Here is a 54,342-nt window from a genome sequence, read left to right on the forward strand (position 1 = left end):
AGTCCTCTTTCGTCCATCTTATAAACTCCTGCACATTTAAGAACATCTCCAAATATATTACCTACCTCTTTTTTGATATATTCCTCTGCTTCCTTAGCATTAAGTGATGTTCCATATTCTCTAACCATCTTATTAATCCACTCAGAATGTTTATCTAGTTCCTTATATGAATCTATACTTTTAATCTTACCAGTAAGAACATCTTGTATTAATGCTAGTTCTTCTTTCAACCTTGCAGGAAGAACTGCTAGTCCCATTACCTCTATAAGACCAATATTCTCTTTCTTAATATGATGTAAATGTGCATGTGGATGAAAAATACCATCTGGATGTTCTTCACTTCTTCGATTATTTCTAAGAACTAAATCAAGTTCATAATCCCCATCCCTATTAATTCTGGCAATAGGTGTTATTGTATTATGAGGAATACTCTCCCCATCTTTTTCTGTATAAGCTAATATATCAAGACTTTCATCTGAATAATTTCTCCACTTATTCAAGAATTCATCTGCAAGTTCAATCAACTGCTCCATGTCCTTAGATGATAACCTAATAACCGATAAAGGCCACTTAACTATACCTATCTTAACCTCTGGATATTTATCCTTCCTCAACTCTTTTATTATTGGTGCATTCTCCATAGGGAAAACATGATGCCCTCCTTGGAAATGATCATGACTTAATATAGACCCTCCAACAATAGGCAGATCCGCATTGGATCCTACAAAATAATGAGGAAACTTCTTAACAAAAGACAATAACCTAACAAAACTATCCCTTGATATCTTCATAGGAACATGTTTCTCATTGAAAACTATACAATGCTCATTATAATAAACATAAGGAGAATACTGAAGATACCAATTCTCACCATTAAGCTCAACAGGGATAACCCTGTGATTATTTCTAGCGGGATGATTCAATCTACCAGGATACCCAACATTATCTATACACAAAAAGCATTTAGGATATTTAGCACTAGGCATACTTCTAGCCTTCTCAATCTCCTTAGGGTCCTTCTCAGGTTTAGATAAATTAATCGTAATCTCCAACTCACCCACATCTGTATCCGCTAACCAATAATCATTTTTAGCAATCCTATCCATTCTTATATAATTAGAATCCTTAGACAACTTATAATAAGAATCAGTTGCTTTCTCTATCCCCTCATTATCAACTATCTCATAAAATTTACTAACAACTTCAGAAGGTCTAGGCATAAGTGCTGCCATAATCCTAGCATCCAACATATCCCTATATGTAACACTATCCTCTATAATATCATTATCAACAGCATACTGTAACAACTCATCTAAAATTCCTACAGCAGACTCCTCAACCTCATAATCTTCTAACTCTCCCTCATAAGGTTCATCTATACCCAATATATCCATAATACTATTCCTAACAAATTGAATATCCCACTTCTCAATCATCCCATTAACAAGACCAAATCTTATCAACTTTTCAATACTAATCTTAACATTAGCCACTACTTCTACCTCCAGTTCATACTAATATCTACAATATCCTCCAAATCAATTATTATCCATAACTAAAATTTATCAACCTATTGAATTTTTATTACCTATTATATACTATCAATAATCAATTACAAATCAGTAATAACCTTTTTATACTTTTAAATTCCCCTTAGAAAATCTTAGTGAGTGAAAATAAATATTACGTTAAGAACCTTAAATGTCTGACGCTAGGAGTTTTAAGGTTTAGTAATATTGATCTCCAAATCCATCAGGATTATTAACATGCCACTTCCAAGCACTTTCAATAATTTTCTCCAAAGAATTATACTGTGGCTTCCAATTAAGTTCCTTAACAGCCTTTTCAGATGAAGCAATCAATACAGCAGGGTCTCCCGCTCTCCTTTCAGCTTCCTCCACCTTAATATCTCTACCAGTAACTTCTCTAGCCACGTCAATAACCTCTTTCACTGAAAATCCTTTTCCATTACCAAGATTAAATACAGTACTTTCCCCACCATTTTGCAACCTCTCAAGTGCCAAAATATGAGCATCCGCTAAATCAGTAACATGAATATAATCTCTTACACAAGTACCATCCTCTGTAGGATAATCATTACCAAATATATATATCTTATCTCTTTTACCAAGTGCAACTTCCAATATAATAGGTATAAGATGCGACTCTGGTGAATGATCTTCTCCAATATGTCCATCAATATGAGCTCCTGCAGCATTAAAATATCTAAGTGCAGTATATTTAATCCCATAAGCATTATCAGACCACTTTAACATCTTTTCAACAGATAATTTAGTCTCTCCATAAGGATTAGTAGGCATAGTCTTATCTGTCTCAAGAATAGGTATACTCTCAGGTTCTCCATATGTAGCAGCTGTAGAAGAAAATACTATACATTTTATATCATGCTCCTGCATTTTCTCTAACAAACACATAGTTCCATACATATTGTTATTATAATATTTTAGAGGCACAGTAACACTCTCTCCTACAAGAGAATCTGCTGCAAAATCTATAATCGCTTCTATACTATTCTCACTAAATACTTTTTCTAATGCATCCTTATCTCTTAGGTCTCCAACATATAACTTAACATCCTCAGGTACAGCCTTTTTATGACCCTTTTGTAAATTATCAAAAACAATAACCTCTTTACCTTTTTCTACAAGTCTTGCTACTGTATGAGAACCGATATATCCTGCTCCTCCACATACTAAAATTGCCATAATAATATCTCCCTTCTATTAATTAATCTTTCCAGCTCCATTACCTACATTAGCAACATAAAATTCAGGTTTTAACCCTGTTCTAGCTTCATAGTTCTTACCAACTTGCTCTATAAACTTATCAACACTATCCTCTTTTACTATACTAACTGTGCAACCACCGAAACCTGCACCTGTCATACGAGACCCTATAGTACCTTCTATTTTTCTAGATTCCTCTACCATAGTATCAAGTTCAACACCTGTTACTTCATATAAATCCTTTAGAGATTCATGAGAAGCATTCATCAATTTTCCGAAAGTGATTATATCTCCTTTGTTAAGAGCTTCTACTGCTTCTTTAACTCTCATATTTTCTTCTACAGCATGTTCAGCTCTATTTCTAGGAATTTCCTTGTCAATAAGTTGCTTATTCTTTTCAAACTCTTCTATATTAATCTCGCATAGATTCTTTATATTTAATTCTTTTTGAAGACATTCTAATGCATATTGGCACTCTGAACGTCTTTCATTATATTTAGAATCCGCTAATCCTCTTCTTTTCTTAGTATTACCTATAACAATCTTGTACCCATCTAATTTCAGTGGAGCGTACTTATATTCTAATGTTTGACAATCAAGTAAAATCGCATGGTCAAGCTTACCCATACCACAAGCAAACTGATCCATAATACCACAATTAACTCCAACAAACTGATTCTCTGCCATTTGACTCATTTTAACCATTTCAACCATATCTTCATTACAGTCAAATAAATCATTAACTACTACTGCTGTAAGTACTTCAAGTGATGCAGAAGAAGATAATCCTGAACCATTAGGAATATTACCATAGTATAAAATATCAAACCCACCAATTTTATGACCTTTTTTAATGAACTCCTTAATCACCCCTTTTGGATAATTAGTCCAATCATGCTCTTCTAAATATGTAATGTCGTTAACATCAACCTCCACTCTAAGGTCAAAATTAAGAGTAGCAAATCTTATCCTGTCATCATCTCTTTTCCTAGCTGCTGCATATGTTCCAAAATCAATGGCACAAGGAAAAACATAACCTCCATTATAATCAATATGCTCCCCAATCAAATTAACTCTCCCAGGTGCAAAAAACTTACTAACTGTACTTGCCTCTCCACCATATAACTCCAAAAACTTATTAACAATCTGTCTCTGCATCATCAACCATTCCTTTCATTCTTGATTTTTTGTTCTTTAATTCACAATGAATATCACCTACGGTGCCCTCTTACTCACTAATCACATTAACGCTGTCTCTTATAATCAATTTTGTCTCAATAATTATCTTCCTATTTTCCTTATCTTTCTCTTTTATAATTTCACATATCCTTTTACCAGCTGTCTGCCCCAGACCTGTCATGTTTTGGTCTACTGTAGTCAGACTTGGTTCTGTTATCTGACTGATAATCGTATTATCAAATCCAATAATAGAAAATCTATCAGGCACAGATATTTTAAGAGCTTTTGCTGCATTAAGAGCTCCTACAGCCATCCAATCATTACATGCAAATATAGCAGTTATCTTATCCTTCTTTTTAAGCATATTCTCAACAGTAGCCTTGGATTGTTCAACAGCTTCTAGTCCATTACCATCTTTAATTACAAGTACATCATCTTCACTAAACATAATCTTGTTATCTTTACAGAACTCTTTGTATATATTTTCTTTTACATCATAAGAATAACTATGTAATCCTCTAAGGAAAGCTATATCTCTATGACCTTCATCATATAGATACCTAAGTGCTTCTAGTGTTCCTACTTCACCATCATTAAGAACATAATTACAACGAATTCCTTTGTTATAACCATTAATTATAACTAGTGGAATCTGTTTACTTATAAGTTCATAATATCCAGACTTTATATTATTGGTTCTTGGGTTAATAGCAATTATTCCATCAACACTTCTATCTTTCATATTGCCAATCATCAACTTTTCCTGTTGAGGATCACCCTCCGTATTACACAAAAAAGTTGTATATCCTTTATTCTTAATAATAGAATCGATACCTTTTACTACTTGTGAAAAGAAAAGGTTTTCTATACTAGGTGTAAGAATACCTATTGTTTGAGTCTTATTATGTATCAGTCCTCTAGCTAGTAAATTAGGTTTAAATTCTAGTTCTTCTATTGCTTTTTCTACTTTCTGCCTAGTTTCTTCTTTTACAGGATAGTTCTTATTCATTACTCTTGAAACTGTAGTTATAGAAACTCCTGCTAACTTGGCAACATCAGCTATTGTGGCTCTTTTCTTTTCAGCCATTATGTCTCCTCCTATTTATAGAAAAGGTTTTCTAAAATTATTATAATATATTTTATATTTATTTGCAAGTATTATTAATATATTTTTAAGTGCTTTAAATATTGCATTTTTTAATATTATTTTGAATAGCTTGATTGCATAAATTGATTACATAAAAAGGGGCTATCTCACCAAATCATGAGACAACCTCCTTTTTGTCAATCTATGCTATTTGAAATTACCTACAAAACTAACAGTAACAGGTTCTAATATTTGCCCCCATACACTTGATATATCTTTAATTTTAAGATCATATAGGTATACACTTAAAATATCTGTTTCTAATACTATTGTTTTACCATCCGCAGATATAGATGCTTTCTTTACTTGAATATTCTCGTTACTATTATACTCATTAATTTCATAATTTGTCATATCATTTATATTATAATCTTCAATTTCAAGATTAAAAGTTACTTCTACTGTATTATCTGAAGAGCATTTAACTTTTGTAATCACAAACTCTTCTGATGCAGTTACTCCAATAAAATTACTTTCAACATCATTTAAAGTTTCTCCTGATACACTTACTATGTTATTTAATTCAACATTATATATATATTTGCCCATTTCATCTGTTGTTAATGTAACTGCACAACCCGTTGAATCTAATGTTGCATTAATTACTTTTATATCTTTATTAATATTTTTATCTTTGATTACATAGTTAGCAGTATTTTCAGCTGATACCTTATTGATTTTTTTGTTAAATGTAACTCTCACTATCTTATTTGTCACAGCCCTAACATCAGTAAGATTCAATTTATCTAAATTCAAACCAACAAAAGCCATTTGACAATCATCTATAATATTCCCAGCTAAATCAGTTACTCCTCTAATTTCAAGTGAATATACCATTTCACATTGTTCATCTGTAACAATAACAACTTTAGTTTTAGTTTCATCAAGTACCGCACTTAATATATCTAATTCAGTATTTCCAGCCAACTCAGAAATAACATAATTGGAAATATCTTCTGCTGTTGTCTTATCTACCGCTTCATTAAAAGTTATCTCTACTGTATTTGTGTCTATTGCTATTACCGATTTTAATTCTGGTTTTTCTCTATCCTCACTGTTAGCATACACCAAAGTAGTTGAACAAAACAGTACTAGAACTAGTAAACAAACGCTGAATTTACTTAATTTTTCCATAAATACTTACACTCCTTATCTTTTGTCTCATTTATTTATTTTTATCATTACATTTTATTGCTTTAATCATATTATGTCAACATTATATGTCATTTAAATAGTCATTTCTTATAATAATTAACTAAATTAATTTAAAATGCTGTTTTATAAAGATTATATTGCCAAAGGAAACCAATTACTTAAAAGCGGATACATCCCCCTAGACATATCCGCTTCCCATCTACATAATATAAAATTATACCATCAACAAACTTATAATTTGATCTAAATTTACTACTTTCTATTTAGAAAATTCTATAGAATAATTAGCCACTCTCTCTCCATTAACATCAACAATACCACCCATATCAACTATATATGTAACACCTGATGGATAATCACCAAGCTTAAGTGTAACTATAGTATTAGTTGAATCAAGTTTTGCTGATTTGATATCAACAACATCAAATACTACACCTAATTTGTTAGAAACAAAGTAATGAGAAACATCTTCTGCAGATTTTTTATTTAATTCTCTAGTGAATCTAATTTCCAATGTATTTTCATCTATTGCATAAACATAAATTGGTTCAGTTGCTCCTGCAACAAATTTTTCAATACCACTATTTACTCTATCACCATAGAAATCTATAACTCTACCGATTCCAAGTGAATATACTATACTATCTTTCATTCCAGAAGTATTAAGTGTAACTATAGTTCTAGTTGAATCAAGTTCAGCTGAAAGAATGTTTACATATTGTATTATTCCATATTGAGTACAAATATTATAATTAGAAACATCTTCTGCTGATTCTTGGTTTAATGGACGGCTAAATTTTATAAATACTTTATTTTTTTCACTAGCCATAGTCATAACTTTAACTACATTTGTTGATGTTTCAACACTAAATGTATTACTACTATTAGCTGTTTTATGACCATCTAAATCCATAATACTATCTACATTAATCTCATAAACAGTACCTTCTTTTAGATTATCAACACTAAGTATAACTATAGTATTGTTATTATCTAATGCTGCTGATTTAACATTAACTTCATGATTTACTACGCCATGTTTATTATGTATATAATAATTAGAAACATCTTCTGCCGCTTCTCTGTCTACTTCATTATTAAAGGTAAGCTCTACTGCATTATGTCCTAAAGCAACTGCTTTAATAACTTGTGTCCTTACTTGGTCACCATTACTTGCATAAACTGCTACATTCGTACACATAAGTACTGCTACTAAAAAACCTAGACTCATTTTCTTTAAATTCTTCATAATTTACATCGTCTCCTTATAATTGTTTTATTTGGTTTCTTACAAAGCATATTTTAGTGTTTTTAACATTATTAGTCAATATATTCTAACAAATACCGTTTTTAGTTAAAGTTTTCATTATATTAATTAATTTAATATTGTATAATCATCAGATAATTAATATAATTAACATTATACGAGTTAATTTCAAAATCCTATTTTTAATATAAAGTTAATAATTAATTTAAGTTAATTTATTTTATATTATATAAAATATAACTTTATATTTATCTTTAGATATAGAAATTATATATCTGTGTAAAACCGGCCTACAAATGAAAATTCCACTATAACAAGGCATTTTATCAGACTTGTTTGAATATATTTTTAAACTAAATATAAAAAATACTAAATTATAATCTATTGACATTTATTTTCTTAAAAGAGATAATAATAATATAGTGACAATATATCCATACTGGAGGTTAAAGAAGTGAAACGAATAGTATTAACAGGCGGAGGAACAGCTGGGCATGTAACACCTAACTTAGCTCTTATTCCTCATCTAGATAAACTTGGTTTTGATGTCCATTATATAGGCTCTTACAATGGTATAGAGAAAACTTTGATAGAAGATAAAGGAATTCCATATCACGGAATCTCATCAGGAAAACTTAGAAGATACAAAGATCTTAAAAATCTGTCAGATCCATTTAGAGTTATAAAAGGTGCTGGGCAGGCAACAAAATTGATTAGAAAATTGAAACCTGATATTGTGTTTTCAAAAGGTGGATTTGTAACTGTTCCCGTTATTCTAGGTGCCAAATTGAATAGAGTACCTTCAATTATACATGAATCTGATATGACACCGGGACTCGCTAACAAGATAAGTATTCCTTTTGCAACAAAAGTATGTACTACCTTTGCAGAAACACTTCAACATCTACCCGAAAACAAGGCAGTACTAACTGGTACTCCCATCAGAGAAGATATATTACAAGGTGACAAAGAAAAAGGTTTGCAATTATGTAAGTTCAATAAAGATAAGCCGGTACTATTAATGACTGGCGGCAGTCTAGGTGCTGTTAGAATTAATGATGTCCTAAGAGAAGCTCTTGACGGTATATTAAAGAAATATCAATTAGTTCATTTATGTGGTAAGAACAATCTAAAAAAAGAATTAGAAGATATATCTGGCTACAAACAATTTGAATATGTAAGTGATGAAATGTCAGATATATTGGCAATAAGTGATGTAGTAATATCTAGATCGGGCGCTAATATCATATCTGAACTTCTAGCTCTAAAAAAACCTCATGTACTTATCCCACTACCAGCAAGTGCAAGTAGAGGAGATCAGATATTAAATGCAGCCTCTTTCGAAAAACATGGTTACAGTTACGTTTTAGACGAAGAAAATATGACACCTAAGACCATATTGAAAGCAGTTGATACTGTATATGAAAAAAGAACTGAATATATAAATCATATGAATCATAGTAAATCAAGCAATGGCATCAGTAATATCCTAAATCTTATAGATGAGCTGGTTAATAAGTAAGCTATTAGAATCGAAATTAAAAGCAAAAGTCATTAATGGGAAAAATTATATAGAAATACTTAAGGGTACTTCATGTTAATATGAAGTACCCTTATTAATTAAAGCTTACGCGAAATTTCTCTAGCAATGGAATCCAATTCATCTTTTTCAATCTTAATGGTTTCCCATTTGATATTTACATCATCATTGTCGTATCTTGGTATAAGATGCATATGAAAATGAAATACTGTCTGACCAGCTGCCTTACCATTGTTTTGCAATATGTTCAGTCCATCACAATTATACATATTTTTAAGTACCTTAGCGATATGTGTCGCAAGTGCAAATAGTCTTGATGCTGATTCAGTATCTAGTTCATATATGTTTTCTATATGTTCTTTTGGAATAATCAATGTATGCCCTTTTGCTGCTGGATATGGATCAAGCACAACCTTAAATTCACTGTTTTCAAAAATAGTAGAAGAGTCCATAGAACCGTTGGCAACATTGCAGAATAAACAATTTTGTTTAATCATAATATCTCCTTCCCAATGCCTTATTGTCTTAATATCTAAGTATCCACATGTAAATAGAATATTATTCATAAGACATATATCCCTCGATGAATAAAAACCCTAATTGATAAATACCAAGCCTGTATAACTATACTAAACTATATTTTAACTTTTTTCAAGGATAATTTTGTAATAATTTAATATAGGCATTTATAATCATAAAGGAATATTTATATGTTATTGTAATATATAAATATTATGTAATAAAACATATATATTTATAGTATTTTATTAATATTTCACCTTTAATTAATGGTTTTTAGCGATTATTTATTGTACAATTTCATTATCTCTGATACAATAATAACCATTAGGAGGTGGATAAATGAATTATCATGAAAAAAGTATAATTGAAAATTTTTCCATATTACTTGATGATTGGTTGAATGTCTATCAACAGAGTAGAAACCCGGAAATAATTGCAAAAATAGTTCATGAAATTAAGAACCCTATTTCATTAATTAGAAGCACCCTACAACTTATAGAAGTACAGACCCCTCAAGTAAAAGAAAATTCTCATTGGGCTTCCCTATACGAAGAACTTGATTATATATGTCTATTACTCAATGATTTCAATACATTGAATTACTCATATAATATTCAAAAAACTTGTGTAGATGTACCCTCTATACTAGAGTCAGTAACAAAAAGCTTCTATTCAAGCGCACATAATAAAAACATTAAATTGTATATCAATAAATCAGAAAACCTACCTGTCATAACTGGTGATAAAACTAGACTAAAAGAAGCTTTTATGAACTTAATTAAAAATGCTATAGAAGCAACCGATACAAATGGTATAGTTACAATTGATATAGACTATATGGATGCATATTTAATAATTACAATCAGCGATACTGGAACTGGCATACAGAAAGACCGCATCGATAAAATTTTCAAACCATTTGTCACCTACAAAGAAAATGGTACAGGACTTGGGCTACCTATAGTAAAATCAATTATAGAACAACACTCCGGCAATATTCAAGTTCAAACAAAAGAAGGGGAAGGAACATCATTTATTTTAAACCTTCCAATTAATGCCGAGCAAGCTTTGCAAGTACAATAATCTTAATAATATCAGATTTTCATTATTAATTATAACTTGAAGCAAACAATTGACATCTTTATCCTTTATATTAGCATATATATAATTGAGTATTTCTCCATGATTACTTTCTTTAGCGAACATCTCAGATAGCCCTATTACTTCATCATTCTCTAGTGGTTTATTAATATATTGCATACAACTTAATCGCTTATATAGATTAATTAATTCTCTGGATTGATTCAATTTCAATTTCATAATATCCTGAACAATATTCTTATTTATATGAGAGATTATATTGTTATGAATAGTTTTATATGAATTGTACAAGTTATAGGCATCGTCAATAAGATTCTCATATAACAATAATAGTTGTTCTTTCTTTATTGATTCAGTTGAATTATTCTTCTCCATATATCATCTTCCTTTGGAAAATTGTGTAAGATGAATTAAGTAATTAGCTATATAAATATACAGTATGATTTAGTACCAATTATTTAATTCATTTTATATATATATACTCTAAACCATTGTAAAATAGTATTTTTTATTCTATTAATAGACCTCATAATCCTTAACATATCTATAATCTAATATAAAAGCCTACAACTTCATTTTGTTATATATTACCACCACAACAACTGCATATATTCTCTATCATCCTTACATAATAATATTGGAAGGATGTGACAGTATGAAAAGGAGTATTATTAAATCTAAAACTATAATATCATCACTAGTTATTATTTTATTATTAAGCTTTTGTTTATCAAACGTATCAAACGCTAAGACTCTATTATTCAAATGGACCAACGTAAAACAGATTGAGGTAACAGCTTATGAATTGAATGTAAGATTAGGTCCAAGTACTTCATATAGGAAAATCGGTATGATTTCTAGAGGAGATATAATCGATGTTCTTGGTACGCTTGGCAGTTGGTATGTAATCCATATGAAAGACGGTTCTGTAGGTGTAATTTCAAGTACTTATACTCGCGTTTATTCTTATTATAATCCTGCACCCACTACAAAAGAACCTGATAAATACAGTGGTAATCTATCCCCTGAAGAAACTTTAATGATTAATCTAGTTAATGCTGAACGAAAAAGTGCAGGTCTACCTGCATACAAGTTAGATATGGAACTTATGAGAGTGGCTAGAATAAAAGCAGAAGACATCTCAACAAATAAGTATTTTAGTCATGATTCCCCTATTTACGGCTCTCCTTTCAAAATGCTGTCAGATTTTTCTGTGGACTATAAAATGGCCGCAGAAAATATTGCTGGAGATACAACCGTTGAAACTGCACAACAATCTCTAATGAATAGCTCTTCCCATAAATCTAATATACTAAGCACTGATTATAATTATATAGGTATAGGTATAGTCGATGACTCTAGATATGGTAAAGTATTTGTTCAAATGTTTATCCAAAAATAAACGAAATTATTAAAGGTGAATATAGGCTTATTCTTCTAATGAGAAACAGCCAATAATATTCACCTTATTTATTAGAAATCAGTAAACTTGAATATATTATCGAATTCATATAATAATGTAAAATTACCTTTTGCTTTTAATTTCCCTGTTAAGAAACCTCTTTGAACAGTTAATTTCCCTTTAATTATCTCGTCTAACGTATTAGCTTCAACATTGATTATTACATCTGCTTTGACATCAGTTCCTATGAATCCTGCTAATTTTTTATCTTTTACTTTCAAGATTATATCTTTATTCTTTTGGTTTATTATAATGATGTTATATGTACAAGTAAATGAAGAATCCTCACAGATGAATGCTTCTAAAAATCTATCTATGTATTTATTTCCGGATAGATTGGTATTCTTATTGAGCTGCTGTTTCAGAAAATCTGATATCTCCTCAATATCCTGTCTTTGTTCTACGATATATGGATCTTCCTCAATTATTTTTGCTTTAGTTTTAGTATCTCCTACATATTCGTCAATGATATTCATTTTAGCGAATACATCATCATCTATATGCTGATCAATCACAGGTTTTGAAAAATTCTCTGTTCCTGTTGGCAATACGTTTCTTTTCTGTCTGATAATCCTATAGAAATCTTCTGTTTTTTTATCTATAACAGATATTATTTCCTCGTTAGTTTCCAACTCAACAAATCTATCTATTTTGCCACAGACATTGACACCTTCTAATCCACCTAGCATATCCCAACATTTAAGTATATAGTTAGAAGCATCTCTGTCACCATTTGTTTTAGTCAATATTACTGACATTAAATATTTATCATTAAAATATTGGTTGTTATAAGCATAACATTGATCAAGAAAAGTCTGCATTCTGCCTCCTATTCCCATCCATTCTACAGTTGTCGCTAAAACAACTCCTTTTGTTGATTGAAGTTCATTTGTAATTTCTTCTGTTATGTCAGTGTTTTCAAGGTTATATTGTTTAACTTCTACTTCTAATTCGTTAAGTACAGTATGTATTCTTTTTACCGCAGCTAATGATAAGTCATCAGCTAATCCACTACCTCCATAAATAATTAATATCTTCATATGTCCTCCCTTTAAGTAATTAGGGGACATATAAGATTAATGCCCCCCTTGTTATTTTCAATCAATATACTTACTAATCTTGTAGGAATAATAATCTTTCACATCTATTATATCCCAAGTAGTGTAGAAAAACCTTTTCTTAATTCTCATATTAATAATATCTTTACATCTCATATCTGAAGCTAGAGAATTTTCTACTTTTATTTTAATATAACTATTAGCAGAATTCAATTTAGATTTTTTTAGAATTATTATTCCGCCTATTTTGTCTATTATTTCAAAATGACCTTGTTCATACATTTCTCTCTTTGAAACTTCCTTGGCCTTTTTTCTTTTTTTGTAACAATTCATGTCAATTATCATAGGATTAAAACTTAGTACACATGCTTCGGTATATTTTTGTATTTTTCTAAGTATATAGTATACCCTTAATATCTCATCAACATTGGCTGAAAAGTTTTTTCTATACGATTTGTATAAATCAATGCCATGAGACTCATTAATATACTCCATAAATGCGCTTAGCTCATTAAGAACTATTTTAATTTCTTTTTCTGTAAGTGTCAAACTATAGCTTGGCATAAATAACAATAAAAATTTATTATAAAAATCTTCTTCAAGAGTAGATACAAGACAATTTTTATAGAATTTGTTACAATAGTTATTAATTAACTTAAACATCTTTTCTCTGTCTGTTCCTATTTGGTTTTCCCTGCTAAAAGAATCATTATGATAGGCATTTAGTACATCCAATATCTCTTTATCATCGTATAGGACATTAGCTTCGTTTTGTACAATTTCCTTACTAAAAAACATAAATTCACCACCGCAAAAAGTTATTTATTGATAATTCTATTTTTCTCTTTGCAGGGTTCTTTTATGCATATCTTGCGTTAAATATTAATTTTTATTTTTCTAGGCCTTTGTTTGTAAGCGAATATAAGAACGCTATTAATCCTCCACTTACAAAGCCTCCCAAATGTGCTATATTACTAATTGATGAGTCCATGAATCCAAATGCTATACCCGCTATCAACATAATCAATATTGTGTAGTAACTAAGTCCTCCCACTTCTCTTTTATATATTCTAGAATACACTAGAATTGCTCCTAGTATACCATAAATAGCACCTGAAGCACCTGCTGAGATTACTGCTCTATTATTCAGTAAATCAACAGTAATACTAATTAGTCCTCCTAATATACCTGACATCATATATAATAAGAGATATTTCCATTTCTTCATGTACCTTTCCATTCTAGTTCCAAATATATATAATGCGAAACAGTTAAATATTAAATGAGATATTCCTATATGAATAAACATTGAAGTAATTATCCTGTAATACTCGCCTTTTATAAAAACGGAATAAGAATCTACTGATCCAAAACGAATCAAGTTATATATATCAGTAGAGCCACCGTTTATTTCCATATATATCCATACCAAAACATTTATTGCGATAAAAATATATGTCAAATATGGTTTATCATTGTTTTTTTGCACTTTTTTTATCTTATATCCATTATTATTATCTTTTAATATCTTTTTAAGATTTTTTTGTATACCAATAACATCGTTCATTTGCATACTAGGGATAATAAGTTTTTCTTCATTATTATCTATAATCCAATTGACATCTATAATGTGTTCTTCAAAGTCAGGTGTATAATTAATATCATCATAAATATTAGATGAATCATCAGTTATTAATAAATTCAATATTATAATTTTATTGGCATTAATATTATTGAGTTGTTTGTCAACCCTGCTTCTAAATTGGTCAATCCTATCCTTACTATATGTATAAGGATTATTCATGGTTACTATATTTATAAGATATAAATTACTATGGCTGTAAGTTGAATAAGTCTTAATGTCATTAGTATTCGTTTGAATAATTTGATAATTGTAGTTATCAAATAAATTACATATTTTTTCAAATGTATTCATTTTGTGACCACCCTATAAAGTATTGTTTTTATTATTATTGTATCTATTATAATAAATAAGTCAACCATTATTTGTTATTTTGCTATCTATTCACTTTCCTACTCAATTCCTGTATTGGAAATTAAGTAATTAAAAGCATGTAAATCTTTATAAAATTAATTCTGCATTAGCTTGTATTTCTTTATATAAAACAAAACACCAGCCATTACGGCTGGTGTTTAATTATATAATAAGTGAGAACTTCTTAAGCTTCTTCTCCACAAAGTCTTAATAATTTTTCCCATCTTTCGTCAATTACTTGTTGGATTTCAGCTATAACTTCTGGATTCTTAGCTACATGCTTGAATCTTCCTTGAGCTTCTAACCAATCACTAATAGGACGTTTTTTCTTAGGTTTGTAAGTTAACTTGTACTCACCATTAACTACTTCATATAATGGCCAGAAGCAAGTATCTACAGCGATTTCACAGATTTCCATTAATTTACTTGTTTCGTATCTCCATCCACGTGGACATGGAGCTAATACGTTAAGGAATGCTGGTCCTTCAGTATAGATAGCTTTTTCAGCTTTTTCATATAAATCTTTGAAATTTTTGAAAGGAGCTGATTGAGCAATATATGGAATACCATGTGCAATCATAATTTTTGTTAAATCTTTTCTATATTGTTGCTTACCTGGTACAACTTTACCTGCTGGTGAAGTTGTTGTATCAGCATATTTTGGAGTAGCTGATGATCTTTGGATACCAGTATTCATGTAAGCTCCATTGTCATAACATACGTAAACCATGTCATGACCTCTTTCCATAGCACCTGATAATGCTTGGATTCCGATATCGTATGTTCCACCGTCTCCACCAAAAGCTATGAATTTATAAGTATCATCTAATTTACCTTGTTTTTTAAGTGATGCGTAAGCAGCTTCTACTCCAGCAACTGTTGATGCTGCGTTTTCAAAAGCTGAGTGGATGAAAGAATCTTTCCAAGCTGTAAAAGGATAAAGGAATGTAGAAACCTCTAAACATCCAGTTGCAGATCCGATTACTGCATGATCTTCTTCTTTTAATGCTCTAAGGACTGTACGTACTACTACAGGAGCACCACATCCAGCACACATTCTATGTCCACCAGTTAATCTTTCTGGTTTTTGTGTTGTTTCTTTTAAATTATATGCCATCTTCTATTTCACCTCCAATTATTCTAAGCTTCTTTTACGCCTAAGTAACGATATGGATCGTTAACTTTGTTTTCATTGACAATTTCTGTTAAATCAGCATAAACTTTTTCTATATCATTTGTCTTAACGTCACGTCCACCTAAACCATAGATGTAGTTTACTGCTAAAGGTTTGTGTTCTCCATAGTATAATGCACCAACTGTTTCAGTGAAAAGAGGAGCACCAGTTCCGTTGAAAGAATCACATTTATCTAAGATAGCTACTGCTTTTAATTTGCTAAGAGCTGCTGCTAATTCTTCTGCTGGGAATGGACGGAATACTCTAATCTTAACTAAACCAACTTTTTCGCCTTTAGCTCTAAGTTCGTCTACTACGTATTTAGATGTTCCTGCTGTAGAACCAATTACAACAATTGCTCTTTCAGCATCTTCCATTTTATATTCTTCAAATAAACCGTATTCTCTACCAGTTAATTTTGCAAATTCTGCAGATACTTCTAAGATTGCTTGCTTAGCATTTCTCATACTTTCTGCTTGTTGACGTTTGTGTTCGAAATAATGAGTAGTTACAGCTAATGGTCCAATAGCTATATTTTCATCTTTATTTAATAAATAATGATTTGGTTTGTAAGGACCAACAAATTCTTTAACCTTATCATCTTCAATAAGCTCAATATTTTCAACAGCATGAGAAGTAATAAATCCATCATAACAGTTCATTACTGGAAGTTGAACATCTTCAGCTTCACTAATTCTAACTGCCATAATACAGTTATCATAAGCTTCTTGGTTGTTTTCTCCATATATTTGAATCCATCCTGAATCTCTAGCACCCATAGAGTCTGAATGATCATTATGTATGTTAATAGGACCTGATAATGCACGGTTAACTAATGATAATACCATTGGTAATTTACATGATGCAGCAATGTATAACATTTCCCACATTAATGCTAAACCATTAGCTGATGTTGCTGTCATTGTTCTTGCACCTGCAGTTCCTGCACCGATACAAGCTGACATAGCTGAATGTTCTGATTCTACAGGAACGAATTCTGTATCAACTTGACCATTAGCAACAAATGCTGAGAAGTATTGAGGTACTTCTGTTGATGGAGTAATTGGGAATGCTGCTACTACATCAGGATTAATTTGTCTCATTGCAATGGCTACAGCCTCGTTACCTGATAATTTATCGCGAATTGCCATATCTTCATTTCCCTCCTATCTATTATTCACATTCTGGAACAAAATCGAATGCACCGAAAGGACAAGTTTTAACACAAACTCCACAACCTTTACAGTGGTCATAATCTATTCCAGTCATTTTCTTATCTTTAATTATAATTGATGCGTCTGGACATACTGGGTAGCATAATAAACATTGTTTACATTTATCTGCATTCCAGATTGGTCTCATAGCTCTCCAGTCACCTGTTTTAAAATAATTAGCGTTTCCTGACTCAGTTACAATACCACCTGGAGTAGTATCTTGCCAAGGCGTATAAGCTGGTACTATATCATGTTCGAATTTTTTACTCATGCACCTTTCACCTCCGAAAGTGATTTCTTTAATGCTTCCATATTAGGAGCAATTACATGTGGTTTACTAGCAAATTTATGATGGAAAGATTTTTCCATTGATTCAATCAATGTATCTTCATGCATAATGTTTGCCACTTTTACTACTGCTGCAAGCATAGGTGTATTAGGGAAATATCTTCCAAGAGTTGCCATAGAAATTTCTCTAGCATCAATTGTATATATTCCACCTTTGTAACCTTTTAACTTGGATTTTATTTCATCTGGTGTCTTAGATGTATTAATAATGATACCACCAGTTTCTTTTAAACCAGCAGTTACATCAACTACATCAATTAATGTTTCGTCTACTACTACTACATAATCAGGTTCGTAGATGTTTGAATGAATTGGACATCTTTCGTCACTAATACGATTGTAAGCAGTAATAGGTGCTCCCATACGTTCTGGACCGTATTCTGGGAAGCCTTGGATGAATTTTCCTGTGTCGAACGCAGCCTCAGCCAACAATAATGATGCAGTTTTAGCACCTTGTCCGCCTCGACCATGCCAACGAATCTCTAACATATTACCCATTGACAAGTTCCCTCCTTATATATAATTAAATTTTTTTAAACAATTTTCAACATTGTTAGTGTAACACTAATATATACCTGATGTCAATAGTAAGTATATTGTATGCACGGTTATTTTTTTAACAATTTAATCCAATAGATTAGGGCTCTTAAGCTATATATTTATCCCTGATTCTGTTATTGTGTATTTTTTAATTTTTATCTACTATGGACTTGTATATTTTTTATCAATTCCATGATAATTCTACGCCTAATTTCGCACTTTTTCTAATTAATATTACAATTCAATTAAACATTTTATCTATCCAGATATTCATAAGCTGATGATCGTATAGCATCTTTTCTGGGTAGGAATTTTAATCTAAACGGAGGTTCTCCAGTATTGATTTCTACTATTATCGTTGGTTCTGCTATAAGCTTAGTAAATCTTTCTTGACTATCCGTATAATAATAAGGAAAAGAAGTATTGCTATTATCAAAAAAGATTATTTCATATTGAACTTCGTCTTTCCAATAACTTGACTCTGAAGGAGAATGTTCATCTTCTAATTCAAGATTCTCTTTTATTAAGTACTTTATTATCTTCTTGCCTTCCTCTTGGTTATATACAGTTATACCTTCTGAATATGCTTCCTCATCATATAATAAACCAGCCGCTCCTGAACATTCATCCGCAACATACTTCAGTTTTTCTAACTGTCTGATATATGTGTTGTTATCAGTTTGATAAGTTAGAAATATTGCAAAAAGTATTAGCATGGCAAGTGTAAATAAAAAAGGCTTCATTAACTAATCGCCTCGCTTGCTGCATATCCTTCTATAGTATACACTGTTTGGTTTTCTTCATCACTTATTCCCCATATAATCGGTACTGCTATTACTTTTTTAATAGGTACTTCTATTTTATAATGTATCAAATTATCTTTGTTAAACTTACTCTCTCTATATTTGCGTTTGTTATCTGTTATAATACTTATATCATTTTCTTTGATATTTAAGTTCTGTGTGATACTTTCTATTAGTTGTTTTTTTATTTTTTCTGTGAAATAGCCTTCCTGCTTAGCTTTTTCTTTAGCTGTAAAAACATAAGATTGTATTTCTGATTTTTGATTATGATTATATTCTTCTAAAGCGTATTGCAGTGGAAAAGGTAATAATAATATCAATACTGCAATGAGAACTATAAAATCTTTCATTTGTACCTATGTCCCCTTTTTCTATCTTATATCATTAATCGCTTCTATTAGAGTACATCTTCTAATATTACCAATACTAAATAGTATTTATAAAGTAAATATCAAACACAGAATTCCATTAATATATGTATTGAATATAACCTTATTTGTAACTTGTTAGTTACACAATTAACAATGTATTAATAATTTAATATGTACAGCAAATCAATTAATGCTTTTTATTTTATTTAATTAATATATCTTAAATTTTATTTCATTATAATTAGCGAATCAATATAATTTACTTTTTATTTTAATATTAATATATTGTATAAGTTAATAAATCAACTCATACAATATATTTCAGTTTATTAATCTTATGGATAGTTTTTTTGGAATTCCAAACTTTGCTGCATGACATTCTTTGTTTTATTAAGTAAACTATCATTAGCAGAACCTTTAACAGTCCCCAATATTAATGCTCCTGCTATGAATATTCCTAATGCTATCTTCGCACACAATATGATAAAATCTTTCAATAGCAGATTCAATCCTTTCATCATTAATATTATTAATGAACTATCCTTGTGGACTATTCTTAGAAGTAGGTGCTATAGTATCAAATTTTATACCACTAAAACCTGCTGTAGCATTTTTATTAACTGTATCTGCTTTTTGTTTAAGAGAACCACTTCCTCCATAAATCAAAGTAAATCCAATCAATAATCCTAAAGCTACCTTTGCACATAAAATCAAAAAGTCCTTCATATACATACACTCCTTTTCTGTTATAGATTTTTATATTAAAATGCCCCTTATTCAAAAAACATCATACTCTCTATTCTAGGAATCCAAATGGTTACCATAATGAAGTTAAGAAATAATATAAATACAGGTATTATAATAGGAAAGTAAATTAAATCAGATATTGTATTTTGTTTCCTATGTTTTTCTGTTATATGCTCTTCCCTATTTTTATCTTTGATAATATTGATCTGTTCAACAAGTTCAAGAGGATTAAGTTTATCAAGTTTCAATAGTATCATTGCAAAATCATTACCCATTTTAGTATTTATCTCTTTAGTGAACTTCTTATATGCTTCATCTTCTTTTCCAACATCATAGAGTATTAGAAAATTAATTAATGCATTCTTAGTTAATTTTGAAAACTTTATCAATTGATTTATTGTATAATCAGCACTATACGGTTTGACCTGCCTGGTTATAGCTATATTCTTAATCTGTATTAGAAGTCTGTATATTTCTATATCCTTTTTCTTGTTCTGCATTTTACTTATCATCTTAATAATAATCATAAATGGGCTATCTTTTTTCCCAAATTTCTTTACTGGAGTTAAGATAATATAACAGGTCAATAATATTACTAATATGAATGGTAGTTTTTTAGTATCATAAGATACTGACATTATTACTACAGCAACTATTAATATTATTAATCGTATATTATTATATTTATCTATAGTGATATTAGCCCCTGCACTATTAAATGCATCATTAATCTCATCTTTTGTGTTTTTATATTTTAGATAATTTGCTTTTGGCTTACGAAACGTATATTTATATTTATGTTTCTTAATCCCCCTGAAAATAAGCCATGAAGCATATAGCAGAATAATGATAATACAGTAATATAATATGGTCATATTCAAATTCATTTTTGCTCCTTATATATATTTGACATAAATTTTTATTTATATATCAAATTTTTGTTTTTGTAATATTAGGATTAAGTTATGATTAAATATAGTCATAATAACAATCATCATAAAATAATTGAATCCTGTTTGAGTATTTAATTGGTAATTAAAAAATTTCCATATAGAAATATTAAATACTTTCTTGGCAAGTATTATAGAAAGTACATATAATATAGGTGTCAAATATCTAACTATTGTTACACTTTCTAGATTAATTCTTTTTTCTCTTTCTTTATCGGAAATAGCTTGTTTAATTTCTTTTTGAATATCTTCAAGACCTGTGGTGATATCTACATCATCCGTTATACATATGAAAATGTTGTTTGCAAGTAATACAATCCATTCTGTCCCTACTGCATAGACAAAATCCTTCAGTATTTCTTCCAATTCTTCCTCTCGCCTGTATTCTTTTAATTTCAAAGACAATAGAAAAAGCTGTTTTTTCATGATAGGTGCTTCTTTCATCTTGGAAATAGTATCATCTATAGCATCATAAATATTTTTATTACTTAATTTATACTGATTCAATAATTCATTTATCAGAATATCTGCCTCATAACTTCCATCTACTCTAATTTGCTTAAGCTGTAATCTTAAATAGATATAAGGAACAAGCGATAATAACCCTGAAAAAGCAAAACTCTTTAATAAATCTGTTCTCCTAACGATAATCAAGAATGAGAGAAAAAATATTATTATACTAATTAAATAGAAAGTAGATACTTTTTTATCATCATTTTTTCCATATACTATTAATAGTAGTCTTTTTATATGTTTGTAAAAATTAGAAGTAGATACATTATGGTCATTTCTAAAAGTTTTCCTAGGCTTGATTACTCTGAAAAAATATAATATCGAATTAGAAAAGATTAACCAGATACCAACGATAATTACACAATACAATAATATTTTAATCAATCCCGTAATTGCATCTATCATTCGTTGGCACCTCTTAAACTTTCATACCTTGGCTCATATACCTTATAATCTGGATAAGGATATAATTGTTCCAACTCTCTGAGCTGATTTTTGAAATTCATCAACGCTTCTTTATTTTCTTCATCGCCTATCTCTTCTTTATCTTCACCAATATCATATTTAAACTTCCAACTGTCACTTTTATATTCATACCTGCATATCTGATGAATAGTGATCTTATGTTCATATCTGTTAAATCTGATTTCATATATTCCTTTTAACCGTTTCTTGCTCTTGTCTGCAAGTTGAATGAAATGAAATACATAATGAAATGATTTAGATACCTTTGAAATAGTATTATATAAATCTCCCCCATAGAATTTAACTATTTCATCAGCGATATCATAACAAATATCTGTCGGATCAGTAGTATGATAGGTTGTTTTGCATCTCCTAGTTCCCTTGTTGGCAGCTCTCACTGAAATATTAAGAGCTCGTCCATCCCTAGCTTCTGCTGCTATTATATAATCGGCATCAGATCTCAATATGGGTTTGATGATACTTCCTAATTCATCATCATCAGCTATCAATTGTATTATAGGTGCATATGGCTGTAGCTTATGTGCTGGTATCTCTGAACCAGTCTCAATCATGACTCCTTCTAAAGATGTATCCTCATACATCTGCCATGTTTCTAGAAATGTGGTTTTCCCTGTCCTTACAGCACCAGTAAAAATCACATTATATCCTATTTTAACCATATTTCTTAACATAGGAATTATTTCATACGGAATAGTTTTTCTCTTAGCTTGTTCTTCAAAAGTAAGTTTTGGAATAATGAATTTCCTAAATACTATTGCCTCCATATTTTCTTTTACTAATTTCTCACCGTATATAGTTATCCTTGTACCATCATGCATTGATACCTCTGCATGTTTTTGATTATAATGTATATTCTTCTCATTAAGTAATAATGCTTTTATAAGCTGTTTTCGTCTATCATCAGATATACTCTGTTTCTGTAATTTCATTTTTCCATTTTCCATGAAATATATATTATTACCGATAATTTTTGCAGATTGCGATAAAGCATACTTCTTATCATTTTTCCATTGTGCTACTCCACCTAATCCCCAACATTCCTGATATATAGCATCAACTAGATCTGTGTACCACTTCGGATACCATTCTTCTAGTTTGTTGTTTCTTTTTAGATAATCTTCTATATTGTCTTTGAAATATCTAACTTCTAATTTCTTACCCAAAATAGCATTTTTCTGTCTTATTAAAGTACTTGTTTCAAGTCCTTCCTTCTCCCATTCGGCATGAAAATATGCAAATAAGGTTTCACATAACAAATGAAATCTAGATAGATCATCATTATTTATAGTAATTAGTTCTTGCCTTTTCTCACCTGTCATTGAATAAATGTATTCTTCTAAATCAAATTTCGGCATATTCTTTTTATCATAAAAATCAACTTTTGCTTCAGCCAAACTACTCATTCTACACTACCCCCTTGAACCACTTTCTTTTTTTAGGAGTCTCCTTTTTAATAAGAGCCATCTGATCTATGATGACATCAGTCAATTTGTTGATATCTTTATTGAGGTCTTTATCATTATAGTGTATAAGAGTTTTTCTATCTTTTTCAGCTTCAAGAGCATATCTTGAAAAGTTGATTTTTGCTAAATACGGTTGACCATATGTCTTTGCAACATCATAATTAGTAAGCAAAGAACCTTCCTGCATATGTTTATTAACTATGACTTGAAAATCATCTAACGATAGTATTTCTAGAATAGGTCTTTTTTCAACGTATCTTCTTAGACTATTCGCCTGCTGAGTAGTTACCAGATATCTGTGATTAGTTGCTGTTAGTGCACTTATTGACATTGCTCTATCTATGTAACTACCTGCATCAACTATTACAACATCACAAGCTAATGATAGAATATTAAGTAACTGTGAGATATGTTCTGGCTGATATTCTTTTCTATATAGAATCGATTTGGTTCCTTCTATCATAAGTAACTTTTTGTTTTTCCCTGTCTCAGCAATATCTAGAATCTCATCTACAGTTACTAGACCTGATATCAATTTAATTTTAATGCTATCAATATTATTTTTGAAATCTACATTTATGTAGTCTGTTCCGACTTCCCCATCTAAAAATATCAAGCATACTTTTGCATCTGTTTTATCTGTAATTTTTTCTGCAATACTCTGTGCAATCTGGGTTGTCCCTACTTTCGTATCAGCACCGAAGAAAGTGATTATGTTTTTATTAACATTGAACTTATATGCTTTAATTACATTTTGGCAAACAAATTCCACTAAATTGTCATCAGTCATATAAGGACCTATCAATAAGATATTATTGGAATCAAGAATACTTTTAGTTGAAAATCTGAAATTATCATGGGATACACGATAAAATATATATTGTGATGATATTTTATCTTTATTTTCCAATAAGTCATTAATATTTATTATTGTATCATCTACTATAGTAATATCTTCATTTACCACATCTAGTGATATGTCCATATGTATTTCTTCAAAATAAGTGACTTTATTCAATTTTCTCCTAAGATTTTTATTATCTGATATTAAATGCACTTTATATTTATTAGTAGCCATTAGTTGCCTCCTATTAATGTAATATTGGACTGTATTCCTATTGATACATAATAATAAATATTTTTTTGTTGTCTATTGATTCTCTTAAAAGATTGACTGTATCCACATCTGTGACAATTTCGATTTCATTAATTACATTAGAGCCATTATATCTGTCTTCTTCACTTAAAGTAATGACTTCATTATTAGAACCATCTTTTACATATGCCACTACAGCACTAGTTATAGGTTCATTATTTGATACCTCTTTGTTATTTAGTATTATTTGTCCTTCAGTAGTATCATGTTGTATAGTTCCTGTATCAACTTCATAAAAGTATATTACATCTCCTCTTCTTAATGTATTAGGAAAAGCTTTTAACCATTCTAAAGGGATTCTAAATATATATTGGTCTTCATCAAGTACCAGCTCTGAATTTTCAAAGTATTCTTTAACCAGTTGCACCCCACCAGGAATATAATTTTTAGCTGCTTTTCCGACTATTGATAAATCATCATCTATTGCATTATCTATCAATGTCGTCTGCTCTACTTTTTTATATTCCACCATTTCACTTGTTATAACTTCATTCTTGTCTACATCTTTATTCAATACCACTATATCTTTGTATAAAAAATTCTGTCTACCATATACTTCCCAATAAAAAATTGTACCTATAGCAATTACAATTAACATAACTCCCATTAATCCTTTAACAAAATTCTTCATAGTATCCTCCTATGCGGGTTACTCATAGTCCTATTTCCATGCTAAATCAATTCTCTTATATCATAGAATTATGTCATCTGAATAACCTTTTCCTGCATTTTTTTAAATATTTTTTGGGAAGTAATTCTTTATAGATTGATTTAAATTTTTCATCAAATATGTTTCTTAATTTCTTATCCTTATAAGGGAATTTTTTCTTATATGCACATCTGTAAATAATATCACTAGGTAACTTTGGTATTGTTATATCAGGTTTTATTCCTAGATAGTTGTTCAGCGTTTTCATATTGATACCAATATTGTAGTTGTTCAGTATATATCTAACTTTACTATTTTCCTTGTCATACTCTTTAATCTCTTCTATTAAGTGATAATTACTTATCAAATCAGGCGGATACCCATCATACAGAACATATATCAAATCAAATTCATCTAATATATTTTTTACATTAGCATAATTAAAACCTATATCTACAATAGAAATTAATGAGTCTTTTGCAGAATATATCAACTTATTGGTTTTGTTATTATCCCAATTCTGAATTTTTTCTCTAGTAGGATCTCTAACCAAATACAAAATGTTATTAATATTAGTAATATTATCTCTTTTAACGCTCTTATCATTACTAATTTTATTTAATATCGGATAATAATCAATCTCGCTATAATTGGATATGCCAACTAAATCATAGATATACGGCTCATCATATGGTAACTCTAATAACGAAACCAACACATCATGTTCTGCTAATGCAGATGCTAGATTAGTAGCAAAAAAAGTCGAACCCGCTCTTTTAGTTAAAGACATAACCCCAACAGTACTTTGTTTCATTACTGAATAAACTGTATTTGCCTGTATCTTTCTATTATCATTAATCTGCGTTAGTTCTTCTTTAATTTCTTTTACTGATTGATATCTTTCATTGGGATGTATTTTAATACAATTCTCGATTATTTTTTGCAACGAATCTGAATAACTACCATATTCATTTATATATAGTTCTTTTTTAGTTGATGTTATATTATTACCTGATATTAAATAATATAAAGTTACCCCAAAACTATATATATCCGTTCTGATGTCACTCTGACCTAGACCATATTGTTCTGGAGCAGCAAAGCCTCTAGTACCTAATAAAACCGTATCTGTATCAGAATTATATTTATATTCTCTTGCTATTCCAAAATCAACAAACTTGATTTTATTTCCATCAGTAAGCATTATATTACCGGGTTTCAGATCTCTAAATATAATTGGATAAGGTTTCCTTGTATGTAGATATTCCAATACATCACAGATTTGCATAGCGATATCAACTATCGTCTTCTCACCAATATTTTTATTTTGTTTCCTGTATTCTTCTAGATTGACACCTTGAACATATTCTTCAATGATATAAAGGTAGTCTGCATCTTCTTCTATATCTACTATTTGTGGGATTAAAGGATGATTAAGATCTTTTAGTATGCTTGGTTCTGCTAATAAATTAATAGATGTACATCTTTTACTGACTCTTTTGATAGCCCATCTATTACCAAGTTTTATATTTTCTCCAAGGAAAACATCACTCATACCGCCTTTACCAATTTCTCTTATTACACGGTATTTTCCGAAATAAGTATTTCCTATCATATAATCTCTCCTACTTTGCTTAAGTTAATTGATTATAGACAAAAAATATAATAGATTTGATTTATAAATATTATACCTAAATAAAATACTCCCCCCTATTGTATTTTATTTATTATATTAGTTCCATTAATTATACTATTATTCTTATTAACCATACTAATAGTTTAATTGTATTTCTTTGTATTCTTATGTAACATATTGATATTATATCTTATATTATGTGGTTTTGCAACATATTTTTACAGTATTATCCAAAATGCTGTATTTTTAGTCTTTTTTATACTCTATACTGCATATTAAATTATAATAAAAATACTATTATATAAAATTGAGAATATTATAATTGAAAATATTAAGTACTTATATTAAAATATAACATGGATTATGTCTAATAATGTTAGATATGATAAATAATTGTAAGTTTATTTTATAATGGACAATAATGGCAATAAAAACCATCAAAATATAGCCAGAAAAATTTAAAGAAGGTGAAAAATTGGAATTGACACTATTAAAACAAGAATCTAAACTATCTGATTTAGTAGGAAATATAATTAATTCACCAATGATTGATTATAGAATAACAGTTAAAGATAAAGGGATAAAACCATTACCAGACTTATATTTTACTAATCCTATCGCAAAAATACCAATAAAACAAGTACACATGGGTAAACATCTTACTACTGGAGTTGCCTTTAAATACAAACTTTTTAGTAAAGATGTTCATAAAGTAGAAACTGTATTAAACCATCAATTCATGGATAACACTTGGAGAGAAGTAAAAGACCTTGATATTATTAAAGTGAAAAACGATTATTATATTGGTGTTGTTGAAATCGATACATATAATAGGGCTATTCGTTACAGTATAATGAAAGCCAAATAAGAATAGAAGGCAAAAAAAGAAAAAATAGCAATAAAAAACTAGGCAGGAAATACTCATCATCCAATAAGTATTTCCTGCCTATTTTAATGGGATTGTTATAAGCTAATTTATATTAATCTATATAAATGTTTTGATCTCTATTAGGTCCAACTCCAACCATAGTTACCTTAGCACTACATAACTCTCCTACTCTTTGAATATAAGCTTTTGCAGTGTCAGGTAGCTCATCATATGAACGTGCTTGAGAAATATCTCCCCAACCATCCATTTCTTCATAAACTGGTTCGCATTTAGCTAATTCTTCAAGACTTGCAGGGAACTCTTTCAAGATTTCATCACCCTTCTTGTAAGCAACGCAAACCTTAACTTTATCAATATTAGCTAATACATCAATTTTATTAAGTGCAATAGCTGTAAGACCACTTGTTCTAACTGCAAATTTACCCACTACAGCATCAAACCATCCACATCTTCTTGCTCTTCCAGTAGTTGTACCAAATTCATGACCAACATTTCTTATTTGATCTCCTGTTTCATCAAATAATTCTGTTGGGAAAGGTCCTTTTCCTACTCTTGTTACATAACCTTTCATAACTCCTATACAATCATTAATCATAGTAGGTCCTACACCTGCTCCGATACAAACACCACCTGTTACTGGGTGGGATGAAGTTACATATGGGTATGTTCCAAGGTCAATATCAAGTAATGAACCTTGAGCTCCTTCGAATAGAACTTTTTTACCTTCCTCAATTGCATTATACACTATAACTGTTGTATCTGCAAAGTAAGGTCTTAATTGTTCCAAATAACCTTTATATTCTTCAATAACAGCATCTGCATCAAATTGAACATCGCCGTTGAATACATTCTTTATAATAGAATTTTTTATTTTTACATTTTCTCTTACTTTTGCTTCAAAAACTTCAGGATTAAGATAATCACACATTCTAATACCAGAACGTTCAGCTTTATCCATGTAACATGGTCCAATACCTTTTTTAGTTGTACCGATATCACTATTACCTCTATATTCTTCTTTGATTCCATCAAGAGTCTTATGATATGGCATTACTATATGGGCTCTAAGACTAATCTTAAGATTATCAGTAGAGATACCTTTATCATGTAAAAGTGCTATTTCTTCCAAAATACCTTTTGGATCAACAACGACGCCATTACCAACAACACAAATAGTTCCTGGGTATAAAATACCTGATGGTACTAAATGAAATTTATAAACATCTCCATTAACTGTTACTGTATGTCCTGCATTGTTTCCACCTTGAGAACGTACGACTACGTCTGATTCTTCAGATAGAATGTCAATAATTTTTGCCTTTCCTTCGTCACCCCATTGGGCTCCTATGATTACTTTTGCTGACATATTCATTTCCCCTTTCTAGAGAACGTATCTTTCAGTAATAACTATAGATACAGAAGCTTTTGTTTAATTGCTACTAATATATATGGAAGTACCGAATTAATGGTTCGGTACGGTATTATTTAAAAAAATTACACGACATTTATCATTGTCCACACTGACAACTCATATAATATTCTATAGTTGATATATGGACTACCATGCAAAATTAGTATTGCAATATATTAATATTATATCCGATAATACAGATTAACAAATACAATCCTCTAAAATTTTAACAGATATTCAAAAATAAATCAATAGGTTTTCGAACATTTTTAGTATTTTTTAAAAAAACATTCAATTATAAAATGACAGCAATATCCTCTTTACATTTTACCCTATTTTCTATTATACTATACATAGAAGATAATATGTGAGTTGCATATTAAAGATATCATAAGTTGTAACTTTCTTTTTTAATATGTAGGCAGTTGAATATATTGAGTTTTATTATTATCACATAAATTCAATATATAAATGATTAAATGATATGTGCTAAGTTAAAACTTATGCATATATAGGTCAAGTATTAAGGAAGTGATAATATGAAAATTGAAAAGATCAGTAATGCTCAAATCAGATGTACTTTAAGTAAAACAGATCTAACAAAAAGGCAAATAAAGATCAGCGAACTTGCATATGGGACCGAAAAAGCACAAGAATTATTTAAAGACATGATGGCACAAGCTTCTGTTGAATTTGGTTTTGAAGCAGATAATGTACCTTTAATGATTGAGGCAATACCCCTATCAAAAGAAAGTATAATGTTGATAATTACTAAAGTTGATAATCCTGACGAATTAGATGATAAATTGACTTCTATTCCTCAGCAGAACATTCGTAATTTCAAGAAAAAAGAAGTTGCAAATAATAATGAACAAACTACGACTAAAGAAATCAATTTTAACCAAAAACTGATTATCTACTCCTTTAAATCTCTTGACGAAGTGATTAAAGTAGCACAGATTACAAAACCTCTTTATGATGGTCTTAATTCATTATATAAAGATGAAACAGTTAAAGAATATTATCTAGTTCTACACAAATCAGATAATGACTCAGATGCATTTGTTGGACTAAACGGTTTCTTTTCTGAATACGGAAATAAAATTTCCGCTACTAATATAATGGAAACATTTTATGAAGAACATCATGAAATTATTATAAAAAATAATGCAATTCAAATATTGTCTAGTATATAACAGTAATTATTAATTATGGCAAACTTAAATAATTCATAATTATATTTAAAACTTATCCAAAAAGTAAGGGACTGTCTATTAAAACAGTCCCTAATTTATATCTATTATTAGTCCTTACTTATTTAGATTCAAGATAAGTATTAATCTTATTAACTAGTTCATCTATATCCATTCCATGTACAAAAGCAGCTTCTTCTAATGTTTCACCTTGAGACGATGGACAACCTATGCAATGCATTCCTGATTCCATCAAAATAGGAATTACACCCTGATCTACTGTAATGATATCAGCTATAATCATATCTTTTGTTATCTTAGCCATATTTTCCCTCCTTATAGTTAATAGAATTAATTATAATATAAATACTAACTATTTACAATAATTTTACAATTGATTTTTAAACTCTTCTATGAATATCAACCCTATACTTATATAAATCAGGTCTATAATAGGATTCTTCATAAAATACTTTCTTACCATCTTGTGTATAACTTATGCCTGATATCTTCAACAATGCCCTTGCTTTTTTCATATTAAATATTTTCATCATAATATTATTAGCAATACAGGCATCAATATCACAAGATATGTTCTCTATTTTATAACCATAATACTTCTCTAATATTTCATACAATGAATTACTGATGTCATGCTTATCAAGATCAAGACATTTATCTTTTTGTATATAAACAGTCTCCAATGCCATAGGAAGATCGTTACCTAATCTTAATCTTTTTATCTTATAAAATTTGGTCTCAGCAGGTACGCCCATCATTCTACTTATTTCTTTTAAATTATATACTGTAGAAAACTCGATGATTTCTGTTTTAGGAATGAACCCTCTTTCTCTTAGGGTATCCGTAAAACTTTTTACATTCCTTTGGAGAAAATTAGGTGATGAAACAAAAGTACCTCTCCCTTTTTCTCTATATACAGTTCCATCTTTAACCAATTCATTAATAGCCTGTCTCGCTGTCATTCTACTTATACTATACAATTCGCATAATTTTCTTTCGGATGGAATTTTTTCCCCTGACTTATAATTCCCATTATTGATTTTGTTTTCAATATCTTTTTTTATTCTTAGATACTTAGTTCCTATTTTCTCCATTAATTTCACCTCAATTATTATCTATGTTCAGGTTATATAATACATTCTATCATTCTATTTTTCTTAGTTCAATATATTTTGTTAATATTTTTTACTAAATAATAATGATTATTTTGTAATTATCTCTTGACGTGTATACAGTATCCATATATAATATAATTATAAATTATAGATAAACTTTTTTATAACGGTTATCAATAATTTATATATACCAAAGAAAAATTGTCTTTTCTAATTATTATCTTGTTATTTAGCTAATAATAAGTATAACAAATTATTAACTTCAGTAACATGAAATATTATTAATATAAATCTAGAAGGAGGTCATTGACAATGAAAGATTGTTGGAAGAATTTTAAAGCTGGAAACTGGGAAAAGAATATTGATGTTAGAGATTTTATTCAAACCAACTATATACCTTATGACGGAGACGCTTCTTTCTTAGAAGGTCCTACTAAAGATACTCTAAAATTATGGGAAGAGGTATCTGAACTTACAAAAAAAGAACATGAAAATGGTATCTTAGATGTAGAAACCAAAGTTCCATCTTCTGTTATATCTCATGGTCCTGGTTACGTAGATAAAGATATAGAGAAAATCGTAGGATTTCAAACAGATAAACCATTAAAAAGAGGTATAATGCCAAATGGCGGTATCAGAGTTGTAAGGAACGCCTTGAAAGCTTATGGTTATGAACTTGACAAAGAAACTGATAAAATTTTCACAAACTATAGAAAAACTCATAATGATGGAGTTTTCGATGCGTATACTGAAAACATGCGTCAAGCAAGACACTCAGGTATTATAACTGGTTTACCTGATGCATACGGAAGAGGTAGAATCATTGGTGATTACAGACGTGTAGCCCTATACGGTACTGATTACCTGATTGCAGGAAAACAAGAAGAGAAAAAGCAACTTGAAATGGACTTCATGGAACCAAATGTTATAGTCCTTAGAGAAGAAATCTCCGAACAAATAGAAGCACTCAATCAGCTAAAAGAAATGGCTGCTACTTATGGACATGATATAAGCAAACCAGCTTTTAATGCACAAGAAGCTATTCAATGGACATATTACGGATATCTTGGAGCTATTAAGGAGCAAGACGGCGCAGCAATGTCTCTAGGTAGAGTATCAACTTTCCTTGACATATATATCGAAAGGGATCTAGCTGATAATACATTAACCGAAAAGGGAGCTCAAGAATTAATAGACCAATTCATTATGAAATTAAGAATGGTTAGATTCTTACGTACTCCATCATATAACGAATTATTCTCAGGAGATCCAACATGGGTTACAGAATCCATTGGTGGAATGGGAATTGATGGAAGGACGTTAGTTACTAAAAACAGTTTCAGGGTTCTTCATACATTAAATAATCTAGGACCAGCACCAGAGCCTAACTTAACTGTCCTTTGGTCAGAAAGATTACCAGAACATTTTAAGAACTTCTGTGCAAAAGTATCTATTGATACAAGTTCCATTCAATATGAAAATGATGATTTAATGAGAGCTTGGTATGGTGATGATTACGGTATCGCTTGCTGTGTATCAGCTATGAAGATCGGTAAACAAATGCAGTTCTTCGGTGCTAGAGCTAACTTAGCGAAAGCATTATTATACGCAATCAATGGTGGAAAAGATGAAAAATCTGGAGACCAAATAGGACCTGAATTCGCACCTGTAACATCTGAATATCTTGATTATGATGAAGTTACAAGAAAGTTTGACCAAGTTCTTGACTGGTTAGCACAACTATATATCAACACATTAAATATAATCCACTATATGCATGATAAATACTGCTACGAGAAATTACAAATGGCACTTCATGATAAAGATGTACTAAGAACATCCGCTTGTGGAATTGCTGGATTATCAGTTGTAGCAGACTCTTTATCAGCTATGAAATACTCTAAAGTAAAAGTTATAAGAAATGAAGAAGGATTAGCTGTTGATTACGAGGTAGAACCAGACAGTTTCCCTGCATTCGGTAATAATGATGACCATGTAGACAACATTGCCAGTGAAATAGTAGAAAACTTCATGAATAAATTAAGGAAACATAAGACTTATAGAGATTCCATTCCTACTATGTCTATTCTTACTATTACATCTAATGTAGTGTATGGTAAGAAAACAGGAAGTACACCAGATGGTAGAAAAGGTGGAGAACCATTTGCTCCTGGTGCCAACCCAATGCATGGTCGTGATAAAAATGGAGCTATTGCATCCATGTCATCCGTAGCTAAATTACCTTACGAACATTCTGAAGATGGTATTTCCTATACATTCTCAATTGTTCCAAAAGCACTTGGTAAAAATGAGCCAACAAGAGTAGGTAACTTAGTAGGATTACTTGATGGATACTTCCACGATAAAGGACATCATATCAATGTTAACGTATTTGATAGAGAAACTTTAATAGATGCTATGGATCACCCAGAAAAATATCCTCAATTAACTATAAGGGTATCAGGATATGCTGTTAACTTCATTAAATTAACAAGAGAACAACAACTAGATGTTATCCATAGAACATTCCATGAAAGAGCATAGAACATTATTTTAAGCCATACCTAAGGAGGTTATTACAATGAGTGTAACAGGGAGAATTCATTCAATAGAAACATGTGGTACTGTAGATGGACCTGGGATAAGATTCGTGATCTTTATGCAGGGATGCCCTTTACGATGTAAATACTGCCATAATCCAGATACTTGGAAACTAGGTGATGGCCAAGAAAAAACAGTTGACGAATTAATATCCGAAATAAAAAAATATAAATCATATATGAAATTTTCAGGCGGGGGTGTCACAGTAACAGGTGGCGAACCTCTTCTTCAAGGAAAATTCATTAAAGAATTATTCAAAAGATGTAAAGAAGAAGGAATCCATACAGCCGTAGATACATCTGGTTATCTATTTAATGATACCACAAAAGAAGTGCTAGATTATACAGATCTAGTACTTCTAGATATTAAATGCTATGACAGCAAAAGATATAAACATATAACAGGTGTTGAACTTGAACCTACTTTGAAATTTATGGATTATCTAGGCAAACTGAATAAGCCTGTTTGGATAAGATATGTATTGGTACCAGGACTTAGTGATAATGAAGATTACGTTAAAAATTTATCAATATACCTAAGTAAATTTAGTAATATAGAGAAGATAGAAATTCTACCATTCCATAAAATGGGCGAATTCAAGTGGAAAGAGCTTGGATATGATTATGAACTATCTGATACTAAGGAACCTACTAAAGAAGATGTCATTAAGGCAATGAGTATCATTAAAGAGCATAATATGAATGTAGTAACAAGTTAATGACCACTTATATCTTATATTTAAAAGAAAATAACTCATACTTTTATACCTATAATCTAATACAGTTAAATAACTAAGTAAAATAAATTTATTTCATTTTATGCTTGTATTATAGCAATTAATATATTAAAATGTAGCTGTAAGTTTTATAAATAAAATCAGGAGGTGCTTGAATATGGCATACGTAATTAGTGATGAATGTATTTCATGTGGAGCTTGTGAATCTGAATGTCCAGTAGACGCTATTTCAGAAGGCGATTCAAAATATGTTATTGACGCTGATACTTGTATCGAATGTGGTGCATGTGCAGGTGTTTGTCCAGTGGACGCTCCAAAACCAGAATAATAAAAATACTTATTAAAAGGAGCTTTTCATAAGCTCCTTTTTGATTTACTCATTTAATTTTTTTGGATTTGAAACGCTTTTTCTTTCTTTTCTTAGAAGTAGTTGCTATTTCTTGTCTGGTTTTCTGCATTTCTCTAATGGTTTCATCTAGTTTTTTATATCTTTTTTCTTCTTTTTCTTCTCTTTCTTCTAACAAAAATCTTACTTCACTAGATACTTCTTTAGTAACCTGTTCTTTCAGTACTTGATTGTTTTCTTTCAAAGTATCTTCAAGAACACATTTTAGGAATTCTTGGAATTTTTCTACTTTATTGCTGTAGGATTCTGTGGAAACTTCCATAGGAACCTGTTTCAACTGCTGCAACTCATTATAACCAACATTGCCCTCAAACAGCTTGTCCTTATTATCATCCTGCTTATTGGGTTTTTCATCTTCTAGAATACCTGGTAAAAGCATTTTTATAGCTTTCAGTTGAAGTCCCTGCTCTTTTAGTTTTTTCACATTCTTTAATATTGTCAAGTCCTCTTCTCGAAAATACCTATGTCCCAATTCATTTCTAGGAATATCAAGTTCTAATTCTTCTTCCCAATACCTAAGCACATGGGGTTCTACATCTAATAGTTTTGATGCGTCTGAAATTATATAACGTATTTCCGCCATGTTCCCCCTCCTATCTGTAAATATTTTCCATTTTAATACTATTATACCATATATTTACAATTGTACAAGTCTTTTAGGTAAATTAAGAAAACATTATGAACTAAACCATTATCAACTTAATAAAATCCTTTAACTAATTTGATGCCTTTTAAAAGATCTATAGGTAAATGGTAGAAGTATTATAGTTGCTGATACTGCAAATATAGGCATAAAAACATAAGGTTCAATACATAATCCAAAGAATTCATATAAAATAGGTGAAAAAACATTAACTACAAAAATCATGTTTGATGGAAGCAGATGAAATAAGTTATGTATTACTATATCATTATCAGATATATGAATCATCATAGGTACAAAAATCAATACACTTGTTAAAACAATTACTCCAAATGGAGATTTGAATTTTGATGATAACCACATGATAATTGCTGTCAAAAAGACTATCGAAAATAGTATACATGTTGAAAAAATTAATATTCCTTCTCTCAAACTTATAGAATAAGCAGATAATGGAAATAAAAATTGAATAGGTGCATCACCACCATCAAATCCAAAAACCATCATACTAAGCAACCAAGTATATGCCATGAAAATTAGAATACTCATTATACTAAATGTTATCCCTGTAAAAATTTTAGCTGAACTTAGCTTGTTTTTACCATATCTTGAAGATAAAATCAGCTTATCTACACCTGAAGAATATTCTCCTGCAAAAATAGGTGAAATACAGATTGCAACAGCAAACGCAATCATGATGCCAGTAATGTAAACCATGGAAAAAAATCTCTGGTAACCGTCCGTATGTTCAAAAATGAATGGTATCTTAATTTCACTATCCAGTTGTATTAATTTCTTTTTTGATTTATTAGATAATAATGTTTCATTAATTTCTTTTTCAACCAAAGAGTGTCTTAAGCTATAAAAATTCTGCGCGTCTTTTTTATCTAAATTTCTTATATCTTTATCATATATTGATGATAATATCCTATACACCCCGCTATAAGGCCTGCCATATTCTTCATATTCTGGTGTATCACTATAAGATACTTTATTAGGTACTTTCGAATATGCATCTTGTGTTTCCATAATCAAATCTTCATCAATAGCTCTTCCTGTAAGTTCTCTCGCATAATTTCTATCTTTTATTATAGCTTCATATTTATTCTCATATATTTCATCTCCCACGTAATAATTACCAATAACCATCACTGAAAAACTCATGGTAATAATACAAAAAACAATACCTAGAGTAATCAATGTACTTTTTCTCTTTAATATTTTCTTATATTCAAATCCAACAAGATCAAAAAAACTATTCATTCAAGTTCACCTCACTAAAATAATATAAATACAAATCTTCAAGGGTTGCCTTAACACTTAACGCAGTCTCACAAGGTTTTTCATTACATACAAGGCGCAAAAATATTTTTTCTCCATCCTGTCTTATATTAATTACTGGATAGGTACTAGTTAATTTCTCTGCTGTTTCATTATCAACATTACATTCGAAAATTCTATTCTCAATAACTTTAATAATATCTTCTAACTGTCCATCATGGATAATCTGTCCATTCTTCATGACCAATATGGTATTAGCTATATTTTCGACGTCAGATACTATATGTGTAGATAAAAGTATAATCTTATCTGAACCAAGTTTCGAAATGATATTACGAAAATGAATACGTTCTTTTGGATCAAGTCCTGCTGTAGGTTCATCTAAAATCAATATATCAGGATTATTAATCATCGCTTGGGCAATTCCCAATCTTCTCTTCATACCACCAGAAAAAGTTTTAATTTTTTTCTTGGCTACATCTGTGAGTTTCACCATTTCTAGAAGTTCTTTCGCCTTCTGCTTTGATTTCAACTTAGTAAATCCTTTCAAGCTTCCCATGTAACACATAAATTCCATAGCTGTAAATTCTGGATAATAACCGAAGTCCTGAGGTAAATATCCCAATATATCCCGATATTCTTGTTGTTTTACATCTATGCCATCATATTTGACCTCTCCACTTGTTGGTTTAATTATTCCACACATCATTCTCATAAGTGTAGTCTTTCCGGCTCCATTAGCCCCTAAGAGCCCATATACACCTTTAGTCAATGTATAAGAAATCCTGTCGACAGCTATTTTATTTTTATACTGCTTGGTTAAACGGTCTATTGTAAGCTCCATGATAATTCCTCCGTTTTCTTTACAAATTCATTAACTTGAATTATTACTGTTATAAGTAAAATGGAAAATAAAATAATCCAAAAATGCAAATATGCATCTGTATAGACAATGTGGTATGAATATATTAAAATATTATTCAGTATACTTACAAAACAACTTATTCCACCACATACATAATTTGTTTCTCTAATACTGAAATGCTGAAGAGTGAACAACGATAATATACAAGTAAACAAATATGGTGTAAGAATATAAAGTGAAAATTGTATCAAACTATAATCTGTCTTTCCTACAAGAGCCAATATGATTATCGCAAACACAATAATATTAAAGCTACCTAAAATACCTAATCTAGCAAGTACAACCTCCGAGAATCTATGCTTACAACTCATCTCTAGCTCCTGCATCCTATATGATGTGCTTCTTGCAATTTCTGTAATTGAAACCAACGCCACAAAAGGTAATAGTGAAGATACCGTCCATAATATATTTAGCTCCCTACAATTGAATACGAAAAATGTATAATACAAAACGCTAAGAACCAATATACCCGATACAATCCATACACGTTTTCTTATATATCCTATTTGACTACTTATAAAATCATATTGTGTTGCTTTGGGATAATCAAAATCATTAAGAAATCTCTCTTTCCGTCTAGCTTTTGGTGGATCAAAAGCTGATTTTATATCTTTTTTCAATTTACTATTCAAGAAAATCCTCCTTTCTTATAACTAGTTTCAATTGTTTCAATGCCTTATTGACCTTTCTATGTATACTGAATCTAGATAACCCTGTTATATTACTTATTTCATTCATAGATAAATCATTGGCATAACGCAAAAGTATAATCTCTTGTAGATCATCCGATAACGTAGCAATTGCTTGTTTCATTGCAAAATTAGTCTCGAATTCATCTATAGTATTTTCTGAAGGTATCTCGTCATTTAATAATAGATTTTCTTTTTTCTTATATGTATCCATGCACAGATTTTTTGCTATGGTATAAAGGTAAGCAAGTAATTTACCTCTATTTATGTATGAATTTTGACTAAAGTATTTGAGGAAGGTTTCCTGGGTCAAATCTTCCGCTAGCTGAGGATTATTCACCTTAAAATAACAATATTTATATATTTTGTCGTACTGATCTTCGATATCTAAAGACACTGCAAATCCTCCTTTCATAATGTATAACGAATCACTAGTAAAAAATGTGCGATAATATTTTAATTTTTTTTATTTAAATTATATACTCTATAAAATTATATATAAAACCATTTAAAACAAGAAAAAAACCACATGATATGTAAATATCTTATGATTTTCCCTTGAATGCTGCAATTTGTAAGATACAGCCTCTATTCTATATTAATTTTTCTAACCAGCTTTGATACTATGCTTTAAACCCTCGTGATCTGTTTCCATCAATTATAGTTTCATTGAGTGTCCCTCTACCATAAGTTAAACCAGCATATAATGTTTGGGAATTCTTAATGAGAGACTGATTATTTTGTCCTTGTGCCGCTTGATTGAAACCTTCAAATAATATATTAGCTATTTTCTTCACTTCTATTAATGGTTCTTTATCAAATTTGATAGAAGATTTTATTAGAAGCTTATTAATGTAAATATATAGTGATAACAGGTTTCTTGATATCTCATATGACATATCCAAGTTATCTGTTAGTTCTCTATGATATTTATGTACTTTAACCATATTCTGGTTATAGGCATCTTCATTTCTATTATCAATAGCTTCTATAGATTTATCAATTTCTTTCAGGAACAATTCATAAGTAATCAACAATAATTGTTCTCTACCTGCGTTAACAACTCTATTCTGATATGTTTTAACTGTATCGTCTATCATTATAACATTCCTTTCGGGATATAATAATACTACATTAACCTTTATGTACTCTAGCTATTTAACCTTGTAATAATTGCAAAATAGATTGTGGTCTTTGATTAGCTTGAGCTAACATGGAAGTTCCTGCTTGGGCTATAACATTTCTCTGAGTATATTGAGCCATCTCATATGCCATATCTGCATCTTGAATCCTTGATAAAGCTTCTGTCATACTTTCTGAAGCAACACTTAAGTTATTAACAGTATGCTCTAATCTATTTTGGTAAGCACCTAACTTAGCTCTAATGGATGAAACTTGATTGATTGCTTCATCTACAACACCTATTGCTATCTGTGCTCCATCAGCCGTTGATAGATTAAGAGTATGGATTCCAAGAGCTTTTGGTGATAGGTTAGGTATTCTTATCTCCATGAATTGACCTTCATTAGCACCTATTTGTAAGTCTAGTGGTCCAGCATCCAGAACACTTACATTGGTTTGGTTACATATTGTTGCCTTGTATGCAGAAAGAGCGCTTATAGCTTGTCCTCTTGTTGGATTTCCTGTCATACTCATTATATTATCAATAATATCTGACTCACTTATATTTGGATCTTTTAATCCAGTGGTAATTATAGCTTCAGATCCAGATAATATAGATTTAGCCTCTTTTTCTCCTTCAGCTAGAATGGCATTAGTTACAGATGATACATCAGTTGTATCTGGTATACTTATTGCTTTACATGCAGCTTTTTCTGCATCCTCTATTGTTTTACCAGTCCCTACTGCATTCATAAAAGCCTTTACATAATCTTCTGCTTGTTCCTTTGTAATTTTATTTCCACTAGTATCTGTAATATTTTCAGCTTCTTTTATTCCTTCTATATATGCATCATTATTAGCTGTAATTCCTTCCACAGCCTCAAATTTCATTTCAAAACCATTAATATCCGTAACAGTTACGATATTACCCTTAGTTGAAATTGTAGCAGTTGCAGAAAAATCACTATTTGAACTATCAATACTAGCCTGAACATCTTCTCCCGTTACCTCTTGTGTTGATAAGCCAAGTTCACCTAATAATTTATTGGAACCTTTTAGATCTAATTTATGTTCTGAACCATATTGTTTCATCTCAAACTCTAATGTCATATGGGCACCAAAAGCAAACTGTCCTTGAGCTCCTCCGCTATCTCTTGCAGTTAAAGTTGCTCCTACTTTTTCTGCTAATCCTCTTAACTTATTAAAAACTATATCAGCTGTATCAGTTTGATATATTTTTACCTCTTCCCCATTAAGACTAATAACACCATCATCAGTTATAGAATTGCAATCGGTTGATGTAATCTTTGCTTTTGTTGCATCAGATGTTATATTTAATTTGTAATCACCTGGCTCAACTGTATCAGATAGAGATACGATCTGTGCTATATTCTCATAATTAGGAAATGCTCTTCTGTCTATTTCACCGTTTAACAATTTTCTTTCATTGAATTCTATGTTATCAGATATTCTAAGAATCTCTTCTTGAAGTTGATTTACTTCTTTTTGAATAGCATCTCTATCTTCGTCGTCATATGTACCGTTAGATGCTTGTATTGATAACTCTCTTATTCTTTGAAGCATGGAATGTACTTCATTCAATGCACCCTCTGCAGTTTGAATAAGAGATATTCCATCCATTGTATTCCTTTTTGCTTGGTCTAACCCTCTTACTTGTGTATCCATTTTTTGAGTTATGGCAAGGCCAGCTGCATCATCCGCGGAATGATTAATTCTTAGCCCTGAAGATAATCTTTCTAGTGATTTATCTAATTTAGAATTATTCATTGACAGTTGATGTAAAGCTCTAAGTGCTGGTATATTGTGATTAATTCTCATTGTGACACCCCTTTTTATAAAAAATATAAATCTTTGATTTTGTTTCATTATAATAAAAACATTGCCCTATATTCTTATTCCATATATTCAAAAATATTTTTTATCGTTATAATATTTTTACCTAATAATATTATAAATAAAATTTAAGAATTACGTACATTTCTTAATTACATCTATACACATATTATTTATCGACTTTTTATGCTTTTTAATTTAGGATATACGGTCAAAAGTCTTTAGGCATTATTTATCATTTGTATTGTTCCTTTTTTCATCTAAATTACCTATGAACTCTGCTAATTCCTTAGCTAATAGATAAATATCTTTACTTGATTTATGTCTTTTCTCTTGGTTAGCATTTTCACTTTCTATAGAAATCACCCCTTCTGCAAAAGTACTCTTTTGTATAAGAAAATTCAGTTTAAATTCAACTCACCTTTTCAACTTACCCTAATTAATTCATTCATTTATATAAGGATTTCAAAATTACCTTTTTCAGTCTCTACTGTGTTACTTTTGAATACATTTTGCTTAGAATCTAAAGGTGTTTCAACTATTGTATTCTCATATCTGATCGCAGTCACATTGTATCCCATATCTTCCAAAGTATCTTTTAATTCATTGTGATAATTCATTAAGTACTCTGTTTCACTGTTCTTATTAGATGATATATTAAGTTCTACATCTTTGTCAGATATTTTTATAACTGAATTAACTATGCCTAAGTTCTTGGTCTTCAGGGATAACAATACTTGTGTAGAATCTGTATCATTAATTTTATCTTTATCAATATAATACATATTCAGCTGAGTAATTTCACCATTCAGTATTACTGGTATCTGCATATACCCTTCCTTGTCCTCCAGCTCTTTATTCATATCCAGAATCCTAGTTATATCTGTTAAATCTCTAGTTATATCTATTCTTTTATTTGAATTAAGATAGAATGCATTACCTTTTATCTCTTCTAATTCATTTTGAAACTCTGTGTATAGAGATTCTATTTCTTCTCCATCAGCAAGACGTTCCAAAAGATTACTGAACTTATCCGTCATTTCATTATCTATATCAGAATCATTGATCTCATTCATAAAATGTTTCAGCTTATTACTGAGTTCATTATTGTCTTGTAATAAACTGTTTATAGTATTAAGATTCTTAAGGTTTATAGGAAGTTGAAGGTTCTGCAAAAATTCTATGGATTTGGAGGAAATATTTTTTATTAGATTAAGCTGGTGGCGAATTTCCCTAGTATCTAATGCTTCTATCTCTCTCTCTTCATCTATGAACGATAATATTTCATCTATATCCTTATCCATTATTCCATCTTTCTCTAATAATTCCTTCAAATTATTGGGAGATGCTTTTCTAATGAATTCCTTTATATTGTTTTCCATATATTTCATGTCTATTATATTATCTTCAGAAACTTTGAGTTCAAATTCTTCAATGCTATCTATTAGACCAATATTGCTTTTGTTAACCTCGAAACCTGCTTTTTCAAAAGCCTGCTCTATTTGTTTTCTGATGGATTCCCTATCATATTGTAATTGTTGTAGTGTACCAAAATCATCATCTACATTAACATTGATATCGGTATGTTTACCTCCTGTTTTCCTTAGGTATTTGGCAGCTTCCATTAGGTTGTTAAGTGATAGTTTCATATCCTTTTTCATTAAGAATCCTACTGCTCTTCCCTCTGATTTAGATATGGTGTTGAGCATTCTATAAATACCTATCATACTATTTCTTTCTTTTTCAGTAAGAGAATTGCTTTTATCCATTTCATTAATGCACGGAGCAATCTTATCTGTTAGATCTTCACCCATATATTCATCAAAATCGTTCATATAGTTGATAACTTCATCAATATTCATTTCTATTGGGGATAAGTTATCTTTTATCATATGAGCAACTACATTAGGATGGAGTCTATTTAATACAATACTGACTTGTTGGTCAAGCAACTTAATATTATTTATATTACTTTCTGATATATCCATTTCGTTATAAGCTAGAATTTTAGCAGCTCTTACATTATTAGGATTAATATCTATATCCAAATCTTCCAACATATCTCCCAACTGGTCGAAAGTTTTTGATAGGCTGTCTCCTAGATCTGTTCTAGGTTTGGTTCCTAACTTATCATACATTTCTATAAGTTGGTTATTTTTGTTGATATCACTGTTATCATTATTAGCTATAGCTCCTAAAGTATAATCAATTGCTTTTTTCATAACTTGTCCAAGAATATTATTAGGTCTTCTTTTTGCTTCTGAAACAGTTTCCATAACTTTATTCATTTTGGTTATATTTGATTCTGTAGTTTCGACTCCTACTGATTTTAGTTCGTTTTTAATATTCTGTTGCTCCAGTTTTTTAAGTCCTTCGACAATATCGTTTAATGGCTGGGTATCTATTTTTATTCCATTGTTGATTAATCTATTAGCAGATTCAACTGTCATTTTCAATCGTATTTCTTCTAGTTGTCTTCTAGCAGTTATATACTTGCTTTGATCATCAGCTGATTGTAGTTTGACCTCTTCTTCATGAGGCTTTATTTTTGATTCATCTACAAGATTATCTAGATTAATTGTTTTTCCATCATGTATAAGCTTCCTAAGGTGTTCATCTTTTACCTTAGGAATATTATCCACTATATTTTTTGCTTCCATATAATCTTTTGATTTATCATGATCAGTATTAATATCAGAGGATATATTACTTTCCTTACCATTTTCATTTGATTGGTTGGGTCTGCTAGCCATTAATTCTATATCATCTATTGTCTTATCGTTAATTATGTTATCTACACCTTTAGAAATTATTTCATCAGGTTTAATCTTGCTTTCTATATCTTTTAGATACAAATATTTATCGATATTATCTTTGTCGACTTCAATATCATTCTTAATCAATGTTTTTGCTACGTTCATATTGTCTTTATTGTCTGCAATATCATTATTCTTGAATAATTCTTTGATTTGAGGTTCTAATTGTTTCATTTCATCATCAGTCAATATGTGTTGTTCTTGATTATTACTACTAAAAGGGCTTTTGGAAACACTAGCTTGTACACTAGAATATTTTGCTTCATACAATTTCTTGACAGTAAGGTCTATATTGTTTTTCAACACATTCAGTATTGCTTCTTCTTTCAGATGTTTTATTGCATCATATTTATTAAGGGTACTTCTTAGTTTCATGATGTTATGTTCATTAACAGGCATGTTCTTTTCTTTTAATTTCTTAATTATTGATTTTATCTCTTCTTTGTTTCCAAATATTTTAGTATAATATTCTAGTTTTTTATTGACTTCTTCTTCTATTTTCTTGGTATCATCATTTTTAAATGCGACTTTATTATTAGATATACTCTTTTCGAATATATCTAAAGTCATTTTTTCAGGATTATAATTTTTATTAATAAGCTCTTGTATATCTTCATCAGTAACTTTACTAATCAACTTGTCTAATTGTTTTTTGGTATCATCTATTATTCTATTATATTCTTGCTTGGTTTCTTTATCTTTATTTTGTATGGATGTAACTATATCCATCATTTCCTTACTCATGGATATATTTTTATTCCATATATTTTTAAAAGATGTATATCTTTGACTGCCTCTTGTAGATTGCTCTCTATTGATATATTTCAACTTTATTTTATCCCCTTTTGTTTCTTCAATAGTGAAACTACAAGTTTCTCCTACATTTTCCATAATTTTTACATTAGAAGGGATTAATATATCTCTGTTCATAACTTCTACTAGTGTACCTTTATCGTTTTTTTCTTTTATTAGTCCATAAACGTTATTCCCTTTTGTGAAAGCAGTTCTTTTACCATTGTCAGTAAAATTACAGGATATAGTACTTACATCCCAGACTTTATTCATAACATAATCAGCTCCGTTTGTTACATTAGTTACTCAACTTTCCCTCTTCAATATTCCATGCAGATAAGCAAGCCAAACCTATAACCTTAATTTATCCGCATTAAATTAAGAGTAGTGAAGTTGAGTCAGTTACTTTATATGTCGGCATTTATGGATTAATTACTTATATAAATATACATTTATGGATTAAAAAGACTTAGTTAAAAACAAAGAGACTACGTCTCATAAAAGATTTGAAGGAAAATAGAAAGTAAAACTTTTATATTTAATAAAAAACAGCCAACAAAAAATCATTGACTGTTTTATGGAACAAAATATAAACACTATCTATTTACGCTTATATATCCTATATATAGATGCAATTGATTATCTCTATAATGGAGTAACTCTACTTTCATTATGATCTACATATATATCATACCAGCTGTCTTTGAAGTAAATCTTATATGATAAACTATCAATCTCATCTGGTAGCTTATTCGTTATCTTTAGTTCATCTGATTCAAGGCAATTAGTGAGTCCTGCAAAACCCATGACTAGTGCCTGCCATATACCTCCGCAGTTAGCAATATGAATACCTTCTGCTGCTCCTTTTTCCGTAAGATCAATTCCTAAACTTTTTTCTAGCATATTATAGGCTTTCTCTTGTTCATCAATATCACTATATACTAATGAATGGAAAATATATGATAAAGATGAATCATGAGTAGTTATGGGTTCATAGTAATCTATACAATTCTTTTTCATCTTATTATCAAAGTCTTTTCTGAATAAATATAATAGTGCAACTACATCTGCCTGCTTGAGAACTTTACTCCTGTAATTTCTTTCTTGTGAAATGAATTGTCCGAAAGGTCTTTTTTTATCAAGCCAAATTTTATCTATATCAATATCTTCAAATTCCATGAAGTTTCCACATTGTTCAATAAAAGAATCATCCTTATCCACAAGTAGGACTATATTATTAACAATATCCTCTATTTTATTAAGTTCATCTTCTGTTATATTAAGATTAGATAGAACATCACTTTTTTTCACTTTAGCTAATGAAACAGTTTCCAAAGTTGCTTGTAATGTATATCTAACCATATAATTAGTGAATGTATTATCGTTAGTAAATGCTAAATATTCATCTGGTCCCATTACCCCTTGTATATGATATCTGTCACCTTTTTTATAAGTTCTTTCCATCCAGTATCTAGCAGTTTCAATCATCATTTCTAATCCTTCATTGATTAAAAACTCTTCATCATTTGTATTTTTACAATAATGTATCAAACCGAATATAACATCAGCAGTTACATGAACTTCAAAATCGGCATACTGCCAACTAGAACATTGTTCTCTACCAGTTATACATGATTCCCATGAATATTTGGCTCCTCTATAACCGTAATGTTCTGCATTGGATTTGGCACCTTTTAATGTATTATATCTGTATTTTATTAATTTTTTGGCATATTCAGGTTGTGTATAGATGAAAAATGGTAACAAGTAAACTTCTGTATCCCAGAAATAATGTCCGAAGTAAGCTTCTCCTGCATAAGCTTTTGCATCAATCGCTACAGTATCTTTATCGTTAGCACTGCGTAATAGATGATATATACTGAATCTGACAGCAGTTTGGACATCTTCGTTTCCTGTAACTACAACATCTGATTGATTCCATTTTTCTTCCCATATTTTATTATGTGATTGTAGGTCTTCTTCATATGAGTATGCAATTATTTTATTTTCAAGCTGCTTTTTAATGTCACCACAATAATCAATATCAATACTTGTTGCAAAATAGGTTCTCTTCTCTATTACTATCTTCTTGTAAACTGTTAGCTGTAGAACAGTATCGTTATTTAGTCTATTTTTAATGATACTGATCTTATTGTCTTTAACATTTTCATTAACGATATTAAGATCAGTATGAATTCCTATTTGTTGATCTGTATCAGTTGTTATGAAAACACTTTGACACTCTTTATCTATATCTATCTCTTTAAAATGATTATAACCATTAGTTGTCACATCAGAATCAGTAAAACTATTTATAATGATTTCACCGTTATTTTGAGGAGTTAATTCTATTTTCTGCACTATCATATTTTTAGTTGCCATACTACAATATCTTGTGTATTTAACTTTTATGTTGTTAGCTTCTGTTACCCAGTTCAATTCTCTTTGCAATAGACCATTTTTTAGGTTCAATTGTCTATTAAATTCTGTGAAAGAAGATGTGTTCATGTCTAATCTTTCACCTTCATAGAATAAATTAATTCCTAATGGATATGGTAGATTAATGATTTCTTCTCCTAATATTGGATGATTACCGTAAATCCCTGGAATGTAGATTCCCCATTTACTTAATGTATGTCTTTGTTTTTCAAGTGTAACATTAGCTGGTAATCTCCAAAAAGTATCGTTTTGTGAAGCCTCTGATAGATCCTCATCAAATGAAGCTCTTATATTGAGATATCCGTTACCTTGAGAGTATGCACCTTCGTAATGTTTATTGCTTTTCTTGTCATATATATCGTTCGTCAGTATCCAACTCATATAATATACCTCTTTTCGTCAAATTCTAGATAAATTCAAGTGTTATAAATGATAAAATTAGTATATCTAGTTTTACGTTAAATGTCTAGGTTTATTTACCTGTAAAATTAATCTAATACGCAAAAATTTTCAATAAGACTCTTGATTCTTTTGTTATTTTAGATATAATATATATTGGTGATTAGTATGTTTGACCTAGATTTTCTATTCGATCAATGCATAACAACCTCTATAAAAGGAATTATTTTAATATTGATTATTCTTGGCTTACAGTACCTTTTCAAGAAAAACTTTACAGCTAAATGGGTATATACACTATGGGCAATAGTCATTATCAGATTGCTTATACCAATCAGTCCCCTTGAAAATGTATTGTCCCTATATAATTTGGGATTAGTGAAAAGAATAACTTTTAACATGAATAATATTATATTAGGTAGATTAGGCACATCATATAGCAACTTTAATTTCATTGGTAGAGATATTCCTGTTGACTTATTAGTAAAAAAAGCATTTACATTAAATTGGAACCATTTATTTGCATCCATATGGTTTATTGGTATTCTATTATTTCTATTTATCTTCATTTATATTAACTTAAATATTTTGTTGCTGTTAAAAAAAAGCAATTTATGTTTGGACAAAAAAATCTTATTTAATATGATTGAATGTCAAAAACGTGTAAAAGTCAAGAAAAAAGTTACCCTATATGTTACTTCACATATATCATCACCTATGACTTATGGAATAATATCTCCCAAAATAATAATTCCAAAAGACATAATTGATAACATAGACGAGAAAGAGCTGCAATTTATTTTCTTACATGAACTGATACATATAAAAAGATATGATGTATTTTTTAATATATTAGGTATGCTGGTATGTACCTTATATTGGTTTAACCCTCTTGTATGGTATATTTTCTTTAGAAGCAAAAAAGATTGCGAATTAGCTTGTGATGAAGCTGTATTAGAATTGCTCAACAGTAAGGATTATACCGATTACGGCTTCACTTTACTAAAAATACTAGAACTTAATTCAAAAAACAATATTAATAATACTCTAATCGCTAAAGCCCTTATTAATGATCGTTCAGAGGCAAATGCAAGAATATTTCAGATCAAAGGCTATACCAAAAAAAGTAAGCCTGCCATCATATTTTCTATTTTCATAATAATAATGATTGGACTTATAGGGTTAAATGATGATACTAGCATAAGACCTTCAATTTCTTATGCCAAAGAAAATCTAAATGATTATTTATATGAATCAGAACATACTGTTCGTTCAAAATTCGGTAATTATCCAATACATACCTTTTTTATGAAGGTAAATAATATTCCTTATTCAATACTCTATTATAATATAATGGGAGAAAAAGTTCAGTTCTGGTATGACGGTACTATAGGAGATAGTTCAAGAAAAACAATTGAAATAACTACTACTGGCTACAAAGATATTAAGCAGGGCATGTCTACTGGTAAAGCTCTATCAATAGCTAAAAAACAAAATATGCAATTGATTGATATAAGAAAAATGGATTCCTTGGAAAAGTACTTTTATATTGATAATAATAGTTACATGATGTTACTTATTGATTCTAATACTCAGCGAGTCTATAGTATAACTCTGTATTAAAGGTGGTATGTAATGGAACTGAAGAAAAAAATATCTATAATATTAATTATTGCACCAATATTATGCTTATTGTATATGTTGTTTATCAAAGATATATTTATAGATTATGATTACAAACCATTAACTGAACCATTAACTAATAACCTATTTGATAATATCAATCTATACATATTCGACTCAAACAATGCTAGCATAACTAAAAGGAATATCTCTACAGGAATGTATACTGATGCTAATTATAAGGATTTTTATGTAATTATAGAAATTCCCATCAATAATTATTTAGTAGAAAACAAAGCTAATACATATATTATCTTTCAATCCCTGCTTCAAGGTACAAGTGAATGGGTAAATAACAATAAATATTCTATCAAAATGTTTTATTTCCAAGATAATAACCCTGATAATGATTGTATAACTTTCTACAACGAAAAATGGGTAGGTCTTGACAAATTAATTTCATGTAAACAACTTATTCCAAAAGAAGCTCTCGGTAATTCTATCTATATAGAATATGCTTCCGAAATAGGTTCATTTTTCTTTTTAAAGAATGGAAATGATATCCGTTTCTTTAATAATTATCTCTCTGTACAATAGAATAATATGATTATAGCTGATAAATTATTGTTTTTCCTTTGTATCACTATCTTCTAGTACATTTTTCAATACTTCCAGATCATTCTTAGTAAGTTTATTATTCTTGACAAAATTAGATACTAACAGACCTATGGAACCTTTGTACACTTTATCAATAAATTTGTCAGTTGCTTCTTTCACACATTCCTCTTTTGATAATAATGGATAATACATATTGAATTTTTCTTTTTCGATGCCTAATACATTTTTATCAACTAATCTTCTAATTAATGTCCTTACGGTTTTGTCGCTCCAAGTAGTTTTATACTCCAATTTTTTAATAATATCATATGCTCTGATTTTCTTACATTCCCAGATCACTTCCATTATCTCCCATTCCGCATCTGTTATTTTATTTTCTCTTTTCAAGATAAATCTCCCCTTATGAATTTCATTAATTATATTATCACATACTTGTAAACTATTCTAGCTAATAATATTTACTTAACTTACAGATTATTGATAATTTTCTTTTCAACTTATTTTTATTAATTATAACATAAAATTTTTTAGATAGCGTATGATATTAACTACACAAGGGTAGTAAATTTTTCATATAACAGAACAAAAGAGGCTAGAACTTTCCTATTTAATAAAAAATCATGGCTAGAAGGATTTACTCAACTTTGCCATGACTTTGTATTTTTATAAAAAATAAATGAATCTGTTTAATGGATTACAATTCTATTCTTCCTTCCAACGCTCTTGATAAAGTTACTTCATCAACATATTCCAAGTCTCCTCCAATAGGTACACCATTAGCTATTCTTGAAACTTTGATATCTAATGGTTTAATTAATTTACTTAGATACATTGCAGTAGCTTCACCTTCAATAGTTGAATTAGTAGCAAGAATTACTTCTTTAATGCTATCTGAAGAAAGTCTTGTAAGAAGTTCTTTAATTTTAAGTTCTGATGGGCCTATGCCAAGCATTGGAGATATAGCTCCATGAAGTATGTGATATACTCCTTGGTATTGTTTCGTTCTTTCATAGGCAGCCATGTCCCTTGAATCTTCTACTACCATTATAGTATTCAAATCTCTTTTTGGACTGCTGCAAATAGGACATAATTCCGAATCTGTTATTGTACAACACTTGCTACAGTATTTTACTTGTTTTTTCGCATCGATTATCGCTTTCGACAATCTTTCTGCTTGTTCCACTGGCATATCTATTATATGAAAAGCTAATCTCTGAGCTGTTTTAATTCCAATGCCAGGTAATCTTGATAGTTCTTCAATTAACTTTCCTATTTGATTTCCAAAATAGTCCATTATATCATCCTTCTATTATCAACTATTCCTAAAATAATCCTGGCATATTTAATCCGCCAGTAACTTTTGACATCTGTTGATTAACCTTTTCGTCAGCTGTACGCATAGCTTCATTAACAGCTGCTAAGATAAGGTCTTCTAACATTTCAACATCATCTTCATCTACTACTTCAGGATCAATACTTACTTTTGTTACTTCTTTTTTACCAGTTACTGTAATCTTAACTGCTCCACCGCCTGCTGAAGCCTCGAATATCTGGTTGTCTAGATCTTCCTGCATATCCTGCATTTTCTTTTGCATCTTTTGTGCTTGTTTCATTAGATTATTCATATTATTAGGCATTCCACCTGAAAAGCCGCCTCTTTTTGCCATAGTAAAATCCTCCTTAATATACTTTTATAGAATCTTAACATCAAAATTAACCTTTGAAGTGATTTCTTCATAATTACTGTTACTTACCTGCTGCTCATCATTTAAGCCTTGTTGACCTGTCATAAGATCGTATTCATCTTGGTCAATAATCTTAATGTCAAACTTCTTTTTATTAATTGTTTGTAGCTCACTGTTTATTTTACTAATAAATTCTTCCTGTGACAAGAACTTTTTGCTTACATCATTGGGACACACAATATATAACCATTCTCCATCAATATAAGACGGCTTTGATTCCCTGATAAAAGCTTTTCCCATACCATCAAAGCTTTTAAATATTTTTGCCCAGTTCTTAATTGCATTTTTAATGTCCTCTGGTACTGCTTTAGCTAAAGGCTTAATTGTCTTTTTAACTTTTTTTTGTCTTTGCTCTGGTTGTTCTTCTTTTGTACCGACAACTTTAATCCCTTTTTCTAGTTTCTCCTCAATGTCTTTTATTCTTGCTAACAATCCTGTTTGGGAGTTATCCATAGAAGGTTGACATAACTTCATCAATTGCACTTCTAATAAAATTCTTTTTCTAGACGAATATTTGATTTTTACTTCCAATTCTGAGAATTCTTTTATATAATATATGATTTCTTGTTCTGTTACTTTATCAGCCTGACATCTAATCTCATCTATGTTTTCTTTGGACATATCAAGTATCTGTGTACCATTTTCTACTGATTTCAGAACTAATATATTTCTTAGATGATTGATCAAATCCATGATGAATTGGTTTATATCTCTACCCTGCATCATAATGGTTTCAGTTAATTCCATACATTTCTTGGCATCCTTATTAGTTATGGCATCCACCATATCAATAAATATCTTGGTATCAACTGCTCCAAGTACCTCTAGTACTTTATCAAAAGTGATTTCTTGTCCTAAATAGAAAGCTATACATTGATCTAGTATACTAAGGGCATCACGCATTGATCCATCAGCTACTTTTGCAATGTATTTTATTGCATTGTCTTCTATATCGACATTGTCTGCATTCATGTAATGACTAAGTGTTTCTGAAATAGTTTCAATGGATATTCTTTTGAAATCATACCTTTGACATCTAGAAAGAATCGTCGCAGGGATTTTATGAGGTTCTGTTGTAGCAAGTATAAATATAACATGCTCCGGTGGCTCTTCCAAAGTTTTCAATAGTGCATTGAAAGCTCCTGTTGATAGCATATGAACCTCGTCAATAATATATACCTTGTATTTACCCTCTGTAGGGGTATATCTTACTTCTTCCCTAATCTCTCTGATATTATCAACACCATTATTAGAGGCTGCATCTATTTCAACAATATTCATACTGCGGTTTTCATTGATTGTCGTACATACTTTACATTTATTACAAGGACTTCCGTTTACAGGTTCTTCACAATTAACCGCTTTTGCAAATATTTTAGCTGTTGAAGTCTTACCAGTACCCCTAGTACCACAAAATAAATAGGCATGTGCTATTCTGTTTGCCATTATCTGATTGCTCAATGTCTTAACTATATGATCTTGTCCCATTACACCCTCAAAACCTTTTGGGCGCCATCTTCTATAAAGAGCTGTATATGACATAATTACACTTCCTTTTACAATCGAAACGACCTTGTCGCGTTATTCTCGTTAACTATAATCTAATCTTAATTACTATATTAAATTATATCACAAAAACTAACCTAAATAAACATATACACATTTAACTATATAGTGACATGCTCCCCCACTAAACCTATAAAACGGTTTTGAGGGGGCTTCTTGGGACGTAGTAACCTAATGGTTACTATTATTACCAAGCTCTACGGGTAAGCCCTACCCTGTAATATTTTAATATTG

The 54,342-nt window shown here is 30.0% G+C and carries 52 protein-coding genes (1 of these 52 cut by a window edge); 10 read left to right on the forward strand and 42 right to left on the reverse strand.

Translation table 11 applies throughout. The annotated features are described in order from the left end of the window. The 6 genes from galT to QMG30_RS05930 form a co-directional block, all read right to left on the reverse strand. Positions 1-1,493, reverse strand: partial view of a UDP-glucose--hexose-1-phosphate uridylyltransferase gene (gene galT, locus QMG30_RS05905; RefSeq protein ID WP_281813252.1) — the 5' portion only. 31 nt of this gene lie to the left of the window's left edge; only the first 1,493 of its 1,524 coding nucleotides appear in the window; its start codon is at positions 1,491-1,493; its stop codon lies off the left edge, out of view. A 234-nt stretch (positions 1,494-1,727) separates the two neighbouring features. After that, positions 1,728-2,726 carry a UDP-glucose 4-epimerase GalE gene (galE, locus tag QMG30_RS05910; RefSeq protein ID WP_281813254.1) on the reverse strand — a complete coding sequence of 333 codons (999 nt, stop codon included), beginning with the start codon at positions 2,724-2,726 and terminating at the stop codon, positions 1,728-1,730. Positions 2,727-2,744: 18 nt separating this feature from the next. After that, the gene (locus QMG30_RS05915; RefSeq protein ID WP_281813256.1) at positions 2,745-3,905 is read right to left on the reverse strand and encodes a galactokinase; all 1,161 of its coding nucleotides are present in this window, start codon (positions 3,903-3,905) and stop codon (positions 2,745-2,747) included. A gap of 70 nt (positions 3,906-3,975) precedes the next feature. Beyond that, the gene (locus tag QMG30_RS05920; RefSeq protein WP_281813258.1) at positions 3,976-5,013 is read right to left on the reverse strand and encodes a LacI family DNA-binding transcriptional regulator; all 1,038 of its coding nucleotides are present in this window, start codon (positions 5,011-5,013) and stop codon (positions 3,976-3,978) included. A 207-nt stretch (positions 5,014-5,220) separates the two neighbouring features. After that, on the reverse strand, positions 5,221-6,207 hold the full coding sequence (locus QMG30_RS05925) for a hypothetical protein (RefSeq protein ID WP_281813260.1): 987 nt from the start codon (positions 6,205-6,207) through the stop codon (positions 5,221-5,223). Between the two features lie 280 nt (positions 6,208-6,487). Next, positions 6,488-7,477, reverse strand: a complete 990-nt coding sequence (locus QMG30_RS05930; protein WP_281813263.1) for a hypothetical protein — start codon at positions 7,475-7,477, stop codon at positions 6,488-6,490. Between the two features lie 472 nt (positions 7,478-7,949). On the opposite strand from QMG30_RS05930, the gene murG reads away from it, so the two are divergent. Continuing rightward, positions 7,950-9,017, forward strand: a complete 1,068-nt coding sequence (murG, locus tag QMG30_RS05935; RefSeq protein ID WP_281813265.1) for an undecaprenyldiphospho-muramoylpentapeptide beta-N-acetylglucosaminyltransferase — start codon at positions 7,950-7,952, stop codon at positions 9,015-9,017. A 98-nt stretch (positions 9,018-9,115) separates the two neighbouring features. On the opposite strand, the gene QMG30_RS05940 is transcribed toward murG, so the two are convergent. Further along, the gene (locus tag QMG30_RS05940; protein WP_309298636.1) at positions 9,116-9,601 is read right to left on the reverse strand and encodes an HIT family protein; all 486 of its coding nucleotides are present in this window, start codon (positions 9,599-9,601) and stop codon (positions 9,116-9,118) included. 295 nt (positions 9,602-9,896) lie between these two features. Here QMG30_RS05940 and QMG30_RS05945 point away from each other — a divergent pair, with 295 nt between their 5' ends. Continuing rightward, on the forward strand, positions 9,897-10,640 hold the full coding sequence (locus tag QMG30_RS05945; RefSeq protein ID WP_281813267.1) for a sensor histidine kinase: 744 nt from the start codon (positions 9,897-9,899) through the stop codon (positions 10,638-10,640). Here the strand turns inward: QMG30_RS05945 and QMG30_RS05950 are convergent. Beyond that, positions 10,596-11,033, reverse strand: a complete 438-nt coding sequence (locus tag QMG30_RS05950) for a hypothetical protein (protein WP_281813270.1) — start codon at positions 11,031-11,033, stop codon at positions 10,596-10,598. The two genes, QMG30_RS05945 and QMG30_RS05950, sit on opposite strands and share 45 nt — an antisense overlap. A 280-nt stretch (positions 11,034-11,313) precedes the next feature. Here QMG30_RS05950 and QMG30_RS05955 point away from each other — a divergent pair, with 280 nt between their 5' ends. Further along, positions 11,314-12,060 (forward strand): CAP domain-containing protein, encoded by a 747-nt coding sequence (locus QMG30_RS05955; RefSeq protein ID WP_281813272.1) that lies wholly within the window; start codon positions 11,314-11,316, stop codon positions 12,058-12,060. 71 nt (positions 12,061-12,131) lie between these two features. Here QMG30_RS05955 and QMG30_RS05960 read toward each other — a convergent pair whose 3' ends face one another. The 17 genes from QMG30_RS05960 to QMG30_RS06040 all read right to left on the reverse strand — a co-directional run bounded on the left by QMG30_RS05960 (position 12,132) and on the right by QMG30_RS06040 (position 27,203). Continuing rightward, positions 12,132-13,160 (reverse strand): SCP2 sterol-binding domain-containing protein, encoded by a 1,029-nt coding sequence (locus QMG30_RS05960; RefSeq protein ID WP_281813274.1) that lies wholly within the window; start codon positions 13,158-13,160, stop codon positions 12,132-12,134. A 57-nt stretch (positions 13,161-13,217) separates the two neighbouring features. Then, complete coding sequence (locus QMG30_RS05965) at positions 13,218-13,976, reverse strand: hypothetical protein (RefSeq protein WP_281813276.1); 759 nt, start codon at positions 13,974-13,976, stop codon at positions 13,218-13,220. 91 nt (positions 13,977-14,067) lie between these two features. Continuing rightward, positions 14,068-15,114, reverse strand: a complete 1,047-nt coding sequence (locus QMG30_RS05970; protein ID WP_281813279.1) for a rhomboid family intramembrane serine protease — start codon at positions 15,112-15,114, stop codon at positions 14,068-14,070. Between the two features lie 244 nt (positions 15,115-15,358). Next, entirely contained in the window at positions 15,359-16,291 is a 933-nt protein-coding gene (locus tag QMG30_RS05975; protein ID WP_281813282.1) for a thiamine pyrophosphate-dependent enzyme, read from the reverse strand. A 23-nt stretch (positions 16,292-16,314) separates the two neighbouring features. Further along, on the reverse strand, positions 16,315-17,499 hold the full coding sequence (gene porA, locus QMG30_RS05980) for a pyruvate ferredoxin oxidoreductase (protein WP_281813285.1): 1,185 nt from the start codon (positions 17,497-17,499) through the stop codon (positions 16,315-16,317). A gap of 22 nt (positions 17,500-17,521) precedes the next feature. Further along, entirely contained in the window at positions 17,522-17,833 is a 312-nt protein-coding gene (locus QMG30_RS05985) for a 4Fe-4S binding protein (protein ID WP_281813288.1), read from the reverse strand. Further along, entirely contained in the window at positions 17,830-18,408 is a 579-nt protein-coding gene (locus tag QMG30_RS05990; RefSeq protein WP_281813290.1) for a 2-oxoacid:acceptor oxidoreductase subunit gamma family protein, read from the reverse strand. Before QMG30_RS05990 ends, QMG30_RS05985 begins: the two co-directional genes overlap by 4 nt. 296 nt (positions 18,409-18,704) lie before the next feature. Continuing rightward, complete coding sequence (locus tag QMG30_RS05995) at positions 18,705-19,193, reverse strand: hypothetical protein (RefSeq protein WP_281813293.1); 489 nt, start codon at positions 19,191-19,193, stop codon at positions 18,705-18,707. Then, on the reverse strand, positions 19,193-19,603 hold the full coding sequence (locus QMG30_RS06000) for a hypothetical protein (protein ID WP_281813295.1): 411 nt from the start codon (positions 19,601-19,603) through the stop codon (positions 19,193-19,195). Before QMG30_RS06000 ends, QMG30_RS05995 begins: the two co-directional genes overlap by 1 nt. A 356-nt stretch (positions 19,604-19,959) precedes the next feature. Continuing rightward, complete coding sequence (locus QMG30_RS06005) at positions 19,960-20,121, reverse strand: hypothetical protein (RefSeq protein ID WP_281813298.1); 162 nt, start codon at positions 20,119-20,121, stop codon at positions 19,960-19,962. Positions 20,122-20,161: 40 nt separating this feature from the next. Continuing rightward, the gene (locus QMG30_RS06010) at positions 20,162-20,350 is read right to left on the reverse strand and encodes a hypothetical protein (protein WP_281813300.1); all 189 of its coding nucleotides are present in this window, start codon (positions 20,348-20,350) and stop codon (positions 20,162-20,164) included. A gap of 47 nt (positions 20,351-20,397) precedes the next feature. Beyond that, a complete protein-coding gene (locus tag QMG30_RS06015) occupies positions 20,398-21,258 on the reverse strand; it encodes a hypothetical protein (RefSeq protein WP_281813301.1) in 861 nt (286 codons plus the stop codon). 36 nt (positions 21,259-21,294) lie between these two features. After that, a complete protein-coding gene (locus QMG30_RS06020; protein WP_281813304.1) occupies positions 21,295-22,239 on the reverse strand; it encodes a hypothetical protein in 945 nt (314 codons plus the stop codon). Continuing rightward, the gene (locus QMG30_RS06025) at positions 22,236-23,723 is read right to left on the reverse strand and encodes an ATPase, T2SS/T4P/T4SS family (protein ID WP_281813306.1); all 1,488 of its coding nucleotides are present in this window, start codon (positions 23,721-23,723) and stop codon (positions 22,236-22,238) included. The genes QMG30_RS06020 and QMG30_RS06025 overlap by 4 nt, the downstream gene beginning before the upstream one ends. Position 23,724: 1 nt before the next feature. Beyond that, complete coding sequence (locus tag QMG30_RS06030; protein ID WP_281813308.1) at positions 23,725-24,861, reverse strand: CpaE/TadZ family protein; 1,137 nt, start codon at positions 24,859-24,861, stop codon at positions 23,725-23,727. Positions 24,862-24,898: 37 nt separating this feature from the next. Then, the gene (locus tag QMG30_RS06035) at positions 24,899-25,570 is read right to left on the reverse strand and encodes a flagella basal body P-ring formation protein FlgA (protein WP_281813310.1); all 672 of its coding nucleotides are present in this window, start codon (positions 25,568-25,570) and stop codon (positions 24,899-24,901) included. Positions 25,571-25,643: 73 nt separating this feature from the next. Then, complete coding sequence (locus QMG30_RS06040) at positions 25,644-27,203, reverse strand: serine/threonine-protein kinase (RefSeq protein WP_281813312.1); 1,560 nt, start codon at positions 27,201-27,203, stop codon at positions 25,644-25,646. A 496-nt stretch (positions 27,204-27,699) separates the two neighbouring features. Between QMG30_RS06040 and QMG30_RS06045 the strand changes: the two genes are divergently transcribed. Continuing rightward, positions 27,700-28,092 carry a hypothetical protein gene (locus tag QMG30_RS06045; RefSeq protein WP_281813314.1) on the forward strand — a complete coding sequence of 131 codons (393 nt, stop codon included), beginning with the start codon at positions 27,700-27,702 and terminating at the stop codon, positions 28,090-28,092. Between the two features lie 112 nt (positions 28,093-28,204). Here the strand turns inward: QMG30_RS06045 and QMG30_RS06050 are convergent, their stop codons facing one another. Next, positions 28,205-29,479 carry an adenylosuccinate synthase gene (locus tag QMG30_RS06050; RefSeq protein WP_281813316.1) on the reverse strand — a complete coding sequence of 425 codons (1,275 nt, stop codon included), beginning with the start codon at positions 29,477-29,479 and terminating at the stop codon, positions 28,205-28,207. A gap of 584 nt (positions 29,480-30,063) precedes the next feature. Here QMG30_RS06050 and QMG30_RS06055 point away from each other — a divergent pair. Continuing rightward, the gene (locus QMG30_RS06055; protein WP_281813318.1) at positions 30,064-30,720 is read left to right on the forward strand and encodes an adaptor protein MecA; all 657 of its coding nucleotides are present in this window, start codon (positions 30,064-30,066) and stop codon (positions 30,718-30,720) included. 118 nt (positions 30,721-30,838) lie between these two features. Here QMG30_RS06055 and QMG30_RS06060 read toward each other — a convergent pair whose 3' ends face one another. Both QMG30_RS06060 and QMG30_RS06065 read right to left on the reverse strand, forming a co-directional pair. Next, positions 30,839-31,042: a DUF1858 domain-containing protein gene (locus tag QMG30_RS06060; protein WP_281813320.1), complete on the reverse strand. Its 204-nt coding sequence runs from the start codon at positions 31,040-31,042 to the stop codon at positions 30,839-30,841. A 76-nt stretch (positions 31,043-31,118) separates the two neighbouring features. Beyond that, positions 31,119-31,832 (reverse strand): GntR family transcriptional regulator, encoded by a 714-nt coding sequence (locus QMG30_RS06065; RefSeq protein ID WP_281813322.1) that lies wholly within the window; start codon positions 31,830-31,832, stop codon positions 31,119-31,121. Positions 31,833-32,165: 333 nt separating this feature from the next. On the opposite strand from QMG30_RS06065, the gene pflB reads away from it, so the two are divergent. The 3 genes from pflB to fdxA all read left to right on the forward strand — a co-directional run bounded on the left by pflB (position 32,166) and on the right by fdxA (position 35,518). After that, positions 32,166-34,397, forward strand: a complete 2,232-nt coding sequence (gene pflB / locus QMG30_RS06070; protein WP_281813324.1) for a formate C-acetyltransferase — start codon at positions 32,166-32,168, stop codon at positions 34,395-34,397. Between the two features lie 37 nt (positions 34,398-34,434). Then, positions 34,435-35,172 carry a pyruvate formate-lyase-activating protein gene (pflA, locus tag QMG30_RS06075; protein ID WP_281813326.1) on the forward strand — a complete coding sequence of 246 codons (738 nt, stop codon included), beginning with the start codon at positions 34,435-34,437 and terminating at the stop codon, positions 35,170-35,172. Between the two features lie 175 nt (positions 35,173-35,347). Beyond that, a complete protein-coding gene (fdxA, locus tag QMG30_RS06080; protein ID WP_281813328.1) occupies positions 35,348-35,518 on the forward strand; it encodes a 4Fe-4S ferredoxin in 171 nt (56 codons plus the stop codon). Between the two features lie 49 nt (positions 35,519-35,567). Here the strand turns inward: fdxA and QMG30_RS06085 are convergent, their stop codons facing one another. From QMG30_RS06085 to QMG30_RS06130, 10 genes are all read right to left on the reverse strand, one after another. Further along, a complete protein-coding gene (locus QMG30_RS06085) occupies positions 35,568-36,179 on the reverse strand; it encodes a MerR family transcriptional regulator (RefSeq protein ID WP_281813331.1) in 612 nt (203 codons plus the stop codon). A 129-nt stretch (positions 36,180-36,308) separates the two neighbouring features. After that, on the reverse strand, positions 36,309-37,502 hold the full coding sequence (locus QMG30_RS06090; protein ID WP_281813333.1) for an ABC transporter permease family protein: 1,194 nt from the start codon (positions 37,500-37,502) through the stop codon (positions 36,309-36,311). Then, positions 37,495-38,364 (reverse strand): ABC transporter ATP-binding protein, encoded by an 870-nt coding sequence (locus QMG30_RS06095; RefSeq protein ID WP_281813335.1) that lies wholly within the window; start codon positions 38,362-38,364, stop codon positions 37,495-37,497. Before QMG30_RS06095 ends, QMG30_RS06090 begins: the two co-directional genes overlap by 8 nt. Beyond that, the gene (locus QMG30_RS06100) at positions 38,349-39,077 is read right to left on the reverse strand and encodes a hypothetical protein (protein ID WP_281813337.1); all 729 of its coding nucleotides are present in this window, start codon (positions 39,075-39,077) and stop codon (positions 38,349-38,351) included. Before QMG30_RS06100 ends, QMG30_RS06095 begins: the two co-directional genes overlap by 16 nt. Beyond that, positions 39,070-39,531, reverse strand: a complete 462-nt coding sequence (locus QMG30_RS06105) for an RNA polymerase sigma factor (protein ID WP_281813339.1) — start codon at positions 39,529-39,531, stop codon at positions 39,070-39,072. The genes QMG30_RS06100 and QMG30_RS06105 overlap by 8 nt, the downstream gene beginning before the upstream one ends. A gap of 226 nt (positions 39,532-39,757) precedes the next feature. Further along, entirely contained in the window at positions 39,758-40,234 is a 477-nt protein-coding gene (locus tag QMG30_RS06110; RefSeq protein ID WP_281813343.1) for a flagellar export chaperone FliS, read from the reverse strand. Between the two features lie 58 nt (positions 40,235-40,292). Next, positions 40,293-42,095: a flagellin N-terminal helical domain-containing protein gene (locus QMG30_RS06115; protein WP_281813345.1), complete on the reverse strand. Its 1,803-nt coding sequence runs from the start codon at positions 42,093-42,095 to the stop codon at positions 40,293-40,295. Positions 42,096-42,338: 243 nt separating this feature from the next. Beyond that, positions 42,339-42,476 carry a hypothetical protein gene (locus QMG30_RS06120; protein WP_281813348.1) on the reverse strand — a complete coding sequence of 46 codons (138 nt, stop codon included), beginning with the start codon at positions 42,474-42,476 and terminating at the stop codon, positions 42,339-42,341. A gap of 86 nt (positions 42,477-42,562) precedes the next feature. Next, positions 42,563-45,991: a DUF6240 domain-containing protein gene (locus QMG30_RS06125; RefSeq protein WP_281813351.1), complete on the reverse strand. Its 3,429-nt coding sequence runs from the start codon at positions 45,989-45,991 to the stop codon at positions 42,563-42,565. A gap of 372 nt (positions 45,992-46,363) precedes the next feature. Beyond that, positions 46,364-48,538 (reverse strand): glycosyl hydrolase family 65 domain-containing protein, encoded by a 2,175-nt coding sequence (locus QMG30_RS06130; protein WP_281813353.1) that lies wholly within the window; start codon positions 48,536-48,538, stop codon positions 46,364-46,366. Positions 48,539-48,724: 186 nt separating this feature from the next. Between QMG30_RS06130 and QMG30_RS06135 the strand changes: the two genes are divergently transcribed. Together QMG30_RS06135 and QMG30_RS06140 are read left to right on the forward strand one after the other, a co-directional pair. Continuing rightward, positions 48,725-50,179: a M56 family metallopeptidase gene (locus tag QMG30_RS06135; protein ID WP_281813355.1), complete on the forward strand. Its 1,455-nt coding sequence runs from the start codon at positions 48,725-48,727 to the stop codon at positions 50,177-50,179. A 12-nt stretch (positions 50,180-50,191) separates the two neighbouring features. Then, positions 50,192-50,776 (forward strand): hypothetical protein, encoded by a 585-nt coding sequence (locus tag QMG30_RS06140; RefSeq protein ID WP_281813357.1) that lies wholly within the window; start codon positions 50,192-50,194, stop codon positions 50,774-50,776. Between the two features lie 24 nt (positions 50,777-50,800). Here the strand turns inward: QMG30_RS06140 and QMG30_RS06145 are convergent, their stop codons facing one another. The 4 genes from QMG30_RS06145 to dnaX all read right to left on the reverse strand — a co-directional run bounded on the left by QMG30_RS06145 (position 50,801) and on the right by dnaX (position 54,084). After that, a complete protein-coding gene (locus QMG30_RS06145; protein ID WP_281813359.1) occupies positions 50,801-51,184 on the reverse strand; it encodes a BlaI/MecI/CopY family transcriptional regulator in 384 nt (127 codons plus the stop codon). A 307-nt stretch (positions 51,185-51,491) separates the two neighbouring features. Next, positions 51,492-52,091 (reverse strand): recombination mediator RecR, encoded by a 600-nt coding sequence (gene recR / locus QMG30_RS06150; RefSeq protein ID WP_281813360.1) that lies wholly within the window; start codon positions 52,089-52,091, stop codon positions 51,492-51,494. A 28-nt stretch (positions 52,092-52,119) separates the two neighbouring features. Beyond that, positions 52,120-52,464, reverse strand: coding sequence for a YbaB/EbfC family nucleoid-associated protein (locus tag QMG30_RS06155; protein ID WP_281813363.1), 345 nt, complete (start codon positions 52,462-52,464; stop codon positions 52,120-52,122). 24 nt (positions 52,465-52,488) lie between these two features. Further along, complete coding sequence (dnaX, locus tag QMG30_RS06160) at positions 52,489-54,084, reverse strand: DNA polymerase III subunit gamma/tau (RefSeq protein WP_281813366.1); 1,596 nt, start codon at positions 54,082-54,084, stop codon at positions 52,489-52,491. Positions 54,085-54,342: the final 258 nt, after the last annotated feature.

Origin of the sequence: Vallitalea longa (assembly GCF_027923465.1) — a bacterium.
GTDB lineage: Bacteria > Bacillota > Clostridia > Lachnospirales > Vallitaleaceae > Vallitalea > Vallitalea longa.

Excerpts from the sequence above, each read along its gene's own strand:
- galE (WP_281813254.1), bottom strand. The coding sequence starts at position 2,726 with ATGGCAATTTTAGTATGTGGAGGAGCAGGATATATCGGTTCTCATACA.
- QMG30_RS05915 (WP_281813256.1), bottom strand. The coding sequence starts at position 3,905 with ATGCAGAGACAGATTGTTAATAAGTTTTTGGAGTTATATGGTGGAGAG.
- QMG30_RS05920 (WP_281813258.1), bottom strand. The coding sequence starts at position 5,013 with ATGGCTGAAAAGAAAAGAGCCACAATAGCTGATGTTGCCAAGTTAGCA.
- QMG30_RS05925 (WP_281813260.1), bottom strand. The coding sequence starts at position 6,207 with ATGGAAAAATTAAGTAAATTCAGCGTTTGTTTACTAGTTCTAGTACTG.
- QMG30_RS05930 (WP_281813263.1), bottom strand. The coding sequence starts at position 7,477 with ATGAAGAATTTAAAGAAAATGAGTCTAGGTTTTTTAGTAGCAGTACTT.
- QMG30_RS05940 (WP_309298636.1), bottom strand. The coding sequence starts at position 9,601 with ATGAATAATATTCTATTTACATGTGGATACTTAGATATTAAGACAATA.
- QMG30_RS05945 (WP_281813267.1), top strand. The coding sequence starts at position 9,897 with ATGAATTATCATGAAAAAAGTATAATTGAAAATTTTTCCATATTACTT.
- QMG30_RS05950 (WP_281813270.1), bottom strand. The coding sequence starts at position 11,033 with ATGGAGAAGAATAATTCAACTGAATCAATAAAGAAAGAACAACTATTA.
- QMG30_RS05955 (WP_281813272.1), top strand. The coding sequence starts at position 11,314 with ATGAAAAGGAGTATTATTAAATCTAAAACTATAATATCATCACTAGTT.
- QMG30_RS05960 (WP_281813274.1), bottom strand. The coding sequence starts at position 13,160 with ATGAAGATATTAATTATTTATGGAGGTAGTGGATTAGCTGATGACTTA.
- QMG30_RS05965 (WP_281813276.1), bottom strand. The coding sequence starts at position 13,976 with ATGTTTTTTAGTAAGGAAATTGTACAAAACGAAGCTAATGTCCTATAC.
- QMG30_RS05970 (WP_281813279.1), bottom strand. The coding sequence starts at position 15,114 with ATGAATACATTTGAAAAAATATGTAATTTATTTGATAACTACAATTAT.
- QMG30_RS05975 (WP_281813282.1), bottom strand. The coding sequence starts at position 16,291 with ATGGCATATAATTTAAAAGAAACAACACAAAAACCAGAAAGATTAACT.
- porA (WP_281813285.1), bottom strand. The coding sequence starts at position 17,499 with ATGGCAATTCGCGATAAATTATCAGGTAACGAGGCTGTAGCCATTGCA.
- QMG30_RS05985 (WP_281813288.1), bottom strand. The coding sequence starts at position 17,833 with ATGAGTAAAAAATTCGAACATGATATAGTACCAGCTTATACGCCTTGG.
- QMG30_RS05990 (WP_281813290.1), bottom strand. The coding sequence starts at position 18,408 with ATGGGTAATATGTTAGAGATTCGTTGGCATGGTCGAGGCGGACAAGGT.
- QMG30_RS05995 (WP_281813293.1), bottom strand. The coding sequence starts at position 19,193 with ATGAAGCCTTTTTTATTTACACTTGCCATGCTAATACTTTTTGCAATA.
- QMG30_RS06000 (WP_281813295.1), bottom strand. The coding sequence starts at position 19,603 with ATGAAAGATTTTATAGTTCTCATTGCAGTATTGATATTATTATTACCT.
- QMG30_RS06010 (WP_281813300.1), bottom strand. The coding sequence starts at position 20,350 with ATGAAGGACTTTTTGATTTTATGTGCAAAGGTAGCTTTAGGATTATTG.
- QMG30_RS06015 (WP_281813301.1), bottom strand. The coding sequence starts at position 21,258 with ATGAATTTGAATATGACCATATTATATTACTGTATTATCATTATTCTG.
- QMG30_RS06020 (WP_281813304.1), bottom strand. The coding sequence starts at position 22,239 with ATGATAGATGCAATTACGGGATTGATTAAAATATTATTGTATTGTGTA.
- QMG30_RS06025 (WP_281813306.1), bottom strand. The coding sequence starts at position 23,723 with ATGAGTAGTTTGGCTGAAGCAAAAGTTGATTTTTATGATAAAAAGAAT.
- QMG30_RS06030 (WP_281813308.1), bottom strand. The coding sequence starts at position 24,861 with ATGGCTACTAATAAATATAAAGTGCATTTAATATCAGATAATAAAAAT.
- QMG30_RS06035 (WP_281813310.1), bottom strand. The coding sequence starts at position 25,570 with ATGAAGAATTTTGTTAAAGGATTAATGGGAGTTATGTTAATTGTAATT.
- QMG30_RS06040 (WP_281813312.1), bottom strand. The coding sequence starts at position 27,203 with ATGATAGGAAATACTTATTTCGGAAAATACCGTGTAATAAGAGAAATT.
- QMG30_RS06050 (WP_281813316.1), bottom strand. The coding sequence starts at position 29,479 with ATGTCAGCAAAAGTAATCATAGGAGCCCAATGGGGTGACGAAGGAAAG.
- QMG30_RS06055 (WP_281813318.1), top strand. The coding sequence starts at position 30,064 with ATGAAAATTGAAAAGATCAGTAATGCTCAAATCAGATGTACTTTAAGT.
- QMG30_RS06060 (WP_281813320.1), bottom strand. The coding sequence starts at position 31,042 with ATGGCTAAGATAACAAAAGATATGATTATAGCTGATATCATTACAGTA.
- QMG30_RS06065 (WP_281813322.1), bottom strand. The coding sequence starts at position 31,832 with ATGGAGAAAATAGGAACTAAGTATCTAAGAATAAAAAAAGATATTGAA.
- pflB (WP_281813324.1), top strand. The coding sequence starts at position 32,166 with ATGAAAGATTGTTGGAAGAATTTTAAAGCTGGAAACTGGGAAAAGAAT.
- pflA (WP_281813326.1), top strand. The coding sequence starts at position 34,435 with ATGAGTGTAACAGGGAGAATTCATTCAATAGAAACATGTGGTACTGTA.
- fdxA (WP_281813328.1), top strand. The coding sequence starts at position 35,348 with ATGGCATACGTAATTAGTGATGAATGTATTTCATGTGGAGCTTGTGAA.
- QMG30_RS06085 (WP_281813331.1), bottom strand. The coding sequence starts at position 36,179 with ATGGCGGAAATACGTTATATAATTTCAGACGCATCAAAACTATTAGAT.
- QMG30_RS06090 (WP_281813333.1), bottom strand. The coding sequence starts at position 37,502 with ATGAATAGTTTTTTTGATCTTGTTGGATTTGAATATAAGAAAATATTA.
- QMG30_RS06095 (WP_281813335.1), bottom strand. The coding sequence starts at position 38,364 with ATGGAGCTTACAATAGACCGTTTAACCAAGCAGTATAAAAATAAAATA.
- QMG30_RS06110 (WP_281813343.1), bottom strand. The coding sequence starts at position 40,234 with ATGATAGACGATACAGTTAAAACATATCAGAATAGAGTTGTTAACGCA.
- QMG30_RS06115 (WP_281813345.1), bottom strand. The coding sequence starts at position 42,095 with ATGAGAATTAATCACAATATACCAGCACTTAGAGCTTTACATCAACTG.
- QMG30_RS06125 (WP_281813351.1), bottom strand. The coding sequence starts at position 45,991 with ATGAATAAAGTCTGGGATGTAAGTACTATATCCTGTAATTTTACTGAC.
- QMG30_RS06130 (WP_281813353.1), bottom strand. The coding sequence starts at position 48,538 with ATGAGTTGGATACTGACGAACGATATATATGACAAGAAAAGCAATAAA.
- QMG30_RS06135 (WP_281813355.1), top strand. The coding sequence starts at position 48,725 with ATGTTTGACCTAGATTTTCTATTCGATCAATGCATAACAACCTCTATA.
- QMG30_RS06140 (WP_281813357.1), top strand. The coding sequence starts at position 50,192 with ATGGAACTGAAGAAAAAAATATCTATAATATTAATTATTGCACCAATA.
- recR (WP_281813360.1), bottom strand. The coding sequence starts at position 52,091 with ATGGACTATTTTGGAAATCAAATAGGAAAGTTAATTGAAGAACTATCA.
- QMG30_RS06155 (WP_281813363.1), bottom strand. The coding sequence starts at position 52,464 with ATGGCAAAAAGAGGCGGCTTTTCAGGTGGAATGCCTAATAATATGAAT.
- dnaX (WP_281813366.1), bottom strand. The coding sequence starts at position 54,084 with ATGTCATATACAGCTCTTTATAGAAGATGGCGCCCAAAAGGTTTTGAG.